Source organism: Halorubrum sp. AJ67 (assembly GCF_000513435.1).
The window spans coordinates 7014-53494 of the sequence record NZ_CBVY010000004.1; the positions used below are offsets into that span (position 1 = coordinate 7014).

The 46481-nt window shown below is 59.0% G+C and carries 33 protein-coding genes and 6 pseudogenes; 13 read left to right on the forward strand and 26 right to left on the reverse strand.

The features are described 5' to 3' along the window. The 3 genes and pseudogenes from BN903_RS05530 to BN903_RS05540 form a co-directional block, all read left to right on the forward strand. Positions 1-664, forward strand: a pseudogene (locus BN903_RS05530) (MmgE/PrpD family protein); the annotation flags it as partial. A gap of 71 nt (positions 665-735) precedes the next feature. After that, entirely contained in the window at positions 736-1512 is a 777-nt protein-coding gene (locus tag BN903_RS05535; RefSeq protein ID WP_048076794.1) for an IclR family transcriptional regulator, read from the forward strand. 770 nt (positions 1513-2282) lie between these two features. Continuing rightward, positions 2283-2963, forward strand: coding sequence for an IS6 family transposase (locus BN903_RS05540; RefSeq protein WP_048076931.1), 681 nt, complete (start codon positions 2283-2285; stop codon positions 2961-2963). A gap of 122 nt (positions 2964-3085) precedes the next feature. On the opposite strand, the gene BN903_RS05545 is transcribed toward BN903_RS05540, so the two are convergent. The 4 genes from BN903_RS05545 to BN903_RS05560 are packed head-to-tail and all read right to left on the reverse strand — an operon-like array spanning position 3086 to position 7706. Further along, positions 3086-4261: an ABC transporter ATP-binding protein gene (locus BN903_RS05545; protein WP_048076795.1), complete on the reverse strand. Its 1176-nt coding sequence runs from the start codon at positions 4259-4261 to the stop codon at positions 3086-3088. Between the two features lie 32 nt (positions 4262-4293). Beyond that, the gene (locus BN903_RS05550; protein WP_052334918.1) at positions 4294-5229 is read right to left on the reverse strand and encodes a carbohydrate ABC transporter permease; all 936 of its coding nucleotides are present in this window, start codon (positions 5227-5229) and stop codon (positions 4294-4296) included. A gap of 1 nt (position 5230) precedes the next feature. Next, complete coding sequence (locus BN903_RS05555) at positions 5231-6226, reverse strand: carbohydrate ABC transporter permease (RefSeq protein ID WP_079890586.1); 996 nt, start codon at positions 6224-6226, stop codon at positions 5231-5233. Continuing rightward, positions 6219-7706: a substrate-binding domain-containing protein gene (locus BN903_RS05560; RefSeq protein WP_048076796.1), complete on the reverse strand. Its 1488-nt coding sequence runs from the start codon at positions 7704-7706 to the stop codon at positions 6219-6221. Before BN903_RS05560 ends, BN903_RS05555 begins: the two co-directional genes overlap by 8 nt. 107 nt (positions 7707-7813) lie before the next feature. Here BN903_RS05560 and uxaC point away from each other — a divergent pair, with 107 nt between their 5' ends. After that, complete coding sequence (gene uxaC / locus BN903_RS05565) at positions 7814-9178, forward strand: glucuronate isomerase (protein WP_048076797.1); 1365 nt, start codon at positions 7814-7816, stop codon at positions 9176-9178. 47 nt (positions 9179-9225) lie between these two features. On the opposite strand, the gene BN903_RS05570 is transcribed toward uxaC, so the two are convergent. The 3 genes from BN903_RS05570 to BN903_RS05580 form a co-directional block, all read right to left on the reverse strand. Next, positions 9226-10050, reverse strand: coding sequence for an SDR family oxidoreductase (locus BN903_RS05570; protein ID WP_048076798.1), 825 nt, complete (start codon positions 10048-10050; stop codon positions 9226-9228). Positions 10051-10167: 117 nt separating this feature from the next. Next, on the reverse strand, positions 10168-11118 hold the full coding sequence (locus BN903_RS05575) for a mannonate dehydratase (RefSeq protein WP_048076934.1): 951 nt from the start codon (positions 11116-11118) through the stop codon (positions 10168-10170). Positions 11119-11501: 383 nt separating this feature from the next. Continuing rightward, positions 11502-12281 carry an IclR family transcriptional regulator gene (locus tag BN903_RS05580; protein WP_048076935.1) on the reverse strand — a complete coding sequence of 260 codons (780 nt, stop codon included), beginning with the start codon at positions 12279-12281 and terminating at the stop codon, positions 11502-11504. Between the two features lie 204 nt (positions 12282-12485). On the opposite strand from BN903_RS05580, the gene BN903_RS05585 reads away from it, so the two are divergent. Continuing rightward, entirely contained in the window at positions 12486-14243 is a 1758-nt protein-coding gene (locus BN903_RS05585; RefSeq protein ID WP_048076799.1) for a glycoside hydrolase family 2 protein, read from the forward strand. A gap of 94 nt (positions 14244-14337) precedes the next feature. Here BN903_RS05585 and BN903_RS05590 read toward each other — a convergent pair whose 3' ends face one another. From BN903_RS05590 to sugE, 8 genes are all read right to left on the reverse strand, one after another. After that, entirely contained in the window at positions 14338-15396 is a 1059-nt protein-coding gene (locus BN903_RS05590; protein WP_048076800.1) for a lactonase family protein, read from the reverse strand. Between the two features lie 120 nt (positions 15397-15516). After that, the gene (locus tag BN903_RS05595) at positions 15517-16380 is read right to left on the reverse strand and encodes an NAD(P)-dependent oxidoreductase (protein ID WP_048076801.1); all 864 of its coding nucleotides are present in this window, start codon (positions 16378-16380) and stop codon (positions 15517-15519) included. A 43-nt stretch (positions 16381-16423) separates the two neighbouring features. Further along, positions 16424-17524: a mannonate dehydratase gene (locus tag BN903_RS05600; protein WP_048076802.1), complete on the reverse strand. Its 1101-nt coding sequence runs from the start codon at positions 17522-17524 to the stop codon at positions 16424-16426. 70 nt (positions 17525-17594) lie between these two features. After that, the gene (locus BN903_RS05605) at positions 17595-18533 is read right to left on the reverse strand and encodes a dihydrodipicolinate synthase family protein (RefSeq protein WP_048076803.1); all 939 of its coding nucleotides are present in this window, start codon (positions 18531-18533) and stop codon (positions 17595-17597) included. Positions 18534-18628: 95 nt separating this feature from the next. Then, a complete protein-coding gene (locus tag BN903_RS05610) occupies positions 18629-20080 on the reverse strand; it encodes an aldehyde dehydrogenase family protein (protein WP_048076804.1) in 1452 nt (483 codons plus the stop codon). A 95-nt stretch (positions 20081-20175) separates the two neighbouring features. Next, positions 20176-20703 carry a universal stress protein gene (locus BN903_RS05615; RefSeq protein ID WP_228841029.1) on the reverse strand — a complete coding sequence of 176 codons (528 nt, stop codon included), beginning with the start codon at positions 20701-20703 and terminating at the stop codon, positions 20176-20178. 127 nt (positions 20704-20830) lie between these two features. After that, entirely contained in the window at positions 20831-22075 is a 1245-nt protein-coding gene (locus BN903_RS05620; protein WP_052334920.1) for an MFS transporter, read from the reverse strand. A gap of 1177 nt (positions 22076-23252) precedes the next feature. Then, positions 23253-23576 carry a quaternary ammonium compound efflux SMR transporter SugE gene (sugE, locus tag BN903_RS05630; RefSeq protein ID WP_048076937.1) on the reverse strand — a complete coding sequence of 108 codons (324 nt, stop codon included), beginning with the start codon at positions 23574-23576 and terminating at the stop codon, positions 23253-23255. A gap of 142 nt (positions 23577-23718) precedes the next feature. Here sugE and BN903_RS05635 point away from each other — a divergent pair, with 142 nt between their 5' ends. Further along, the gene (locus BN903_RS05635) at positions 23719-24327 is read left to right on the forward strand and encodes a trimeric intracellular cation channel family protein (RefSeq protein ID WP_394296243.1); all 609 of its coding nucleotides are present in this window, start codon (positions 23719-23721) and stop codon (positions 24325-24327) included. 61 nt (positions 24328-24388) lie between these two features. Here BN903_RS05635 and BN903_RS05640 read toward each other — a convergent pair whose 3' ends face one another. From BN903_RS05640 to BN903_RS18695, 3 genes are all read right to left on the reverse strand, one after another. Further along, positions 24389-25237: a bile acid:sodium symporter family protein gene (locus BN903_RS05640; RefSeq protein WP_048076808.1), complete on the reverse strand. Its 849-nt coding sequence runs from the start codon at positions 25235-25237 to the stop codon at positions 24389-24391. A 146-nt stretch (positions 25238-25383) separates the two neighbouring features. After that, positions 25384-26676 (reverse strand): glutamate dehydrogenase GdhB, encoded by a 1293-nt coding sequence (gdhB, locus tag BN903_RS05645; RefSeq protein ID WP_048076809.1) that lies wholly within the window; start codon positions 26674-26676, stop codon positions 25384-25386. A 2-nt stretch (positions 26677-26678) separates the two neighbouring features. Then, a complete protein-coding gene (locus BN903_RS18695) occupies positions 26679-27125 on the reverse strand; it encodes a rubrerythrin-like domain-containing protein (RefSeq protein ID WP_394296244.1) in 447 nt (148 codons plus the stop codon). A gap of 9 nt (positions 27126-27134) precedes the next feature. Between BN903_RS18695 and BN903_RS05650 the strand changes: the two genes are divergently transcribed. Further along, positions 27135-28415: an RNA-guided endonuclease TnpB family protein gene (locus tag BN903_RS05650; protein WP_048076810.1), complete on the forward strand. Its 1281-nt coding sequence runs from the start codon at positions 27135-27137 to the stop codon at positions 28413-28415. Positions 28416-28481: 66 nt separating this feature from the next. Here the strand turns inward: BN903_RS05650 and BN903_RS05655 are convergent, their stop codons facing one another. Then, entirely contained in the window at positions 28482-31355 is a 2874-nt protein-coding gene (locus tag BN903_RS05655; protein ID WP_048076811.1) for a bacterio-opsin activator domain-containing protein, read from the reverse strand. A gap of 173 nt (positions 31356-31528) precedes the next feature. Between BN903_RS05655 and BN903_RS18700 the strand changes: the two are divergent. Next, positions 31529-31608 (forward strand): annotated as a pseudogene (locus tag BN903_RS18700) (IS6 family transposase); the annotation flags it as partial. Between the two features lie 43 nt (positions 31609-31651). Here the strand turns inward: BN903_RS18700 and BN903_RS05660 are convergent. Both BN903_RS05660 and rdfA read right to left on the reverse strand, forming a co-directional pair. Beyond that, on the reverse strand, positions 31652-33580 hold the full coding sequence (locus BN903_RS05660; RefSeq protein ID WP_048076812.1) for an archaea-specific SMC-related protein: 1929 nt from the start codon (positions 33578-33580) through the stop codon (positions 31652-31654). 182 nt (positions 33581-33762) lie between these two features. Beyond that, complete coding sequence (gene rdfA, locus BN903_RS05665) at positions 33763-34386, reverse strand: rod-determining factor RdfA (protein WP_048076813.1); 624 nt, start codon at positions 34384-34386, stop codon at positions 33763-33765. 473 nt (positions 34387-34859) lie between these two features. Here rdfA and BN903_RS05670 point away from each other — a divergent pair, with 473 nt between their 5' ends. Continuing rightward, positions 34860-35837, forward strand: coding sequence for a bile acid:sodium symporter family protein (locus tag BN903_RS05670; protein ID WP_048076814.1), 978 nt, complete (start codon positions 34860-34862; stop codon positions 35835-35837). A 23-nt stretch (positions 35838-35860) separates the two neighbouring features. Further along, a pseudogene (locus BN903_RS05675) lies at positions 35861-36661 on the forward strand (transposase). Positions 36662-36693: 32 nt separating this feature from the next. On the opposite strand, the pseudogene BN903_RS16495 reads toward BN903_RS05675, so the two are convergent. Then, positions 36694-36795: pseudogene (locus tag BN903_RS16495) on the reverse strand (IS5/IS1182 family transposase); the annotation flags it as partial. Positions 36796-36969: 174 nt separating this feature from the next. Between BN903_RS16495 and BN903_RS05680 the strand changes: the two are divergent. Next, positions 36970-38364: a sodium-dependent transporter gene (locus tag BN903_RS05680; RefSeq protein ID WP_048076815.1), complete on the forward strand. Its 1395-nt coding sequence runs from the start codon at positions 36970-36972 to the stop codon at positions 38362-38364. A gap of 19 nt (positions 38365-38383) precedes the next feature. Here the strand turns inward: BN903_RS05680 and BN903_RS05685 are convergent. Continuing rightward, positions 38384-39657, reverse strand: a pseudogene (locus BN903_RS05685) (IS4 family transposase). A gap of 412 nt (positions 39658-40069) precedes the next feature. Between BN903_RS05685 and BN903_RS17245 the strand changes: the two are divergent. Continuing rightward, complete coding sequence (locus tag BN903_RS17245) at positions 40070-40339, forward strand: hypothetical protein (RefSeq protein ID WP_195155725.1); 270 nt, start codon at positions 40070-40072, stop codon at positions 40337-40339. A gap of 708 nt (positions 40340-41047) precedes the next feature. Here the strand turns inward: BN903_RS17245 and BN903_RS18705 are convergent. Both BN903_RS18705 and BN903_RS05695 read right to left on the reverse strand, forming a co-directional pair. Beyond that, positions 41048-41314 (reverse strand): annotated as a pseudogene (locus BN903_RS18705) (MBL fold metallo-hydrolase); the annotation flags it as partial. Positions 41315-41580: 266 nt separating this feature from the next. Next, positions 41581-41982, reverse strand: coding sequence for a hypothetical protein (locus BN903_RS05695; RefSeq protein WP_048076818.1), 402 nt, complete (start codon positions 41980-41982; stop codon positions 41581-41583). Between the two features lie 426 nt (positions 41983-42408). On the opposite strand from BN903_RS05695, the gene BN903_RS05700 reads away from it, so the two are divergent. Beyond that, positions 42409-44946 (forward strand): PAS domain S-box protein, encoded by a 2538-nt coding sequence (locus tag BN903_RS05700; RefSeq protein ID WP_048076819.1) that lies wholly within the window; start codon positions 42409-42411, stop codon positions 44944-44946. 1134 nt (positions 44947-46080) lie between these two features. On the opposite strand, the gene BN903_RS05705 is transcribed toward BN903_RS05700, so the two are convergent. After that, the coding region (locus BN903_RS05705; RefSeq protein ID WP_048076938.1) for an ABC transporter ATP-binding protein at positions 46081-46481 on the reverse strand (401 nt) is incomplete at its 5' end.

Consider the following 46481-nt stretch of genomic DNA (forward strand, 5'->3'; position numbering starts at 1 on the left):
CGAGGAGCTGCTGCCGGACGGGTTCGCCAGTCAGTTCGAGACTCTTGGCACGGAGTGGGCGATCGCGGAACACTACGTCAAGCCGTACCCTACGTGTCGATACACCCATCCGCCGCTCGACGCGCTCCGCGAGGCGATCGATGGCCGGACAGCGGAGGGGAAGGCGATCGACCCGAACGCAGTCGAGGCGATCACCGTCCAGACGTTCGGCAACGCGACCGACATGAATCACGCCAAACCTGAGACGATGACAGCCGGGAAGTTCTCCGCGCCGTACGTGCTAGCGACGTACCTCTGCCACGGGAGCGTCGGTCTCGGTGACTTTACGGCTGAGGCGCTGGCCGACGAGACGGTCCGGGCCGTGGCGGCGCGGGTCAACCTCTGTGAGAACGACGCGTACGAGGCGGCGTTCCCAGAGTCGTGGGGCGCGAGCGTCGTCGTCGAACTGGACGACGGGACGACTCTGACCGGTGCGCGCGACTACCCCCGTGGGGACTACCGCGATCCCATGCCCGCCGAGGAGTACCGTGCGCGGAACCGCGCGCTATTGGCGCACGGGATCGACATCAACCCTGACGACGCCCGCGTCGACGAAGCGCTCGACGCCCTCGACGCAGTTAGCGAGCGATCGGTGCGGTCGACGGTCGCCGCGCTCCGACCGTAATACTGAACAGACGTTTTGTTGGACCGAACACACACGACAGATACATTATTGACCCCCGCGTTTTGCCGGGTATGACACGCGACGGCACACCAAACGCGGCGGCGGTCGGAGCAACAAAACAATCGTTCGCTATTCTCGAACAACTCGGTGAGCAGGAAGGGTGCGGCGTCTCGGAGCTGGCGGAGTCGCTGTCGGTGTCAAAGAGCACGGTGTACAACCACCTCCAGACGCTCCGAAGTCTGGGATACGTCGTACAGGACGGCGACGAGTACCGGCTCGGGCTACAGTTCCTAGGGCTTGGCGACCGCGCGCGACAGCACCACGACTTGTACCACGTCGCTAAGCCCGAGACGGACAGCTTGGTTGAGGCGGTCGGCGAACGCGCACAGGTGATGGTCGAGGAGGACGGCACCGGCATCTACGTCTACCAGTCGCTGGCGGACCAAGCCGTGCGGACGGACTCACACATCGGGACCGTCGTCGACCTCCACGCGACCTCGGTCGGGAAGGCGTACCTCGCGCACCTTTCCGACGACCGGCTCGACGCAGTGCTCGACCGGATAACGTTCCACGGGCAGACGCCGGACACGCTCACGGACCCCGAGGCGCTTCGGACCGAACTCGACGAGGTGGCCGAGCGCGGCTACGCGTTCAACGACGAGGAGCGGACAGTCGGCATGCGGGCGGTCGGCGCGCCGATCCTGTCGGCCGATGACGGTCGCGTGCTCGGCGCGATCAGTGTCTCGGGGCCGACCACCAGGATGAACGGGACGTGGTACCACGAGGAGGTCCCAGAGATGGTCAGACAGTCGGCCCAAATCATCGGTATCCGCGCGACGTATTCGTAGCAGTCCTCCCGAACAGTCGTTCGGTTACATTCTAATCGAGCCTCGATCGGGCGTCGATCAGCCCTCGATCGCCCGTGTCATCGAGCGCGGTCCGCCCCGACGACACGACGGTGGCCGACCTCCAAGCCCATTACATACCTACACTTGTAATATTATCCATAGACGGATCGGCGATCGGCATCTCGAAGCGGGCTCGGTGGCCGGCGATGATTGAGTAGCCTGTAGCTCCGACATACTATCAAATATAACTATATGATTTAATTCATATATGAGTTTGTATCAGACTCGAACAAATGTAAGCGAATGGGTTTGACAGGCCTGCCATCGGACCACTACCGGACAGTTTCGTCGCATCGTGTTCGGCGAGCGGTGGGTTGTCCAATAGATTTAGAATGTCGTTTTAATGTGTCCTCCTGCCGAGAGCGAGCGATTCTGACGATTGATTCGTTCAGTATCCTGACGCCACTCGCGTGAGGGCAGACTCGTCCGACCGATCGAACACCCTACAGTCTAAAGATATTATTAATTATACTTTGTCTTTTACTCATTATTTACAAATACAAAACAATTATAAACGATTATATTCGTAGAATAGTCGATTATACTTGGAATCTCGTGAGAGACCTGTAAAATATGTTAGCGTCTCTTCTAGAAAATAGTATAGAATTTGCTACTTTATTGGATATATAAATATTAATATGTATTTGAATAGGTGGCACTGTCAAGTTAAGCCAGTTTGAGAAGTGAGCAGTTCGTTGGTTTTGGTGTTCATTCTCAACCAAGAACTGCTCACTGAGACGCTTGAGACGGCGAATCTCGAATGTTGGGAGCGTGAGCGGACGGCGACGCCCGTCAGGGCGTTCGCCGTCCGGCTCCACGCGACCGGTTGTTCTCTCAGAGAAACACAAGAGATCCTTCGTCTCTTCGGCGTTGAACGCTCTCATCAGGCGATCTTTCAGTGGGTACATCGAGTTGCTGATAGCAGTGGCGACCCGCCGACGGCGAAGCCGTCAAGGGTCGCTGTTGACGAAACTGCTATCAAAATCAACGGAGAGCTGTCTTGGCTCTATGGCGCAATAGACATCGAGACAAAGCTGATTCTCGATGTCCAATTGTTTGGACGACATGGCACTGATCCGGCGGCTGCGTTCCTCGCTGGTCTCCGTGAGAAACACGATCTCTCCGACGCCACATTTCTTGTTGATCAGTTCGGCTATCGGACTGCCCTCTCACGATTAGACTTGAACGGTCAGGTTGACTACACTGACCGAAACCTGATCGAAAAGTGGTTTCATACGCTTAAGATGCGAATTGACCGTTTCCATCACTCGTGGGTGGGCAGTCGGGCAAGCGTCCGCGAATGGCTTGAACAGTTCGTACACTATTATAACCATCAACGACCGCATCAATCACTCAACGATCGAACGCCAGCTGAAGAGGTGCTAAACTAGACAGTGCCCTCTCACCCTATACATATAATAGTTGGTAATTATTTAATACTTATTAGTATATAGATATTTGTAGAGAGTAATATTTGAAAATAGCAATTGCGATCAGAGACCGATTCGATTCGCTAGCTCGGGACGGATTCGGCCTTCTGTTCAAGACTGTGAACGAGCGCATCTCCGCTTGCCGAATCGAAGAGGTGGATCTGCGAACGATCGAGCACGATATCGATCTGCTGACCGGCTTCGATATCCGCACTGGGATCGACCGCCATCAGCAGCTGATCCGTCTTCGAAGTCGTCTGGTCCGTTTCGTCGAGGTCGGATTCGAATGTGAGATCCGAATCCGGCGCACGAAGATAGACCATCAGTTTGTCACCCAACGGCTGGACCACATCAACCTCGAGTGCGATCGGTTCAGTAGCGTTCCCAACAGTCTCGTTGTTTGCGAGGTACACGTCTTCGGGACGGATTCCAAGCGAAATCTGGCGATTATCCTCGATCTTGACCGACGACGAAGTATCCAGGGTAATACCGAATTTGGAATCAGTGAGGATTCCGTCGTTGACCTCCCCCTGAACGAAGCGCATGCTCGGTGAGCCGACGAAGCCAGCAACGAACAGATTGGCGGGCTCGTTGTAACACTCCAGCGGCGGCGCAAACTGCTGAAGCTCGCCATGATTGATGATCGCGATGCGATCAGACATCGTCATCGCCTCGGCTTGGTCGTGAGTAACGTACACAGTCGTCACGTCTAATTCCTGCTGGAGGCGCTGAAGCTCCGTTCGCATGTGGACGCGAAGCTTCGCGTCGAGGTTTGCCAGCGGCTCGTCCATCAGGAAGACTTCCGGATCCATCACGATTGCGCGTCCGATCGCGACTCGCTGACGCTGACCGCCCGAGAGCTCGTCGGGCATGCGATCGAGCATTCCCTCGATCTGGAGAATATCTGCCGCCTGCGAGACGCGATCGTCGATCGCCTCCTGCTCGTAGTTCTTCAGTCGCAGTCCGAACGTGAGGTTTTCCTCGACGGTCATGTGCGGGAACAGCGCGATGTTCTGGAACACCATCGCGATGTCCCGGTCTTTCGGCGCCGCGTCGGTGACATCGTTGCCGGCTATTTCGATGTGACCGCCCGTGGGCTTCGTTAACCCGGAAATCGTTTCCAGTGTCGTCGATTTCCCACAGCCTGAGGGGCCGATGAGCGAGATGAACTCACCGTCTTCGATGTCGAGATTCATGCCGTCGACCGCGACGACGTCGCTGTACTCCTTCGTTACGTTGTCGAGTTTGAGGTGTGTCATTTTCGTGTTGTAGGGTAGTAGTCTGGTAGGTGCTATCCTTTCAGCGACCCTGACGAGAGGCCGCTGACGATCTTGCGTTGGGCGAGCAGGACGAGGACGGCGACCGGAAGGACCCCGACGATGCTCGCGGCGGCCATCAGGTCGTATCGGATCGAGAACTCGGCTTGATAGTTCGTCAGCCCCCAGACGATGGGCGACCAGTCCTGTGCGGCTCCGGTTGTCATCAGCTGGGAGAAGAAGAACTCGTTGTACGCCGTGATGAACGTGAGGATGCCGGCGGTGACGAGTCCCGGTGCCGACAGCGGCATGATAACGTGATAGAGCGCGCCGATCCTAGTAGATCCCGTCACGCGTGCCGCGTCCTCGAGCCCGTCCGGGATCTGTCCAAAGAACGTAGTGAGGATGAGGATCGCGAACGGGAGTGCGAGCGCAGTCAACGGCAGTCCGACCGCGGCCGGCGTGTTGAAAAGGTTCGGGCTGGTGACGCCGAGGACGGTGACGTTTCCGGTGAGCAGCTTGAACAGCCCGACAAGGAACGTCGCGCCCGGGAAATACGAGACCGCGATGAGCAGCAGGAACAGGGGTCGTTTCCCTTTAAATTCCATCCGACCGAACACATACCCTGCGAGGCTCGCGAACACCAGCACGAATGCTGTCACGCCGATCGCGATGACGAGACTGTTAAGCACAAACCGGTGAAACGGTAGCACCTGGAACATCTCGACGAACGAAGAGGCGTCGAACCCCGCCGGCAGTAGACCTGCCTCCGTAGTGCTCCCCGCAGGCGTGAACGCGATGATGAAGAGGTAGTAGAACGGAAACAGCGCGATTAGCAGTACCGCCACCGTCGAGAGGTAAAACGTCGTCCGGTGTAGCTTGTCCGAACCCGCCAGCGATGAGAAGAACCCGTCCGATCCGGTTTCGGCGTCGTCAGCGGCCATGGCTCCCGTCGGGTTGTCAGTCGCCATCTCAGATCCCCCCCGCGGTGGAGTCGTTGTACTTGATCAGGTACACCATCGACACCAGTCCGATCAGGAGCGCGGTGATGATCGCGAGCGCTGAGGCGGTTCCGTAGAGACTCCCGTTGAACGTCCCGACCACGGCACAGGTGATCGAGGGCATCGTGCTACAGTTCGAGATCGCGTCGATCTGGCCGTACACGCGCATCGAGCCGATCGACGTCAGCAGCATCGCAATGAGCAGAACGGGCATCACCTGCGGGAGCGTGATGAGCCGGAAACGCTCCCATCGGGAGGCACCGGCCACCTTCGCGACGTCGTAGAGCCGCTCGTCGATGCTCTGGAGCCCCGCAAGTACGATCAGCGCGACGAACGCCGAGCGCTTCCAGACAGCCGCCAGTGTGACGATCCCGAGCGTCGCTCCGCTGTCGTTGAGCGGGCGCGTTCCGATGAGCCCGAGCCCGTTGAACGCCTGCGTCCCGAGACCAGACTCGGGGATGAAAAGCAGGTAGAAGATCATCCCCTGAATGACGACCGGGACGGCCCACGGGAGTAACACCGCGGTCCGGACGACAGAGCGTCCCCGAAACGTCTTATCCAGAATCAGCGCCTGTACGAAGCCGAGTGCCGTGACCAGCACGACGCTGACGGCCGTATAGATGAGCGTCGTGGGGATGATGCTCTGGAACGGGTTGCTCAAGTCGAAAAACGGTCTCAACAGCAGCGCGTCCCGCTGGCCGGTGACCAGCTCGACGTAGTTGGTCAGACCGACGAACTCGCCACGGAACTGGCTGAAGCTGTCCGCGAAGAACGACGTCTGGATCGAGTACAGCACCGGCCACAGCGCGACGAGAGCGAACACCACGAGCACCGGAGCCAACACGAGGTACGCGAACTGGGTCTCCGAGAGGTCCTCGACCCAGTCGGTGACGCGAGCGGCGGCGGCGGCGATCGGGTCCGGAACAACAGTAGCGCGTGTGGAGACGTTCGCACCCCTGTCAGGCATTGTTCTCCTCGATCTGCTCCAACTGCTCCTTGAGGTCGACCATTCCCTCCTCCGGTGGCTTCCCCTGCGAGACGACGTTGTGTACCTCCTGAGCGATGATGTCGGCCTGCTGGAAGTAGATCGGTGTCACGGGGCGCGGGACCGGGTTCTCCGCGGCGATCCGGAACGTGTCGAGGTACTGGCCGAACATTTCGTGTTCCGTGAGCGCCTCGGACTCGAAGACGGACGGCTTCGGCGGGAGGCTCCCGGACACTTCGAAGTAGCTCCGATGGAACTCGTCCGTGAGGACGACCCGGAGTACGTCGAGGGCGGCGTCGATCTTGTCGGAGTTCGGGTTGACCGAGAGGTTGTACCCCGCGAGCGGCGAGACGCTACCGCCCAGCCCCGCGTACTCGGACTCCGAGGGCTCGATCCCGTACGGGTACGGAATCATCCCGATGACGTCGTTCACGTCTCCGTCGACTGAGCCGGCGATCTGCTGGAGCAGCCCGAGCTGTCCGACGGTGTACGCGAAAGCGTCTCCGGCGATGAACGACTCCATGTCGGTGGTGTACCGCCACCCGAGTGCTTCGCTGGGCACAATATCACCCGCGAACTCCGATTCGTCGAGGGAGTGTTCGTCGTCGTGGCCGTGCATGAACGTCCGCAGCATTCGGAGCGCGTTCAACACTGGCTCTTCATCCACCGTGACCGGCCGATCACCAATGGGGCCGAACAGGTTGTCACGGCCGCCGAAGTATGTACCGCCCCACTGAGACATCATCCCGTTGAACGCACAGCAGGTGATCGTCTGCGAGAGCTCGAACGGCATCGTCATCCCGTACTCGAGGTCTTGCTGTTGTTTGACATCAGAGACAATCTGCGAGAACTCTCCCCACGACATCGGTTCGCTTCCCCAGCTCTCGGCCTCGGGATCGTACCCTGCAGCCTCCGCGTGGTCCTTCCGGTACATCACGCCGCGGACGTCCATGATGAACGGGACGCCGAACAGGTCACCGTCCCGTCCGCGGCTGGAGTCCACACTCGGCCCCTTGAACTCGGACTCGAGCGTGTCAATCTCGTCGCCGGAGAAATGATCGTTGAGGTTGAGCAGCTGTCCGCGGCGGATGAAGGGGATCGACCATCCCACGTCCATGAGGAGAATGTCGGGATCGCCGCGCCCGGCGTTGAGCCACTGCCGGTACTGCTGTTCCAGCTGTCCCGGCGTCGCGGTGTTGATCTCGAACGTGATGTCCTCGGAGAGCCCCGCCTCCTTGAGTGCGGGCTCAAACCCGTTTATCGCCTGCTCGGTCATCTGACTGAGCAGCGTGATCTGGAGCGTCGTCTCGCCATCCGATCCATCTGAGCCGTCCGACCCGTCCGAGCCGTTTTCTCCGCCGAGACACCCGGCGATCGACGCACCAACACCGGTGGCTCCGGCCGTTCTGATAAACCGTCGTCTATTGACTCCGATTAGCTCTTGCATGCTACAGTAACTCATTCACAGTTTATGTTATTTATAATTTTTGTATATTGGGTTCTTTCTCCCTGCTGTGCCGATGCCGCCGACCACAACGGTTTATTAGCCTCACAGACGGATCACCGTGTATGGGGTTCCTCGACGCAAATTATCTGCTCGAATCGCCGTCCGCCCGTCAGCTGTACGACGAGATCAGCGATCTGCCCGTCCTCGATCCGCACAGCCACGTCGACGTGGCAGCGCTGGCGCGGAACGAGGGCTGGAACGACATCTGGGAGGTCGAGGGGGAGACCGATCACTACGTCTGGGAACTGATGCGGAAACGGGGCGTGTCGGAACGGAAGGTCACGGGCGACGCGACGAACCGTGAGAAGTGGGACGCGCTCGCCTCAGTATTCCCGGAGTTCGCCGGCAACCCCACCTACGAGTGGGTCCACCTCGATCTGAAGCGTCGCTTCGGGATCGAGAAGCCGATCTCGGCGGACACCGCCGACGAGATCTGGGCGGAGACGAAGACGGCGCTCGACGACCCGGCGATGCGCCAGCGACGCCTCCTCCGAGAGATGAACGTCGAGGTCGTCTCCAGTACGGACGATCCGACCTCCGACCTGAAGCACCACCGGACACTCGCCGAGGAGCTCGACGAGGTCACCGTGCGTCCGACGTGGCGGCCGGACGCCGCGCTTGGGATCGACGCTGCGGGCTGGCACGAATACGTCGCGGAGCTCGGCGACGCCACCGATACGGACGTGTCCGACCTCGATGGATTCCTCGCCGCGCTCCGGACGAGCCACGAGTACTTCGAGGCCAACGGCTGCGGCGCGAGCGACCACGGACTGAGCGAGATACGGTCGAAGCCGGTCGACAGGCACCGTGCCGCCGACGTGTACGAGCGTGCGTACGCCGGCGAGGCGGTGACTGACGACGATGTCGCCGACTTCGAGGCGTTCGTCCTCGAACGGATCGGCGAGATGAACCGTGAGACCGACTGGGTGACGCAGCTACACATCGGGCCGGTCCGCGACTATCGCGACTCACTGTACGACCACCTCGGGGCCGACGCGGGCGGCGACGTCTCCACAGGAGACCTCGCACTCGCCGACGGCCTCCGGTACTTCCTCAACCGGTTCGACGAGGACCTGGAAGTCGTTCTCTACGTCGTCGATCCGACTCACTATCCCACCGTCGCAACCATCGCCCGAGCGTTCCCCAATGTTAGCGTCGGCGCAGCATGGTGGTTCAACGACAGTCCGCACGGGATGCGGTCACAGCTGGAGTACGTCGGGACCGTCGACCTGCTCGCGAACTACGGCGGTATGGTGAGCGATTCGCGGAAGCTCATGTCGTTCGGGTCCCGCTTCGAAATGTTCCGCCGATCGCTGGCAAACACAATAGGCGAGATGGTCGAACGCGGACAGATGCCGATGGAGGTTGCCGAGGACCGCGTTCGGCAGGTGGCGTACGAGCGGCCGGCAGCACTCTGGGACTTTTGAGCCACTGACTGTCAGTTTCAACTACGATCGAGATGTAGAAATATCTGCTATACGCCGCTGAACGCGGAGAATCCGCCATCAATGGGGATCGACGCGCCGTGAACGAACTCCGCGCCCGGCGAGACAAGCCATAGGACGGTCGTCGAAAGATCCTCCGGACGCCCGAACCGGTCCTGGGGCGTATGATCGATGATCGTCTGTCCACGGTCCGTGTACTCTCCCGTCTCCTCGTCGATGAGCAGGTAGCGGTTCTGCTCGGTGAGAAAGAACCCGGGCGCGATGGCGTTCACGCGGATGTCCGTCGAGTAGTTGTGCGCCATGTGGACCGCGAGCCACTCGGTGAAGTTCGACACCGCGGCTTTCGCGCCGGAGTAGGCGGGAATCTTCGTCAGCGGCGTGTAGGCGTTCATCGAGGAGACGTTCAGGATACAGCCCGTCCCCTCCTCGACCATGTACTCGCCGAAGACTTGCGAGGCGAGCACGGTACCGGTAAAGTTGACGTTCAGCACCTGCTGGAAGCCCTCCACCGGGAGATCGAAGAACGAGGTATCGGGTCCGGTGGTTGCCTCGGCGCTGTTACCCCCGGCAGCGTTGATCAGCACGTCGATCCGGCCGTACTCGGCGATCACGGTCTCGGCGGCCGCCTCGAGCTCTGTACGGTCGAGGACCGACGCCGACACCGTGTGGTGTTCGATCCCCGCCGCCGCGAGCTCCTCGCCGGTCTCGCGCAGCTTCTCCTCGCCTCGTGCGAGGATCACGATAGTCGCACCGTTCTCGCCGAGCGCACGCGCCATCTCTGAGCCGAGCACACCGGAACCGCCGGTGATAACGCACACCTTGTCGTCGACGTCGAAGTCGTTGGGAACGTTCATTGACTAACTCGTCTTACCCTTTGGAGCACGTTGCTATGTATCTTTTCGTCCTTCTCGACCATTTCGAGCGGTTCGAAGACCGGGGTAAAGCTGAGAACAGTCTAGCGACGCTCGCGATCAATCGGCTACGGTCTCGGGGTTGAATGCTGCTTCGTGATCGGCGTCACCCTGGCGGTTCGCGGTCGTCTGCTCCAAGAGGCCGCGCATATAGCCGATGGCGAAGAGCCGACCCTTTGTGTGGTAGCCAGGGTTAGAGTTGTCCTCGCCCACCATCGTCGGGACGTGATCCGGACGCATCGGTCCATCGAACCCCACGTCCTCGAACGCCTGCATCGCCGCGAGCATGTCGGTCGGGCCGTCGTCGTGCCACGTCTCGACGAAGTCGTCGGCTTCACCCTCCACATCGCGGAAGTGCGCGAAGTTGATCCGGTCGCCGAAGTGTCGGATCGTCTCGGGAACGTCTACCCCCATGGCGGCGAAATTCCCCTGACAGAACGTCACGCCGTTGTGCTCGCTGTCGACGATGTCGAGGATCCGATCGTAGGACTCAACGCTATTTGCGAGCCGAGGGATCCCGCGGACCGAGTCGATCGGTGGATCCGCCGGGTGAAGACCGAGTTTCACACCGGCCTCCTCGGCGACAGGGATGACTTCAGTCAGGAAGTATTCGAGCGCCTCCCAGAGCTGGTCGCGGTTCACGTCTTCGTCGATCGGTGGTCCCCCGGACATCCGTTCGTCCGTGTATCCGGTCGTGTACGCCCCACCCCGTGTCTCGACGTGGGCCTCCGTCCGGGCCCATCTGACGCCGGCCATCCAGTCATAACACACGACAGGGATCCCGACCGCGCCGCAGTCGCGGAGGAACTGCTTGAACTCCGCGATGTCCTCGTCGCGACCGTCCAGACCCAAGCGGATGCGGTCCGTGAGCGGGACAGACCCCTCAATGACCGAGAGGTCGAGACCGACTTCCTCGAACCAGTTGGTCATTCCCTTGAGTTCGTCGTACGTCCAGTTCGTCTTGTTGTCGCCAATTTCGAGCGGATGGACGACTGCGCTGGTGACACCCATCTGCCGAGCGAGATGCCACCGGTCGTCCGGCTCCGGCGGTAGGATCAGCGATAATTGTACCATGTGTCAGCAATACATTGGCTCTAATAGATAAAATTTGCTCTACAAGGGATTTCGGCCTGAACACGTCGATCGGTAACTGGATCGGGTCGTCGAGGCGTCTCCATTTCTATTCAATAGAATTGAACGATTGAAGAGCGTAATACTACCGGCAAACTCCGATACAACACTGTACGTCAGCCCTTACCCCCTAAGATCGGTTTTTGTACCGATTGAACACAATCGATTTAGAATAATTATTGAGATTACATCCCTACACCTGTAATGTTCAATCGGGACGGCAACCGTTTTGATACCCAGAACTTCTCAACAAGCGGTGTTGATTAGTAGTGTTTGTACTGGAGCTCGATAACATTCGCTGCGTTTCGGAGGGCCGAGAGAAGTTCTGACTCGATCCGTTCGTCATCGAATCGGTGTTTCGGACCGGAGATGGAGATAGCAGAGTTTCCGGCCTGATTCGCATCATCACGGATCGGAATCGCGATCGACTTGACTCCTTGGACCCGCTCTTCGTTCTCGATGGAGTATCCCTGCGTGCGGATCTCATCGATTTCATTGAGGAGTTCATCAAGCTCTGTGATCGTGTTCTCCGTCGCACGAGGGAGTCCGAAGCGGTCGACGATATCCCGAATTTCGTCGTCGGTCCGCTGCGAGAGGAGCGCTTTGCCGACAGCGGTCCAATGCATTCTGGTGAACTCCCCGGTAGGGGCGTTGTCCGAAACGCCCTCGAAGGGCTCGGTTCGGTACACCAACACTCGCTGCCCGTTTTCCTCGTAGCCGATCGTTCCAACCTCGCCGGTAGAACGTGCTAACTCATCGACCTCCGACCGCGCGGCTTGGAAGATGCTACGGTTGTGTCGGACCCGCCCGCCGAGCTCGAGGAATCGAAGCCCGAGCTGGTACTTCCCGTCCTCTTTGACGACGTATCCGAGGTTCCGAAGGGTCTGGAGGTGGATGTGCGCCGTGCTCTTCGGGATATCTAATTGGTCCGCGAGTTCGGTGACGCCACATTGTTCGAGCTCCTGGATTGATTCAATGATGTTGAACGCATTCTCGACAGCGTCTATCTGGCGCCCCGACGAGTCCGTGTCATTGTCGGTCATACCCATTTGTTTGGTCGGCAGGCCCTTAGCGTTGTTTCATTTTTACGAGGTCGATTTGTTCAATACTATTGAACCAGTCCGAAGCGGTCGGAGCGCCCCGATTCTCTCCATCTGTCTGCGGTGAGAACGCTAAGGTGGTCCAGCGGGTGTGCGAGAGCTATCGTTCCAGTATTTTTAATACACTCGTTGTCCCAGTTAGTGGTGATGTACCTGTTAGCACACCCCCGAGAGACTCGATCGCTTGACGGGACGTGGCAGGCGATCCCAGACCAGTACGAGAATTTCGAAGGGTACTTCGAGGACTTCTTCGACGACGAGGATGACAATCCCGCCGGATTTGAGGTGAAGTCCATTTACGAGCCCGGCGCGTCGGAGGAGAACGACCCGTGTGACTTCAACATCCACAACGGTCGCTCTGTCACGATTCCCTCCAGCTGGGGCGAAGAGATCCCGGAGTTTCGGCACTACGAGGGATGGGTCTGGTACGCCCGCACATTTGACTGGGACGCCGACGCCGGTGATGACCGGACGTACCTCCGGTTCGGCGCAGTCAACTACAAGACGAAAGTCTGGCTGAACGGTGAGTTGCTGGGATCCCACGAGGGCGGGTACACGCCCTTCAGCTTTGAGGCGACCGACGCGCTGGAGGACGGCGAGAACGTGCTGGTCGTCCAAGTCGACAACCAGCGGTACGAGGACGGCATCCCCAACGAGGCGACCGACTGGTTCAACTTCGGCGGGATCAACCGTTCCGTCGATCTGGTCGAGGTCCCGGACGCGTACGTACGCAACTTCAAGGTCGAGACCGAGATCGATGACGGGATCGTGGACGTGAGCGTCTCGGCGTGGATCGAGGGCGCCGACGGTACCGATCCGTCCGTCTCGGTCGCCTTCCCCGATCTGGATCGGGAGACGACGCTCGAACCGACCGGTGACGGCGAGTTCACCGGGTCACTCCAGTTTCCGAGAGATGAGGTGTCGCTGTGGAGCACCGAGGACCCTCACCTCTACACAGTCCGCGTCGAGACCGGGGAGGACGCAGTCGAGGACAGCGTCGGACTCCGCGACCTGCGCGTCCGCGACGGCGACGTACTGCTCAACGGCGAGCCGCTCTGGCTGCGCGGCATCGCGCTACACGAGGAGTCTGCGGGGAAGGGGCGCGCGCTCGATGCGGAGGACATCGAGGAGCGGTTCCAGTGGATCAACGAGCTCGGCTGTAACTACGCCCGGCTGGCCCACTACCCGCACACCGAAGAGATGGCCCGGCGGGCCGACAAGGAGGGGATCCTCTTGTGGGAAGAGGTTCCCGCCTACTGGGACATCAACTTCGGCGACGAGGAGATCCAAGAGCTGTACCGACAACAGCTCCGCGAGCTCGTGCAGCGCGATTGGAATCGCCCCTCCGTCGCTATGTGGTCCATCGCGAACGAGACGGACCACACCGACGACACCAGAAACGAGGTCCTCCCGGAGATGGCGGACTACGTCCGGAGCCTCGACGACACCCGGCTCGTGACTGCCGCCTGCTTCGTCGACGAGACCGACGACGGCCTCGAGATCCGTGACCCGCTGGAGGAGCACTTGGACGTCATCGGCATCAACGAGTACCACGGCTGGTACTACGGGGATGCCGACAACATGCAGGCGTTCCAGGAGGATCCGGAGGGCACGCCGGTCGTCATTTCGGAGACGGGTGGCGGCGCCAAGTGGGGTCACCACGGCGATGTGGACGAACGATGGACGGAGGAGTTCCAGGCAGATATCTACCGCGGACAGACGGAGGCGGCCGCGGAGAACGACCAGATCGTCGGATTCTCGCCATGGATCCTCTTCGACTTCCGCGCGCCAATGCGACAAAACGAGTTCCAGCGCGGCTACAACCGGAAGGGCGTCGTCGACCAGCACGGCCGGAAGAAGCAGGCGTTCCACGTGCTACGGGAGTTCTACCAAGCCGACCGCTGACGCGAAAGATCGGCGTCGACGACACGTATCGAACACAAGGAATACCGCCCGTTTCTCGACCGTGCTCGCCGGGCGCGTCCGTCTTTTCGGAGCGTCAGGATCGGTCAGGCAACCACTGCATACAGACGGGCTCCGAGACAGACAGCGACTCGCCCGTCGGCGTGAGACCCCCTGTCTGGGAATCGACGTCGAACGCGACGATGTCATCCGTGTGGCGGTTCTCCGCGAACAGGAGCGCTCCGTCGGGAGCGATCGCGAAGTGACGCGGCCACTCGCCGCCGGTCGCCGTCTGATCGACCTGCTCGATCTCTTCTCCGTCGACTTCGAACGTCGCGATGGAGTCGAGACCGCGGTTCGAGCCGTACACGTACTTCCCGGACGGGTGAACGGCGATCTCGGCGGTCTTGTTGTCGCCCTCGAACTCCGCCGGCAGCGTGGAGACGCTCGCGCGCTCCGTCAGCGTCCCGTCCGACTCCCGGTTCAACACGGTCACGGTCGAGTCGAGCTCGTTTATCAGGTACGCCCGCTCGCCGCCCGGGGCGAACGAGAGGTGTCGCGGCCCCGATCCGGGGGAGAGATCGACGGCTTCGACGCGAGAGAGAGAAGGTTCGTCGCACTCGATCACGTAGGTGTGGAGCTGGTCCGTGCCGAGGTCGGGCACGTACGCAAAGCGGTCCTCCGGACCGAGCGTGATCGAGTGGGGATGGGGAGCGGTCTGCCGATCCGAGTCGACGCTCGACCCGCGGTGGTCGATCGTTTCGACCGGCGATCCGACCCCGCTGTCGGCGTCGAGGGAGAGCATCGAGACGGCGCCGCCGGCGTAGTGGGCGACCAGCAGGCACCGTCCAGTCTTGTCGACGGAGCAGTAACAGGGCGCAGCAGCCCCGCTCGGGGCGCTGTCTCGCTCCGTCAGCTCGCCGGTGTCGCGGTCGACGGCGTACGACCGGATGACGCCCTCGCCCTCCTCGCGAACCGCGACGTAGAGATACTCTCCCGACGGACCGAACGTCACAAAGGTCGGGTCCGGCCCCGCCGCCACCGCGTCGAGCTGCCGCATCGCTCCCGTATGGGGATCGACCGCGACGGTGTGGACGCTCTCGTCTGTCGCTGCGCTGTACGTTCCAACGGCCGCGATGTGCGTGTCTGCGGTCATGGTGTGTGCGGTGAGTTCGTAGTCATGATGTGTGCGGTGAGTCTGCGATCATCGTCTGCGAGATGTCTGTAGGCATGATGTGTACACGCCGTATGCCGGGGGTACGTGTCTTCGCGTGTCTCACGTGGAGCCTTCATGTTCATGCTCGATCGGCGGTCCGTCCCACGCTTCGCCGTTGTCGTCCGGATCGTACCCGAGTCGCCCCCGCGCGTTTCGGATCGAGAACCAGCGTCGATCGTTGTCGCTGACAGCGTTGAAGACGTCGAACGTCACGCTTCCGTCGGCGAGACAGCGCTCGACCAGGTGGGCGAAGTCGCGGCGGGAGTGCCACGTCGCTTTCGTCCGCGCCACCGAGCGGTCGTAGGCGTCGCTACCGCGCTCGATCTCCCCGTTTTCGACGCGGCGTTCGGCCCGCCCGTACGGGTGATCGATCCCGTGGGGAAGGACCGAACAGATCCGAAGCGCGTAGAACCGTCGGGGGTACTCGTACCGCTCGGTGTAGTACCGCCCGAGGTCCTCACCGAACGACTTCGTCGCCCCGTAACACGAGTCGGGGCGTACCCGATCGGTCGGATCGAGCCGGAGATCGTAGTCGGGCTCGTACAGCTCCGGAGCGTGCTCCTCCTCGTACATCCCCATCACGTGGTTCGTCGAGGCGAACACGAACGCGTCCACCCCCGCGTCCCGGGCGGCTTCGATCGCATTGTACATCCCGATGATGTTCGGCTCAAACACGTCCTCCCACGCGCCGTCCGTGTAGGGGTACGCCGCGAGGTGGACGACGGCATCCTGATCCTCGAACGCAGGCCGGATCGCGTCGTAATCTGTGATATCGGCAACGTGCGTGTCGAAGCCGCCGTAGCGGTGATCTGAGGGGCGATCCGACCGGTTCAGGTAGGTAAATTCGTAGTCGGGGTTGTCGTCAAGGTGATCAATAATCGCGGTCCCACACCTGCCGTAGGAACCGGTTACGAGGACGTTCATACGGATCGATTGGAACCGTGAGATACCGGTGAGACGCGTCGATTCACCGTCCCTCGCCCTCGGTACACGACAGGATACCGTTCAGGTAGGCGACAGCGTGGGCGCGCGACCGGTGACCCCACTCTGTGTCGCCGACGACCTCGGGGACGTGATCCGGGACCATGACCCCGTCGAACCCCACCTCGCGGAGCCGCTCGATCGCGGCCGCCGGATTGAAGTTGCTCCGGTCGTCGTCGAGGAATGTCTCGGTGAACCGCGGCCACGTTCCCACGACGTCGCGGAAGTGGACGAACACGATCTCGTCGCGTTCACCGAAGTACGAGATCACCTCCTCGATGTCGGCGTCCGGCATCTCCGAGAAGCAGCCCAGACAGAGCTTGAGTCCGTGATTGTCGCTCGGGACGAGTTCCATCGCCCGACGGAACGCCTCGAAGTTTCTGAACAGGCGCGGGATCCCCCCGAGCTGCTCCACCGTCGGCGGATCCGCCGGATGGAGAGCCAGCCGCACGCCGGCCTCCTCCGCCACGGGGAGAATCTCCTCTAAGAACGCCTCGTAGTTGTCCCACAGCTCCGCTTCGGTGTACTCGCGCTCCAAGTCGTCGACGGGCTCGTACGGCGCGTCGAGGTCGTCGATGTCGAATTCTCTCCCCCGCGCGCCGCCGCGCAGTCGGACGGTCTGAGAGGTCCGCATCGGAACAACCCCGCGAGGATTCCACTGATAGCCGAGGATCGGGATGTCGGCGCTTCCGAGGTTCCGGATCAGCCGCTTGATCGTGTCGAGCTGGCTCTCCTTTCCGTCCTTGCCGAGCATGATCTTCCCGTAGACGTTGTAGCTCAGCGACTGGATCCCCATCAGTCGGAGTCCGGCGTCCTCCGCGCGACGGCGGGCCTGAACGAGCTCCGACACGCTCGGGACGACACCGTCGTCGATGGTGATCGTCTCGTCGTCTCCACTCCCCTCGTCCTCGAACACGTCGCCGCGCGGGGACCGGTGATCGAGGAACACGTCCTCGACGCCGATCTGCCGGCAGAACGCGAGGCGGTCGTCAGACAGCGTCCGGGTTCGGAGACCGGTCCTGAGCGGTAGCTGGTCTGTTTCCGTTTTCGGTCGATCCTGCTGCGTGATATCGTGGTCTTGTGTCATGGTAGTGTGTCCTCATTTTGCCGTGTCGTCCGGCGGAACATCGGCGACGATCACTTCGGGAGTCGTCCGGTCAGTCGATGAGTCGATCGATATCGCCGTCCAGTTCGTCGTAGATCGCTTCGGCTCGGTCGGCCGCCTCGGCCGGAAGCGGGCGGATAGGCTCCCGCACCTCACCGCCGTGTAGCCCGGCGAGTTCGAGGCCCTTCTTGACAGCCGGAACGCTGATCGCTCCCGCGAGCACGTTGTTCTGCCCTCTCTCGCCTCTGAGTCGCTGGTACGGGAGACAGATGTCCCTGAGCTCGCGGGCGCGCTCCCAGTCACCCTCGGTGAGCGCGTCGAACAGCTCACGGCCGACCTCAGGTCGGAAGTTGCTCACGCCGGCCGTGAAACCCTCGACGCCTTCGGCCCAGAAGGACACCGCGTACGGCTCCGCGAGCCCGTTGACCCAGATCACGTCGTCGTCGCCGGCGCGGATCGCCTCGCCCAACTTCACCGGGTCCTCCAAGGCGTACTTGACTCCAACCACGCCGTCGACCCGAGAGAGGTCGGCGAGGTATTCGGCCGAGGGGTCGAACCCGCGAACGTACGGGACAAGAGGCGCCTCGGTGGCCGCCGAGAGCTCGCGGTAGTAGTCCAATAACCCCCGTTCGTGGAGGTAGGTGTGGTCCGGCGGCATGATCATCATCGCGTCGGCGCCGACCCGGTCGTACTCCTCGATCAGTTCTAGGGCGTCGGCCGTGCTCCCGCCGACGCCGGCGAGGACGCACGCGTCCGCGGGGACCGCTTTGACCACCGTCTCGACGCTCTCGATCCGCTCCCGCCGTGACAGGGAGTGGTACTCGCTGATGTTCGCGGCCGCCAGGAACGTCCGCATCCCCTCGTCGTAGAGGGTCCGCGCGTTCTCCTCCATCTTCCGGTATTCAATCGCTCGCTGCTTGTCGAAGGGCGTGAGCACTCCGACTGCGACATCTCGCAGCCGCTGTTTAACCTGTGCTGCCGTCGTTGGCATCATGTCACATGATACGCCCATCGTTGTTAAACCCATCGTTGGTGGGTCACAACTGCCGAATCGGTTCGCCGGCGAGTCGCGAGCAGACGATACGGTCAGTAGTTCCGGTACACCGTCTTCGTCGACGTGAAGAAGTCGAGACCGGCGTCACCCTGCTCGCGGTACGTGTTCGTCGAGGAGTTCTTGTACCCGCCGAACGGGACGTGTAGTTCCAGTCCAGTCGTCTTTTCGTTGACCTTCGCGACGCCCGCCTCGACGCGGTCGACGAACTCGTCGGCCTCGGTGAGGTCCTGCGTGACGATACTCGCCGACAGCCCGTACTCGACGTCGTTCGCGACAGCAAGCGCCTCTTCGAAGTCACTCACCTCGATGACCGACAGGACCGGTCCGAAGATCTCCTCCTGTGCGATCCGCATGTCGCTGTCGACGTCGGAGAACACCGCCGGCTCGACGTAGTAGCCGTCGCCGTACTCGCCGCCGGAGAGCCGTTCACCGCCGGTTTCGAGCGTCGCGTCCTCATCTTCCCCCGCTTCGACGTACTCGAGCGTCGATTCGAGCTCGCTCTCGGAGACGTGCGGCCCCATGTCGGGGTCGTCGAGGCCCGGTCCGATCGCGACGCCGTCGGCGTACGCGACCACCGCTTCGACGAACTCGTCGTAGACGTCCTCGTGAACGATCGCGCGGGAGGCCGCGGTACACGACTGCCCCGTCGTCCCGAACGCCCCGACCCCGAGGATCTCCGCGGCCTCGTCGATGTCGGCGCTCGGCATCACGACGGTCGGGTTCTTTCCGCCCATCTCGCACTGGACGCGCTTGAGATCGTTCGCTGCGCTCCGAGCGACGCTGGTCCCCACGGCGGTGCTGCCGGTGAACGAAACGCCGTCGACATCGTCGTGTTCGGTAAGCGGCGTCCCGACGTCGCTTCCTGAACCGGTCACCATGTTCGCGACCCCGTCCGGGAGTCCGGCCTCGTCGAGACACTCGAAGAGAACCGCCGTCATGCCCGGCGCGGCGGAGGCGGGCTTGATGACAGCCGTGTTGCCCGCGGCTAACGCCGGCGCGAGCTTCCACGCCGGAATGGCAATCGGGTAGTTCCACGGGGTGATCAGTGCGACAGTCCCGAGTGGTTCGCGTTTGGTGTACAACTCAGTATTCCGTCCGCTCGCGGACTTGCTGATCCCACCGAGGTCGAGACACTTCTGGGCGTAGTAGGCAAAGATATCGATCGCGCGCTGGACCTCGCCGGCGGCCTCGGAGCGCGTCTTTCCCTCCTCCCGGACGAGTTTCTCAGTTGCTGACTCCTTCCGCGCTTCGAGGCATTCACTCGCGCGTTTCAAGACGTCGCCGCGGTCCGGGCCGGGCGTGTCGGCCCATTCCTCTTGCGCGTCGACCGCGGCCTCAACCGCGGTCTCGACGTCGCCGGGCGCGGAGGCCTGAAACCGATCGGTGATCGACGACGGCTCCGCCGGGTTTCGAACGGCGAACGTCTCGCCCGTCTCGGAAGCCGTCCACTCTCCATCGACGTAGTTCTCGCTAGCTATTGGCATCCACCTCCGAGTCATTGCCGCTGCTACAAATGCTTTGAGAAAGCGGTCGGTCCCATCGCACTCGCGAGGCGCTCGCCCGTGTGCGGTCGTCGCCGTCAATCACCGTGAACGAACGTTACGGGGCAGGGCGCCTCGAGGAGCAGCGTCTGTGACAGGCTTCCGAACACGGCCTTGTCGGTCGGCGTCCGGCGGCTGCCGCCGATAACAAATCGGTCGGCGTCGATGTCCCCGGCGAGTTCGAGGATCGCCTCGCTGGGGTCGCCGACCGCGCCGCGAACTTCGTACTCGACGCCGGCCTCGTCGAGGCGGTCCGTCACCGACTGGACCGTCTCGTGTTCCGAGACGACCTCGTCGACGGAGTGATCACTGTCGGAGTACCGATCGAGCAGGTCGTCGTACTCGGGCTGAGAGAGAGTCTGGGGGTAGTTTCCACCGCTTATCGCTGGTATCGTGGTCACGACGCCGTCGTCCTGCTCCGGGATGGCGTGCGCCACCACGACGGTGGCGTCGGTCGGGGCGGCGATCTCTAAGACGGTGTCGATGAGCCGGTTGAGTCGGTCCTCGTCCGAGTCGCTGACTGGCAGCAATACTGTCTCGATGGTCACGAGAACTACTTCGTTCACCTGTTATAAGTAAATTTATATTTCTGGATGTTGGAATATGGAACAAATGGACGCCTGCGAGAACTCGTCCAGATCGAGTGGAACGTGACGGAGTGTGTGACCGGGTATCGCCGGTCGCGTCCGCGGCTCAGTCGTCAGAGAGCGTTCCGTCCGGCGTCGGCGGCGCAGTGGATCGGCTGACGAACCAGGTCGTCACGAGGGCGCCCGCGACGATGAGCAGGAGGAAGCCGGTGGTTCGGAGCATCCCCACGCGTCCGAACGCGTCGACCAGCGGCATCGGGGCGAACGGTGAGAGGGCGAACCCGCCGTACATCATCATCGTCACGCCGCTGAGCGCCCGTCCACGGACTTCTTCTTGGACGATCGATGCGACCCAGTCGTTCACCGTGGGAAGGAGGAGGCCCATTCCCATCCCGCCGGCGACGATGATGCCGACGAGGACGACCGGGAAGAGCTCCGCGGAGCTGAACAGGAGGAATCCCGCCGCCGCGAAGGTGAATGCGGCCGTGACGAGTGTAATATGCCGAAAGTGCTGTTTGATGCGGCCGTACATCGAGGCCATGACCACGCTGGCGATCATGACGCCCGAGATGATCAGACCGGTCTGGGAGTCGCTCACCGCGTGCGCGTCCTGGAGGAAGTACGGGACCTCAATCATGATGAGGTTGTTCGTCAGCATACCGAATATCACGAGGAAGTAGATCCCAGCGATAACCTTCACAGGCGACTCTCGCACGATCTTCGCCACGGCCTCAAGCCGGCTGATCTCGTCGTCGCGCTGGGACTCCTTGACGTCTGGTTCGGGCAGGAGCCGGAGGATCGGCGGGACGAACAGCAGCGCCCCACCGAAGACGAGGAAGATGTACCGCCAGCCGAGAGTCCCCGCGATGTAGCCCCCGAGGACTGCCGCGACGGCGCCGCCGCCCGCCTGCACGGCACCGTAGTACCCCATGACCGACTCGCGGCGACCGCCCGAGTAGTAGTCGGCGATGAGCGTCGGGACAGTCACCATGAGCGCGCCGACGGCGATGCCGTCGAGAATACGAGTCGCGAGGATCAGGTAGATCGAATCGAGGAAGAACGCGACGCTCGTCCCGGCCCCATAGATGATGACCGCGGCGATCAGAATCGGCTTTCGGGCGTACTTGTCGAGTAGGTAGCCCGTGAGGGGTGCAACGACGATAACGATCCACGCCGACGTCGTGCTGACGAGCTGTGCCAGGGTCTCGGAGTTCGGTACGTGTGAGAATGTCTGTTGAATCGCGGGGATGGTCGGGTTGATCAGCGCGCCAGAAAAAGAAGGGATGATCCCGATCAACACCAGCGTCAGCAGCTTCGACCAATTGAAAGACGCAGAGTAGCTCTCCGACATGCTCACTCACCGTGATTCGTCCTGATCTCTGGGTCAGACACATTCAGCAGTCTCTCCCCTATGGCATGACGTTCCATACTCACATAGTTATATACAAACATTATAAATATCTTTCCTATCTTGGAGGGCACGCGCTGAATCTGTCTCCTCGCTCGGTAGGCGTCGAGCGACACCGCTGAACGGTGATCGACCCCACCTCCGAAGCAGCCGAAACTCAGGTGAGTTCTCCCCGTCGCTCTCGGAGACACATATTGGTCAATAATGTTGAACAGCAGTACTCATCGAGATAACGGATTGTTCTCTGATGGCACAGATACTGGCTGTAAAGATGAGAACACAAACCTGCCGAAAGGTTACGACCGCAGCAGCCCCGTAACCACGCGTTCAACCTCATTGAATCAGTCCACGAGATGGACCCGTACGGGGTTTCGGGGCTAGCGGATCAGAGTGATGTCCGAAAGGACCGCTTCAAGATTCTCGACAACGCTTCGGACGACGCACCGACCGGAGAGTTCGCCGAAATGCGCTGGCTCGACGGAACAATGGTATCACGTCCATCGCCGTTCCGATCCCCGACGGGACCGCCTACTGGGTACATTTCGAACTCGATCGCCGGCCAACCACCGGGCTGACACCGAACGTCTCGAAGACGGACTGCTGTTCGTGCTACAGCGAGCCGCGACCGTGATCGAACTCCAGTCCCGGCGCTACTGACTCGGGTACCATTACAACCGTACTACTGTAATTCATGTCGATCGTCGTTCGATATTGTTGAACGATAGGTCCTCGATGGATCGTCGAGAGGCGGATAGGTTTCTCGGGGTTGTCGGCCGGTAGAGTTATGTTTCTATTTTCTGAATATACATTCAAAACATATTTTATCTGATAATCCAATTTTATCTGAATGTTACTAGAAAACGGTGTCGGGTCAAGTGTATCCTTGGTAAGAACTCTTGAGATCTATACAGCATTAGACGCCGAATTCTCTCTATAACCCATTTAGTGCCGGATATCGATTCGGATCTAGTTCGGTGCATCCGTCGGTGGATCCACTGAATTCGATCTGTAACACCTAGTTCCATTCCATATATAACAGTAATAGTAGTTGTACTTGAAAGTTATAATTTGGAACCTCAACGGATGGAAGACAATTGATCGGAGCGATACCACGAATGCCTCAGTGACCGCCGGAGACGAGGTGGAGCCCGACGATCCCGCAGACGATCACGGAGATGAACAAGAGACGAGCACCGGTTGCCGGTTCATCGAACAGGACGATACCGAGCGAGGCAGTCCCGACGGCACCGATTCCGGTCCACACGGCGTAGGCAGTTCCGATCGGGAGGTCCTGTACCGCCTTCCCCAGCAATACCATGCTGATGACAAGCGCGGCGACGGTTCCCGCCGTCGGTATTGGCTCCGAGAAGCCGTCGGAGTACTCCAATCCGATAGCCCACGCAATCTCAAACAGGCCGGCAACAAAGAGGATAAGCCACGACATCACGCCGATTTCGGTCACCGTGTCGAGAAGCCTTTCGATACTCTCTCTCGCGATTGCGGCACACTCAATATTCTCGCGCTCGTAGCGGTCTATAGTGAGTCAGGGCGTTATTTCGATCTTGTTCGGCGATCCGTTTGCCGTCATGAACACAATCGGCTTAGTTGCGTTCGCACTCGTCGGGTCGTCGAAAGCGATCCGCGAGGAGTTCGACCTGTTCGGAGTCGCAGTCGTCGGGCTAGCGATGGCGTTCGCCGGCGGCACGACCCGCGACCTCCTCGTCGCGCGCGTTCCGCTCGTGCTCCAGTCTCCAATCGAGATCAGTCTAGCGCTCCTCGGGGTCGGCTTAGCAGTTTCGCTGAACGCCCTACTGTCCTCTCCGGAGACACATCCGGTCACTCTTGTCTCAGACGCCATCGGTCTCGCTGCCTTTACCACAGCCGGAGCGATCGTCGCAACTGAAACGGGTCTCTCAGCATTCGGGATCGTTGCGGTTGGAACGATCAACGCCGTCGGTGGCGGAGCGTTTGCAGATATTCTCCTCGATCGGTCCCCGTTCATCCTCTTCGAGGATTTCTACGCGAGTTGTGCTGTCCTCGGCGGTACCGCCTACTGGCTGGTCGAGACTATCGGTGGTGCTGGAGGGACAGCAGCAGTGATATGCGCGGTCGTGACCGTTGGAACCCGATTGGTCGCAGTAATCTATAACTGGGATCTCCCGACAGCACAGAACATCGGGACGCAACGCGACTAATCAGTAACGCAATCGCCACCTCGCGTCCGATGTTACTCCCTCGTCGTTTCTGGAGAATCTATCAGCTGGTCGTGCGGCGTCTCCAGATTGTGGCGAGCAACGCCGATGCGACGACACCGAGGAACGAAAACGCGAGGACGACCGTGAGCACGCCGGGGTCGGAGAATCCGGCGGTCGCGATGAAGAGCGCGACAGCGGCGTTCCGGGCAGCAGTCGTCGTCGCCAGCACTTCGCGCGTGGATCTCGCTGGGCCGCCAAAGACGTATCCAACCGCCAGAGAACCGGCGACGATCACACTCGAAACGAACAGCGCACCCGTTCCGACGAGGGCCGCCATGTCGTCGATGTAGACGGTCAACAGGACGACGATGAGCAGAATAAACGAGTAATTGGAGAGCCGCTGTACCGGTGAGTAGAGTGCATCGGCTGCGGGCGACGATCGGTACGTGACTACGAAGCCGGCAAGCAGGGGGACGAGCTGGACACCAAAAACGAGCCGGCCGATAGCGACCGGATCGACGGAAACGTTTCCGGGGAGCAAGAGTGCCAAGCTTACCGGGATAGTCACGACTGATACGACGGCAAGGATAGCCATGAGACCGCTCGCAAATGCGAGATCGCTGTCGGAAATTTCAGCGAGTTTCGGTCCGAAGGGAGCACCGGGCGACACCGCGAGTAACACCACGCCGGCAGCATAACTGGGCACCATCGGTATGCTATACACAAGCAGGTATGCAAGTGCCGGGATGACGATAAGATTCACTAGCAGTGACTTCGTCATGAGGCGCCGTCTCCCCATTGCCTCCCGTAGCTGCCCGATTGAGAGATCTAACCCCACAGCGAGCATCGTCGAGAGGACAAAAACAGTCGTTGTGAGATTGACAATCGTATCGGTCACGTCCGCTATCATCTATTTGCTACATTCATTGTGTATGACAGTCGTTTTCACTATCTTCGGGTGGACAACAATGACATCTCCCTGTATTTGAGACGATCCCACAGCCGCTAGATAAGCATACGACGGGCATCGACTCCCAAAATCGGGGGCTGGCAGAACTATGGCCAGAGCCCGCGTGCCTCATGAGCATCAGAAATGCGTGAGAGTGCAACGATGTACGCTGCGTCACGCCACGTCACGTCCCGTGCTTCGAACTCCTCGCGGACATCCTGCCAAGCTGTCAGCATCTCCGTCTCGAGTTCGTCGTTGACGCGCTCCAGCGACCACGACCGCCGATTAATATCTTGGAGCCACTCGAAGTAACTCACGGTAACCCCGCCAGCGTTGGCAAGGATATCCGGGACGACCGGGATCTCGCGTTCGGCGAAAATGGCGCTCGCCGTCGTCGTGGTTGGACCATTCGCGCCCTCGATGATGATGTCCGCAGCAATATCGTCGGCGTTGTCCGCCGTCAGCACGTTGCCGATCGCGGCCGGAATCATCAGGTCGACGTCGAGTTCCAGCAGTTCCTCGTTGCTCACAGTTTCGGGCGCCCCGTGGTCCATCACAGCCTCAGGCTCCTCATGGTGAGAGGGGATAGAGTGTGTATCTAGGCCGTTGGCATCGTAGACACCACCGTTGACATCGCTGACGGCGACTACGTTTGCCCCCCAGTCGTCAAGCAGACGGGCAGCGTTTGATCCGACGCTACCGTACCCTTGGATGGCGACGTCAGCTTCCTTGATATCCTTGCCGTAGTAGTCGATCGCCTCCCGAGCGATGATGGCGACGCTTCGCCCCGGCGCCCCATCACGTCCCTTGCTGCCGCCGACGATTGGCGGTTTCCCCGTGACGACGCCGGGGATGGTTTCGCCCTCCTGCATCGAGTAGGCGTCCATCAGCCACGCCATCGTCTGCGGGTCCGTCCCCATGTCGGGCGCGGGGATGTCTTTGGTCGGGCCGATGACTGCTCGAATTTCGTCGGTGAACCGCCGGGTCAGTTGCTCTTTCTCGTCGTCGGTCAGATCCTTGGGATTTACCGCGATACCGCCTTTCGCGCCGCCAAACGGGATGTCCATCACCGCGCACTTCCAAGTCATCCACATCCCGAGCCCGACACACTCCTCTCGCGTGACTTCCGGGTGGTAGCGGAGGCCGCCCTTGTACGGGCCGCGGACGCTGTCATGTTGGGCCCGGTACCCGGTGTAGACCTCGACGTCGCCATTCTCACGCTCTATTGGGACAGTGACTTCGTGGACTTTCTTGGGGTGTTTGAGGCGTTCGACAATGTTCTGATCGATATCGAGGTGATCAGCTGCGTGCTGGAGTTGCCGGCGTGCGGTCTCCAAGGCTGATTCCTCCTCGGTCGGTTCTTCCGATGTCTCGTCGGTCGCTGTTGATGCCGAAGCCATTGTTATTCGATCGGTACGCGTCGATTCCGCATCTCACCGGCACAGTCCGGACACGAACCAGGGTTGTCTTCTGCAACGACGACGTTCCCGCATTCGAAACACTCGTAGGCCGATTCCTCACCTAGGGTCTGATCGACATCTCTCATTGGTAATTGAGAGTCCCAGCAGTGTGGTGCGGGGTACTCTACTTCCCCATAATGAGGATAGCAGGGAATAGTTAGTAGTTGAATACCCAATCTAACATTGCCAGCAACATTTACTATACAACCATCTGCGCGATTTGAAAGAATCCTAGACGCGCAGGAATTTTCAGGGAGAATCAAGGAGAAAGCCTCGCGCTTCAGCGCGGGGATGAATCCGACAACTCCTCCACATTCTACTGCCTGATAACACGGCGGGATATTCCACGCTGTGCCAATATCCACACCATTAACTAGGAATACTGTCATAGGTTACGTATGGCAAAACAGGTCGTCACGCGCACCTATACTGCTTCCATTCGGAATCAGTCACAGGTGTCGGACGATCTTGACGCCCTCGGGTTCGCAGCCTCGAAACTCTGGAACATCGGACGGTGGACATGCAGCCGGATTTGGGACGAAATCGGTCACATTCCAAACCACACTGAACTCACCGCCTACCTGAAGTCACACGAACGCTATGATGACCTGCATTCTCAGTCAAGTCAGCGAGTCCTTCAAGAACTCGCTGAGGCGTTCAACGGCTGGTACGGAAAGCGGCGCAACGGAGACACGAGAGCCAACCCGCCCGGCTACCGCAAGCACAACGACGATCACCCGCGCTCGACGGTCACGTTCAAAGCCGCCGGCTTCAAACTCGACACCCAGTACAACCGCGTCCGACTCTCTCAAGGGTCGAACCTCAAGGAGTATTGGTCCGACTTCATCCTCTGTGCATTCCAAACCCGGCCCGACGTTGACCTCTCCGCTGTGGAGAACGTCCAACAAGTGAAGGCGGTTTGGACAGGCGATGAGTGGAAACTTCGCTTCGTCTGTAAGGTGGAAGTTGACGTGTCTGAGTCATCCGGTGAGCAGACTGTCGGCATCGATCTCGGTATCAACAACTTTGCTGCACTCGCCTACGAAGACGATCACAGCGAGCTGTACCCGTTGAACTGCCTGAAGCAGGACGACTACTACTTCAGCAAGCGACTCGCTCGGTGTGACGACTCGAACTCCGAGCAAGCCACGCGGCTAAATCAGAAGAAATCGGGGCGGCGCACGCACTACCTCCACACACTCTCGAAACACATCGTTCAGCGGTGTGTCGAGGAGAATGTGGCGACGATTGTGGTCGGCGATCTCTCCGGCATCCGTGAGGACGACGAGACCGATGCGTCGAAGGACTGGGGTACACACGGGAATCTTGACTTGCACTCGTGGGCGTTCGACCGCTTCACGGAGCTGCTCACTTATAAGGCCGAGATGGAAGGCATCACGGTTGAGAAGGTGTCTGAGCGCGACACGTCGAAGTCGTGTTCGTGCTGTGGTCGCAAGCGGAAGGCGAATCGTGTCGAGCGCGGGTTGTACGTGTGCGACAATTGCGGGACGACGGCGAACGCGGACGTGAACGGAGCCGAGAACATTCGACAGAAAGTATCTCCGAGTTCACCGAATCTCTCGGTGAATAGGAGTAACGGCTGGTTGGCACAGCCATCGACGTTCCGGTTTGACAAGGAAACTGGCGCGTTCGCGCCTCAAGAACAGGTCACGTCGTAAACCACAATATCCCACCCCAACGGCGCGGTGCCGTGGGAATCCTCGCGCTTCAGCGCGGGGAGGATGTCAATCAGTGTGGTGAGCCCCTACCGGCATGTGGTCGTCGACGAGTGCCGCGAACAGTTTTCGCTGTGCGGTTCTAATGTGCTGATAGAACGCTTGCGGCGAGATGTCCAGCGAGCCTGCAACAACTTCACCGTCCGCTTTACGCGGTGATTCGAAGAACCCGCTGTAGTACGCCGTCTCGAGAACTTCGAGCTGTCTGTCCGTCAGGCGATCGAGGACGGACGCGTAGAACCCATGTTCGGAGGCCTGCTCGCGGGTCTGCTTCGACACGAGGCCAATATCACCGAACCGATCAGCGAGGAACTGGGTTACGTGTCGGACTTCGATACTCGCCGGCAGATCGACGACCAGCGTTGTACCCGCCGCCGTTGCTGTCGCACTCCGAAGGACGGCTCCGTGATCAGCGAGCTCCGTCGCGATGAATGGCTCGGACAGCCGGAGTCGCACCACACCGCCAGTGTCGCCGCCGCGAATCCGCTGGACGTCCTCGACAACCGTGAGGTCGTCCGTTGCGTCGACAACGACATCGACCGGTGCGTCATCCACGGTGACGAACACGTAGTTCCCGGTGGCAGTCTGCTGGACACCACCCTCGTAGGTCAACGTACAGTCAGCGATACCCGCCAACTGCGTAAGTACGAACGACGGATCGTCGACCTCGCACTCGACGCGAGTCAACGAAGTTGTGAGCAGCGCACGCTTGCGTTCAGTCGCGCTGATCGCGGCAGCAATTGTCTCCCCGAGTTCCGAAAGGACCGACTGAATCGTTTCGTCGAACGAGTCGGGTGTCTCCGTGTACACGGTCATGACGCCGTACGAAAGGTCGTTATACACCAGTGGAACACTCAAGACAGAAAGGAAGTCGCGAGAGATTGCGTCCTTGCGCCACGGGGCCGCATGGAGATCAGCCGCGACGTTCGAGACATGCGTCACTTCGCCTGTTGTCGGCGTTCGACCAGCCGGCTCAACTGCCTCTCCGGAGGCAGGGAACGATTGGGTATCCAGGTAGCCCTGATCGGTTCCAGCCCACGCCTGCGGCGTCACTGCCTCCCCCGCATCGTCGAGTGTGCCGATCCACGCGAACTGGAAGCGGTCGTCGGCGGTGAGGTGTTTACAGACAGTGTGATCGATCTCCTCGCGAGTCTCGGCTTCCACGAGCGCCTGGTCGATCTCACGGATGGTCTCATTAATTCGGTTGAGCGTAGTGAGCTGGTCGTTCTGGCGTTGGAGTTCGCGGTCCTGTTCACGGAGCTTGGACTCTCGGCTGATGCGGTCGAGGGCCGCCTCTGCGGTCGCCGCCAGCAGGTCGGCAAGCTCTCGAGTGACATCGTCGAAAACGCCGACATCCGTCGACCCAGCCAGGTACACGCCGTGGTTCCCAAGCGGAATGTAGGCGGCACTCCGGATGTCAGTCGCCGGATTAGTGAGACGGTCTGCGTCGTGGACGTCGTCGAAGAACAAGGCCTCGTTTTCGACGAAACTGTGGCTGGTGAGGTCGCTCCCGTCGGCGTGGACATCCGGGAGGGGGCCGTAGGCGTCTCGCAGCGCCTGCGAGTGAGCCACCGGTTGGAGATGGTTGTCATCAGCATCGAAGAGGTAGACGGCGCTGGCATCAAGCCCGAGGACGCCCGGTGTGTCGTCGACGACGTGCTGAGCGATTTCCTGGTGGGTTTCGGCGTACAGAAAATCCCGAGCGGTCTCTTGGAGCGTTGCCAGCGCCTGTTCCCGTTGTTTCCGCTTCGTGATGTCCCGACAACTGTACAGGAGCGTACCGTCTTGGATGGAGACCTCTCGGACGTTCACCAGCAGGGTGTGTTCGCGGCCGGCTTTGTCCGTCGCCGTCGTCTCGATGTTCTTCAGGACGCCCGTCTCATCCAGTTCTTCACAGTCGAAAAGATCCTCTCCGAGGAGGTCCTCGATCGTGCCTAACTCCCGGATCTCGTCAGCGGTGTATCCGAAGATGAAGTGGACGTTCGGGCAGACATACGTGTACTCGCCGTCCTCGTCGGTCATAAGGACAGTGTCAGTCATGTTGTTGAGCGTAACGCGATGCAGTTCCTCCGACTGCCGCAGCTCCCGTTCGAGATCGACACGGTCGGTGATGTCGACGCTGTCGACGATGATAGAGACGAGGTCGCCGCGTTCGTCGGTGACCGGCTGGACGGAGAGTTCCAACATCACCTCACTACTCTGTGCCTTCTGCGTGACGACAGCGTGGCCGAACCCGCCGCGTTTCGCAGTCTCGATGAGCCGGCGGATGTCGTCGCTGGTCTGCGTGTCACTCGGCCACCACGGGAGTGTCCAGAAGGGGTCACCGACGACTGCGTCAGCGTCGATGTCGATCATATCGCGAGCAGCCTGGTTAACCCGTGTGAGCGTGCCGTCCGGATCAAGCACCCACGTCGCCGATCTGGTATCGTGGAAGATAGAGTCGAACTGCCGTGCGCGCTCGCGCTGTGTCGCCGATCGCTGGGCGTCTCGGAGGGCCTGTTCGGTCCGCCGGACCACATCGGAAACGGTTTCATCGAGCGGATCGGTAACGGCGATGTAGTCGGTGACGCCCGCTTCGATAGCCTCGCTAGCGATAGCTTCGCTTCCATCTGCTGTCCCTACTATTATCGGAAGCGTTGTCGTGATATCGCGAATTTGGTGAATGAGATCAATACCGGTCGTCTCAGGAAGGCTGTAATTTGTGACGAGGCAGTCAACGGAAGTCTGTTTGAGAGTCTCTTGCGCTGCCTCTGCTGTCGAAACTGTGTGAACAGTTGCATCAAACTCTGTATCGAGCCGATCAGTGTACGCGGCTATCCACGCCGTGTCGCCGGCAACAACGATGGTTGACGCCTCAAGGATACTCTTAGATTGGGAACTCATATGTAGAGTGGTAGACACCAATCACGAACCACGGATATCCACCTTGTGTTGATATCACTAAGTATGCGCTACACAGCCAAAACAGCTCTTATTTAATACTCAACTATGTCCATAATACTATATTTTTAATTAAATCCTCAGGAGTTCACTCGACTAGGTGACCTCCGGGAGGTAAACGCAGAACTACTACTTCTCAAACTGTTTCAGCAACGCCGACGCAGAAACCGCAAACGAGTGGCTCAGATCCTTCTCTCCGCATATAATCTGTGTATCTGAACACTCCCTGACGATGGTAATCAGTCGATCTGTTCGACGTAGGCGTACTCATCGGGGAGGGCGGCAGCGTCCTCCGGGAGGAGGGCGGCGACGAGGAAGTCGGCGTGCGTCCGGAAGTAGTCGACGACGCGAGCGATCCGATTGGAGTCGATCGCTTCGAGCGAGTCGAGCAGGATGAACGGGACTGTCTCGTGGACATCGTGGACGAGATACCCCGCGAGTGCGAACACGAGCCCCGTCACCTCCCGTTCGCTCTCAGAGAGGTGATCGACCGTGTCTTCGTAGGCGGTCCCGTCGGGCGACGAGCGGACGATGTGGAGATCGAACCGAGTCCGCGTGACCTTGCGGCGGCCCTCCCGGACTTCGGTCTCCCGGCGCTCGATCCAGATCCGGTCGAGGTTCTCGTACTCCAAGATGTCGAGGACCGTCTCCATGTGCTCGTTGAACTCCTCAACCGCGTTCTCCTCGATGCGGTCGACGCGCGTCCGCAGCTCTGTCAGCCGGTCGGCGAGCTCCTCGCGTTCGGCCTTCAGGTCCTCGCGGCGCTCGATCGCGGCCTCTCGCTCGTCGATCTCCTCGTCGATCTCGTCGATCTCGTCTTCAAGACGCTCGATTCGGAGCTCGATCCCGTTCGCCTCGCGGTGAAGCTCTAACGCCTCGTCATAGCCGTCGGCGTCTATCGACTCGGCCTCCTCCTCCAGCTCCTCGATCTCCTCGCGTTTCGACTCGATCTGCTCCCCAAGGTCCGCGATCCGCGACTCGGTTGACTCGATCTCCGTCTCGACCGCGTCGAGCCGTTCCTCAGTGCGTTCGATCTCGCGGTGGGCTTGCTTGATCGATGACTGCCGGTCGGTGAGCTCCTGGATCTCCGCGCGGAGCTCGTTGCGCTCGTCGAGCTTGTCAGACCGGAGCTCACGGAGCCGATCGAGGGTCGCCTCGAGCTGGTCGATCTTGACTTCGGACCCGCACGTCCAACAGACCGTCTGGTCACCCGCGGTCAGTGCGTCGGTCGGGTCGTCACCCGGTGTGCCCTCGTCGATGTCGATCCCGGAGCCCTCCACCATGTCCTCGTTGAACCCGATGACGCTTCCGAGCTCGTTGACCTCGTCGTCGAGCGAGCGTTTCCGGCGGCGCAGCTCGTCGATGCGCCCGGCGAGTCGGTCCGCGTTCTCGTCGGGCTCCTCCGCCTCTTCGACGGTCTCCCGGAGCTCCTCGCGCTCCGCCTTCAGCTCCGAGAGCGTCGAGCGCTCCGTTTCGAGGTCGAACTCGAGGTCGTCGAGGTCGGAGCGAGCATCCCGGACCCGCTGGAACGCCTCTTCCATCTCCTCTTTGCGCGTCCGGCTCTCCTCGACGCCGGCCTCAAGCTCGTCGAGCTCCTCCCGGACTGACTCCAGTTCTTCTTGGGCTTCCTCCAGCTCCTCGAGTTTCTCGCGGCGGTCAGCTTCGAGGTCAGGGAGGTCGCGTTCGAGGCTGTCAAGTTTCTCGATCTCGGATTCCAGCTCGTCGCGTTCGCGCTTGCATTCGCGGATCTCCGCGTCGATCGCGTCCGTGTCGATCGGGCGCATGATGATCTCGCGGAGGTCGTCGCCGCGGGCCACCGCCCGGCGCGCCTCGTTGTTCTCCAGCAGGAACGCGAACAGGTCGGCCAGCTCCGGATCGTCGAGGTAGGGGTCGCCGCCAAACGCGACGGTGTCGCCGTGGCGCTGTAGCGTCCGCGTGTACGTCTCGTCGTCGATTTCGAGGGTCACGTCGCCTTCCTCGGCATCGCCCTTCAGCGAGCTCTGGCGGCTGCCGAGTCCGGCCATCAGCGCCTGCAGGAAGGAGGTCCGATTCGTCGCGTTTCGCCCGGTCAAAATCGAGACGCCGTCGGAGAGTGTCACCGACGCCTCGTCGATGCCACCGATGTTCCGGACATCGACACGGACCGCGGGTTTCGAGATCTGAGCCATCGATATGGTCGAAAAACGGCAGTCGCGGTGTTAAATCTGCGGTTCTGATGGAGTGAACACCTGCTACATCTCATCAGAGAAATCCCGTCAGCCACGGGAGAGTGGCGTGACTCGCTATAGACATCAGTTAGCGTGATCGATGTACTGGTCTTCTCACTCTACGGCTCGACCCGAGACCCGACTTACTCATCAGTGGCTTCGGATTTGTCTCCACAGCCGCAGCCACCTTGACGAATTAGTTCTCCTACCGGCAAATCTGCGCCACAGTAGGGGCAGACAGCACGCACGTCGACAAGTACATCGTACCCATCGTCATCCAGTTCGTCTGCGTTTGCCAGCGAGGAGATAGCGGTCTCAGCGACGGCTGACACGCGACCCTCCAGTTTCTCGATAGTCTCGATCTTCCGCTCTGCCATGTCGTCGCTCGGCCCGGGGAAGTTTGCCTCACGCTCCTCAGTGAGGTACGTGTGGATAGCTTGGTGGGTAACGAAATCTCCGGTCAGCTCATCGACGTCGATTTCCTCACGCTCAAGGTGGCGGCGTACTCGCATCTTTGACGATCTAGATTCGCTCTGGAGAGCGTCATACGTGCTTGAAACGTTCACACTAACCGATGAGACGTTCGCCTCGCGAAGAGCCGCTTCTAGCACCGCCTCATTGAATTCGTCGGCGAGGTTCCGCAGACTCGTTCGCTCGCCCGACTTACCTGTCCACGCCGTCTCCAAGTTTGCGCCCATGCCGTCGAGATCATACTTCCGAATCACTCGGGCAACCTTCGTGTTCGTGTCACTCGTTTTAGCGGTCATATCAAGAGTTCGACCTCGGAGGTAACAAAAACACCGGTTTGGTGGCTGTTGCACACCAAATACAACATCAAGATTTACTGAATACACTCATAGGAAGCGGATTGTTGGTCGCAGTAGTGAACCACGCTCCGGGGTAGTAGAATCCGTGATTCGCCTACCGATACGCCCCAATCCGCCTCCAAGTTGGCCCCTCACTATCCCATTTCTACATGGCTCTTGGTAGGCTCAACCAGTAGAAGCTACTGTAGACGACTATCACAAGTGCGAAGGTCCGAAGCGTGTCTGGCTCAACTAGATCGAAGCGAACAACGAGGTCGGAACCGCCCGATCCAGCTATCCAGTCGTGTGCCCGCACCAGTCGTACGTTCACGCCGGTTGCTCTCTATTCTAATCTGGTTGCGCAAAAACAAGAGACGTGCCACAATACTGCCAGTAAGCGAAGGTTTGTTCATACGGACTGACCCTGTGTGCGCATGGGCGTTAGTAGTGGGATTTCGCGGGCGGCACAGGTTGCAACTAAGTACTTTGTTGTCTGGGTGATCGCGGCGGCTGGCCTCGCACTTACCTACCCGAATACGTTTGTCCCAGTACTAGACTACGTCAACCCCCTGCTCGGCATCATTATGCTCGGGATGGGACTGACTCTTCAGCCAGAGGACTTCCAGCGACTCGTTAAGCGTCCCATTGATGTCGGTATCGGTGCGGTCACGCAGTGGCTCGTGATGCCGCTGGCAGCGTACGGACTCTACCTTCTTTTCGACCTGCCGGACGCAATCGGCGTTGGGCTTATTCTCGTTGGCGCAGCGCCCGGTGGCACCGCGTCGAACGTGATGACCTATCTCGGTCGCGGCGATGTTGCACTCTCCGTTGCTATCACGACAGTGACGACGCTCGCGGCACCCATTGTGATGCCCGCGTGGACGCTGTTCATCCTTGGAGAGGCTATTGATGTGACGTTCATAGAGATGTTCACCAGCATCGTCCAGATCGTTATCATCCCGGTCGTGCTTGGATTCGGGATTCGGTACGTTCTTGACCGCTACTCACCGACGGCTGCGGAGATCGGTGTCGATATCTTCCCCGTGATCAGCGTTGTCGCTATCGTTGCTATCGTCGCGGGCGTGGTGGGCGCGAACATCGACAACATTCTCACCGCAGGTGCGCTTGTGCTGGCCGCAGTTGTCCTTCATAATGGCATCGGCCTTGGCGCGGGCTACGGCGTTGGTACCGCTTTCGGTATGTCCAAAGACCGTGTGCGGACAACCACGTTTGAGGTCGGTTTACAGAACAGTGGGCTCGCGGTCGCGCTCGCAGCGTCACTGTTTGACCCAGCGGCTGCGCTCATCCCTGCTCTGTTCAGTGTCTGGCACAACGTCACTGGCCCTGCGCTAGCGAGCTACTTTACATGGAGCGACGACCGGCTCACCAGCGGATCCGTAACGGCGGACTGACTACTGCTGACTGAGCTGTTAATATAGGGTGTTCTCTACGTGTAGCTAAACAAGCGTTAGGAAATCGAGCGGGCAAGCCCGACTCGGGTAGGCTTGCCCGCGAGGCTCACATCGTCGCGCACTGTATCCGGAAGGAAGAGGGCCACAGCTACGCCGAACTCGTAGATCGGCTCAGCCTCATGCCGGAAGTGTGTGACCGACTTGGGATCAGCTCGGATGCTCCGCCCGATCCAACCACGTTCTACCACTCGTTCGACCGATACGAGATGTACATCTGGCGGGCGTTGCTGCGCGTTTCAGCGCAGCAAAACCCGCAGTCTGGCCACGTTTCGCTCGACAGCACGTTCTTCGAGCGATTCCACGCTTCACAGTACTATTACCAGCGGAGGGGACAAACGGTGAAGACGGTGAAAGCAACGACATTAACCGATACGGAGTCGCTGGCGGTGTTGGACGTTCACTGCTGTATCGGGCGTGAGCACGACACAAAGGCTGGCCCGCGGGTCGTCCGCCGGAACGCGGACGACCTGCGGGCCGTTGCTGCCGACAATGGTTTTCAGGACTGGTACTCCGAATACGAGATCGCCGCATTAGACGTTGAGTACCTCGTTTACTACCGTGGATCAACTCCGAAAGCAGTCGCCAACAACGCGCTCATCCAAGCAAAAGGCTACTCATAGCGATGGATGTCAGGAACCTCCTACTCAACGATCAAGCGAACGCAGGACTCCCCCCTGCGTTCGCAGTTCTGGTACCGATAGTTCCGTGAGATCATCCTCTCGTTCGCGCTCAACAACCTCAAGAAACTCGTCAAAACACTATGATCCCGCTCACGTACCGCATTTTCAATAGAGCAGAACTCAAGGTATTCAAACAGCGGTACTGTTTCGGTAGCCGCCGCATTCAAGAAGTCGTCTACCGAAGCCACATTTTGCAGGGTTGCGCTGGTGTTGGACACACTTTCCGCACCCTGCCGCTTCGTACGTGATGCCTTCTATGACACGCTCCTCGAAGCAAAATCCCCAAAGACACACCGCCTCTCTACATATCGTGACGGTTCTCGCCGGCTAACCCGGAATGAAACAGCCCTGAATCAACACGGACTTCCTACTTCAGCGGCCAGTGCTGTACACTGATGGATCGTGATTCGTGGGTTTCGAACGTGGGATTCGTACTTGCGGCCATTGGCAGTGCGGCCGGCTTAGGGAACATCTGGCGGTTCCCGTGGTTGACTGCTGACAACGGCGGCAGCGCCTTCCTCGTGATGTACTTGCTGCTCGTGGTTGGGATTGGCGTCCCCGGGTTACTCGCTGAACTCGTGCTCGGGCGACGCGGCCGCCAAACACCAGTCGGTGCGCTCCGCTCGCTCATCGGCTCTCGATGGGGCACACCACTGGGCGCATTCAACGTCGTTACAACCGTCGTGATGCTGTCGTTTTACTCAGTGGTCGGCGGCTGGGTCCTCAGGTATACACTACTGTCACCGTCGGGTGCGTACTTCGCGCAGCCACAGCAGTACTTCCGCCACGCCAGCCATGGTCTCCCGGCCGTAGGGTTTCACTTGCTGTTTCTCGCGATCATCGGCATAATCGTCTATTTCGGCGTGAGCCGCGGTATCGAACGCGTCTCGAAAATTATGCTTCCCGCGGTCGTCGTGTTGCTCGGTGGCCTCGCCGTATGGACAGCCACCCAACCCAACACCGCCGCTGGCTACGCGTTCTACCTCGACTTCGATGGCGACTACCTTGCGGCACACTTCTTCGACATCCTCGGCCCTGCAGCCGGACAGGCGTTGTTCACGCTCTCGTTAGGCGCCGGCGCGATGCTCACGTACGCCTCGTACCTCGACGACGACGTCTCCCTCCCGCGTGACACGCTCGCGATCGCGATTTCGAATACGATGATCGGGGTGCTCGCCGGGCTCGTCGTGCTCCCGTTGTTGATCTCCCAGGGGATCGGCCCGGGTCGAGGCGGCCCCGGCGCGCTGTTCGTCGCGCTCGCAGCCGCGTTCAGCTCCCTGCCTGGCGGCACCCTCGTTGCAACTGTCTTTTTCCTCACCGTCCTGCTGGCGGCTATAACGAGCGGTATCAATCTGCTCGAAACCCCCGTTGCGACACTCGTCGACAACTACGGTATGTCACGGCGGCTGTCAACGCTGCTCGTAACACTATTGATTGCAGTGACTGGCAGCGGGCTGGCGCTAGCCGGACCGGCATTCCGGTTCGTCTCCGGACCAGTCGTCGATGTGATGCTGACGGTGGGCCTGTTCGCGTTCCTCGCGATCGTCGGCTGGGTACTCCGCGACGACGCAGTTACAGAATTTCGAACTGGCGCCGGCCGCCTCCGTGGGTTAGCTACGCCATGGGTGCTGGCCGTTGGCTGGGTGCTACCCGTCGTCGTCATGTTCTCCCTAACAACCACGCTGACCTCGATTGCGAGCCTCTCGGTACCGACCAGCACACGAGTTATCATCGCCATGGTCACAACGCTTGCATGCCGGGCCGCCGTCACCCGAACGACACACTAGATTGACCATCTGTCTTTAGTTAAGCCTCACACCTCGGTTGTGTAGCGGCAGCGAGTGTCTCTTGTAAGATCGGTCGTTGCTTGTGGATCTTTTGAGCGTCTTCGATCAACCGTTCGAGCAGCAGCGGTGGTGAGTAGCCGAGGTACTCACCGAGTTCGTGGAGAATGAGCTGGGCGTGCGACCGGAAGGTCGCCGCCCAGCGCTCTGTCGGAAAGACAACCTCATCATCCGCCTGCTCAGTGACGAGACCCAACAGATCACGGCTTACAAGCAGCGAAAGCAACGCTGCGTACAGTAAGATCTTCACCACGTGTTCGTCACTCGTGTCGAACTCATCAAGTTCATACTGCGTCTTCAGCTCGCGGAACAGCAACTCAACTCCCCACCGACAGCGGTAGATCTCCGCCAAATCTGCCGGAAAGAACTCCTCTCTCGCCAAATTCGTCATGTACAGGTGGTAGTCGTCGGCGTCCTCGTCGCGGACGCCGACGACGCGAAATTGCTTCGTATCCAGCGATCGTGTCCCGTTGTACGGCCCTCGTTTGAACTCTACTTCCACCTCTACATCGATATACTTCCGGTCGAGGTCGTCGAGAACAGCTCGAAGCTTCTTGCCCTCTAAGGGAATGGCGCGGCCGCGCCATTCCCGTAATTCTGCCGTAATCACCGGATTCGCGTTCTGCTTCAGCCGACTCACGAAGTAACCGTCGTTCTCGTCGATCAGCGCAAACCGGCGGTACTTGAAATAGGCGAGATCGAACAACACGAGGCGGTTCTCAAGCCACGGCCCTGTTTTGAACAGGGTGCTGTCATGCGTTTTCTCGTTAGCAGTATCGAGTCGTTCAATCGTCTGCTCTGTGGCATTGTGGAGCAGGTGGAGCTTCGCTCCAGCCTGCTCCTCGTGGCGAGCTTCGAACTGATCTGAGAGAAATTCGTGTAACCGCAACACCGTTCCATCAGCGATAATCACGTCTCTAAACCGGTCGATATCAGCGTCAACAGCGTTAGGAACAGCGACCTCGTCGAGACCGCGCTCGACGAGGTCGCGGAGGTACTCCGCAAGCGTCGGAGTCAACCGCTGATAGAATCCGCCCGGAGAGATCGTCTCATCGGCAGTTGAGTTGTAACAGCGTCTGAACCCGGTGAGTGTTCGGCTTTCGCCTGCGGCGAAGCCGAACACGAATGCCCAGACGAAGGCTGGGATCTGAAGCTTACGGTCACGTTCAACCACGCCGAGTTCCTCGGCGTGCTCTTCGAGGAACTCAGAGGGAAACAGTGTATGAGCCGACGCATAATTCGAGATGGGGAGCCGTCGTCGTATACAGACTCGGCTTCCTCATTCCTTCCAAGAGATGCCTCGATAAGCCGCCGCTGTCACGCGGTTTCTCGCTTAACTAAAGACGGATGGGCGTTTTCGCTTCCGTTCAATCGACATTGCGGACCAATACCTTATGTAGAATCCCGACGAATATGGAACGGTGAATGTTACATAAGACAGTGGGCACCGCTGACCAGTGACTCTGGAGTCTCCCGTCATGATCGACATCGACCGTGGCCTGTCTATCCGTCTCGTCACGTCCCCAACTGTATGGCGGCACGTCTCATTCAGGGCTGAAATCAGCTTTCAAGAACCCTGTTCACCCTGTGAGTCTTTCGGAGACAGATTTATAATGATCGAATATGTAGATTTCAATAGGTGCTATGTATGACCACACCAAGCTATGCGGGGGCAGAGTCGCACCACCATCCAGATCGCGACATTGAGACGGGTGAAACTGCAGTCTGGCCACTCCTTGAGTGCCTCGGTGGGAGTGTGGGAGCCGGAATTATCTTTCTCCTCTCACTCCCGGTGTTAGCCGATGTCATGAGTCCGCTTGGAGCCCTATCTCCAACTGGTCTCCTCATCCTGTTTCTGTTCGCATGGCTGTTCTTGTGGCTGCTCATCGCTGTGACTCGCCAACGAGTGACCGACTGAGCGGTCACAGAACAGTGTATACACCACCCTCAGTCGAACACGTTGACAAAGTCCTGAAGAATATCTTCCAACGATCTCCCATCAGCACGAGAGGGAATCGGACCCTCCCAGCATTCGATCTCGAGTGATTGGGCAGTCGATAGCGGATGCGGATCCGTTGTCACATTGAAAATTGCCGTCTGATAGATAGCAAGGACTCGGTGATCATGGACACTGACGTGATCGATGCCAGCCCTATTCAGGACTGCTGAAATATCCGTAGGACCAGAAAGAGATACCGAGACAGTTGGGGAATCTGAGTCACCCATAGCTTCAATTCTCACATCAAACTGATAAACCATCCGTGCTTGAGAGCCTCAAGCTACTCGCGTTGATCACTAGACAAACACCTGCGTTCGCTCTGCCGTGTGCTTGCTGACGACCTCGCCGACACGCTCACCATCAAGGATCGCTTGCTATAACCCGGTCTTTGAGCCCTTGGAGGTGGCTTGAAGAATTCTATTCTTTAGTCTCCATTTCGTCTTGAACTACTTCTCGAATCTCCGCTTCGGAGAGTCCTGCCTCGTTACGAGCAGAGGCAACCTCTTCGTTGAGTTTGCTCAACAGGTCGTAGAGATGGTCGATCTGATCTTCAAGCTCGGTATAGCCGGTGCTGTCTATCTCCTCTGGTGAGATTGCCGCCATATCAACATTTGTCTCAGTCCCAACTGTAAGAAACACCGCATCAATAGACTGTGGTTGTAATCCCCGGAGATCGGGGAACTTGTCACCAGTACCCTGACTCAGCCCGCAGTCGACAAGATATCGACCGTGTTCAGTGTCGACCTGATAGCAACTTCGACCAACTTCCCGATCACCGCCACGCGGGGTAATAACTAGTGGCGTCTCTGGGCTAGGCTCTATGTCCGCATGTTCAAGCGGATCAAATGTCTCGTCAGTATCCTTAGGGAGCCATGGGTGAGCTGTATCCGGCATTAGCATAGATGCGACTCCCTGAGTAAAAATAGGGTCTGGTCGCTTTCTGAGATGGGTACTTGGCTTTGTACACCGTCAGTAATTACGAACATCTTGGGCAGATCGATCTTACCCAACAGATACATCAATTGAATCAATTGATGAACGGTGTCATAGAACAGTTTACGCACCAGAGAGTTGAGTAAACAGTACGGGTTACTGAGCCCATCTAACCCGCTCGTTACGCCATTTCGAGTGACCAGTACCAAGTGCGTCAGAACTGGTGGTTAGCCTGTCAGTTCAGTATAGAGGTACAGAGTAACGACGGCAACGACGAGTTCTGCCACTTTGGCGACGACGGCCATTGGATTGAGTTCGCCCTGCATATAGAAGGCATCAAGGCTGGCTCCTTGGAAGACAAATAAGGCAAGAATCGTGACCACTGCATACCCTGTAGCGACAAGATACAGTTCTCTCTGCCAGTAGCGACTCAGATAGAGTCCGATCCCGCCAAGAAACCCAAGCCCATTTAGAATAAACAGGGCCCCCAACAGTTGATTAAACCCGAGTACCCCACGACCGAGGACGAGGTGGATCCCCCCGGTGACGATCGCTGCAAGGATTGCAACGTATCCGAGTGGATGGGACGGCAACGTGATGAACGAGCCGTCGGAAGTCTGCGCTGTCATAATCTCTCTGTTCCCAGCAATCGTAATTAAAGTATGGATGACAGAAGTTGACCATACGGAGACAGTGCGAGAGCTATTCGATGGGACTCTCAACCATATTCCCAACTACTGGTATGAGAGATATTCCGCCAAATTAGGTAGGAGTCTGAGGGTGTCATAGAACTCTTGTCACGGTGTTTATTTTCCTGATATCAGGACCGAATCAGCCGTGTGAACTTACATGCGAATTGACCGCTGCGAGTCCTACCAGTTTCAGATGATGTTCAGAGCGCCGTGCAAGATGTAGGGTACGAGTCTTACACGGCGGTTTGATTGAACAGCAAGCAAAGAGTATCTATCAATACAAAGTCCTAGACAACACCACTCGCGTTTCCCCTAACGTAGATTCCTCAAAACGTATACGTCTAACCCCTTGAATGCGTACGTATGACTTCAGAGGAGTGGCGTTCTACGAATGTACTCGTAGTCACGGCAGACCGCGACTTTGCTGCGGCCTGCGAACGGTCCTTTCCCAACTATGGTGATTTTACCGTCCACACTGCCAGTACTGTCGGAGCGGCAATCGACGTTCTTGGTTCAGATACGCGCATCGAATGTATCGTCAGTGATCACAATATTCCGGACACAGATGGAATCGCCTTTCTTGAGGCGGTGCGCGCGCAAGCACCGATACTGCCGTTCATCCTGTTCACGACCGAAGGCAGCGAGACTGTCGCTAGCCGGGCAATTTCAGCAGACGTGACCGAGTATCTCATTAAAGACGCCCACACCGATCAGTGGGACCAGGTGGCGTCACTGATCGAGAACGCCGTCGCATACTATCGCAACCGTGAAAATATCGTCAATACGGACACTCGGGCCCGCGAACTTCTAGATGCGGCAGACGATATGATTGGCGTCGTCCGTGACGGTCAATTCACGTATCTCAACAAAACAGGGTTCGATTATTTGGGGATCGACAGTCAGGTGACCGCGCTCAGCGTCTCTATAGATGAAGTCCTCACGACGGACACTGGCATACCCATCACACAGCAAATTAACGCCGTACAAGCAGGCGACACGACGCTTGACCATAGCGAAGGCTACCTACACACAGAAAATGAGTCTGTTTATCGAGTCGAGATAACTGCGACTCACATCACGTGGGCGGACGTACCAGCCCTTATCCTTATCATCAGGGATATCGGTGAACGAAAAGACAGAAAGCGCGAACTCAGCCTCAAAACTCGGGCGATCAACGAGGCCCCTATCGGAATCACGATTGCCGATGCGTCGCAAGACGACAACCCACTCATCTATGCGAATGCTTCCTTCGAGCAGGCAACTGGCTACTCCGAAGAGGGGGTTCACGGGCGAAACTGTCGATTTCTTCAGGGTGATGGGACTGACCCAGAGCCTGTAGCAGCCATGCGTGAAGCGATTGACGCGGAAGAACCCGTGACTGTCGAACTCCGGAACTATCGCAAGGATGGGACCGAATTTTGGAATCGCGTGACAATCGCACCGATCCGGAACGATGCCGGAGACGTGACGCACTACGTCGGCTTCCAAGAAGACGTGTCCGACCGCGTCGAACACGAGCAGATGCTCCGCCGGTTTCGCCGGGCCGTCGAAGCAGCTGGCCATGTAATCTACATCACGGACCCGGATGGCACTATTACGTATGTCAATCCGGCGTTCGAACGCATTACCGGGTACGACAGCGAGGCTGCTATCGGGCAGACACCAGCGATTCTCAGTTCCGGGGAGATGTCTGAGGAGTACTATGCCGACCTGTGGGCCACAATTTCCGAGGGCGACGTGTGGCAGGAAGAAATTCAGGACCAACGACAGTCTGGTGAGATATACTATGCGCACCAGACGATTGCTCCGATTACCACCGACGACGGCGATGTGGAAGCATACGTGGCAATCCAGACCGATATTACGGAACAGAAGGAGCGCGAAGCGGACCTCCAGCAGTTCGAGCGTGCGGTTGAGGGGGCCAGCGAGTTGATCGCTGCCATTAACGACGATTACCGGTACCTGTTTGCAAACGAGGCGTATCGGGAGTTTCATCATATTTCAAGCGACACTGTGACGGAGAAGACACTCTCCGAGGGTATCGGCGAAGAAGCCTTCGAGACCAGCAAGCAGTACGTCAAACGTGCCTTCGCCGGACAGTCTGTACAGTATCGGACAACACGGGCGTTGCCTGGTCGCTCGGGGCGAAGGTTTTCGGTTCGGTATCATCCACTGGAAGACGAGGACGGCACTGTTTGGGCGGTTGTGGCAACGATGCGAGATATAACCGAGCAAATCGAGCGGGAGCGTCAGTTGGCGACTCTCGACCGGCTGTTACGTCATACGCTCCGTAACGAACTGAATGTTATCCAAGGACACGCAGAGATGATCAAACAGGATACGGCGGACGAATTTGACGACTTGGTGACGCCGATCATTGATGCGGCTGACCGGATAGTCGCACAGGCGGACAAAGAACGAGAGATCGTCGAGTTACTTGCTGAGACATCCTCGCCGGAGACGATTGACCTCACCGAGACACTCTCTGCGGTCGTAGCGGATATGGAGTCTACATATCCAGCGGCGGAGTTTCGGCTCGAACTGCCGGATGACGTGTCCGTGATAGCGATTCCGGAAGTGAAGCGCGCGATACGGGAGGTGGTCGAGAATGCGGTACGTCATACTGACCAGGAGCAGCCGCAGGTCGAGATAAGAGTCCGCCGCGAGGGGGAGACAGTACGAATATACATCGCGGACAATGGGCCGGGAATCCCACCTAAAGAACGAGCCGTGATCACAGAGAATGAAGATATCGATGCACTCACCCACAGTAGCGGGATGGGACTCTGGCTCGTGAAGCGAATCCTCTCGCGGGCAAATGGAACTGTCCGCATTGAGGAGAAAGACCCGCGTGGAGCTGTTGTCATCCTCACGATTCCTGCACAGAACGTGGAGGAGTAGCCAGACGTAAGTACCGGAGTGGAACGACTAGACTGCTACGTACTCTCCTTCTGTCACGACGGTACGAACAGTATTGTAAAGCGTGTCATAGAAAGCGGCTCATGCGTTTACAGAAAGCAAGAGGCCGAAGTCTGATGTTGCGGGCTCTCCGATAACGAAGGGATACACTGGTTTCGAAAAGCACGGTACGCGGTCGCTCTCTTGGTAATCCCACTCACTGGCATCGGCTTCGCAACGCAAATCGGTGAACACTCTCTACAGTACGTTGTATCGGTATATCTCATTTTAGTAGGAATGTTTGTACTGACCGCGGGTATCGCATACACAGACCATTCGGTAAACGAATGGCTCTCGTAGTCCGTGATTGATTCTATGACAGGCTAGTATTGTAACTAGCAGAGATTCCGCAGTACATTCGCACTCTTTAGTGAACGGCTGTTTCTGCGCATATTGTGTCTGAAAAAGAGGGTTTCAACAGGACTGACTGAATTCCAGTATTCGGCTTTGTTGAAAGCCTCAGAAGTTGATAGTTTTTTGCTCAGTACTACTCACGAATCGCTCAATACAGATGAGGGATGTGCCACGAGAGGTGAAGATTTATAGAGAATCGAGGAGAATACCTGCGGCTTTAGCCGCAGGCTGAATCCGACAACAAGGGAATCAAACATCCCGATAATAGCACAGCCCGAGTTTCTAATATACACCTTCAAGTGGCAAGAACCGCCATACGACGGCAAGGTCAGGTCGGAACGGAGCGGATTCCAAACGACCTTCGGAGGCGGCCTGCCCGCCCACATAACGAGGCAGTATCCGAAATGCCGGCATGGTGAACACGAATCCTCGAAGGGTTCGTCTCGTGCCTGTCGGTTGAGCAAGCCACGATACCTCCAAGTCTGCTGACGTGTCAGCGACTCCCTGCTGGCAAAAACAACAGAGGGAGTCAATGATGCCGAGGATAGGAGTAACAGCCGTTTGGCACGGCTGGACAGCCACCGACCACGACGACTGGGTTAAACTATTCCCCGTGAAGTGGCGGCATCCATGGTTGCGAACCTGAAACTCCCACCGCTCGGGATTCCTCCGCCTTCAGGAGGAGGATGTCAATCACCCAAACGTGTATCGTGCGCTTCACCCCTACTCGTTTCGGCTGCTCTCGCTTCGCCGTCCCTCCTCTGATTCCCCCATTTGGCCCGGATGGTTTTCCTCGATCGGATTCAGTGGGACCACCACAGGACCGTGTTCAGTCTCGATAACCTCTGAGTTAATATCGAAAACCTCCGTAAGGAGGTTATCGGTGACAACTGCCTCAGGCGGGCCGCTGGCGTGGATCGAGCCCTCTTTGAGTGCAACAATGTTATCGGCATAGCGTGCCGCCTGCGAGATATCGTGGAGTACGAGCACGACCGTTGTGTCACTCCCGTCGCGAAGTGCCTCTACGACGCGCATCACTTCCAGTTGATGGCGGGGGTCAAGGAACGTCGTCGGCTCGTCCAATAGGAGGACGTCGGTATCCTGAGCAAGTGCCATCGCGATCC

Coding starts and splice junctions, on each gene's coding strand:
- BN903_RS05535 (WP_048076794.1), top strand. CDS start 736: ATGACACGCGACGGCACACCAAACGCGGCGGCGGTCGGAGCAACAAAA.
- BN903_RS05545 (WP_048076795.1), bottom strand. CDS start 4,261: ATGACACACCTCAAACTCGACAACGTAACGAAGGAGTACAGCGACGTC.
- BN903_RS05550 (WP_052334918.1), bottom strand. CDS start 5,229: ATGGCGACTGACAACCCGACGGGAGCCATGGCCGCTGACGACGCCGAA.
- BN903_RS05555 (WP_079890586.1), bottom strand. CDS start 6,226: ATGCCTGACAGGGGTGCGAACGTCTCCACACGCGCTACTGTTGTTCCG.
- BN903_RS05560 (WP_048076796.1), bottom strand. CDS start 7,706: ATGAGTTACTGTAGCATGCAAGAGCTAATCGGAGTCAATAGACGACGG.
- uxaC (WP_048076797.1), top strand. CDS start 7,814: ATGGGGTTCCTCGACGCAAATTATCTGCTCGAATCGCCGTCCGCCCGT.
- BN903_RS05570 (WP_048076798.1), bottom strand. CDS start 10,050: ATGAACGTTCCCAACGACTTCGACGTCGACGACAAGGTGTGCGTTATC.
- BN903_RS05575 (WP_048076934.1), bottom strand. CDS start 11,118: ATGGGTGTCACCAGCGCAGTCGTCCATCCGCTCGAAATTGGCGACAAC.
- BN903_RS05580 (WP_048076935.1), bottom strand. CDS start 12,281: ATGACCGACAATGACACGGACTCGTCGGGGCGCCAGATAGACGCTGTC.
- BN903_RS05585 (WP_048076799.1), top strand. CDS start 12,486: ATGTACCTGTTAGCACACCCCCGAGAGACTCGATCGCTTGACGGGACG.
- BN903_RS05590 (WP_048076800.1), bottom strand. CDS start 15,396: ATGACCGCAGACACGCACATCGCGGCCGTTGGAACGTACAGCGCAGCG.
- BN903_RS05595 (WP_048076801.1), bottom strand. CDS start 16,380: ATGAACGTCCTCGTAACCGGTTCCTACGGCAGGTGTGGGACCGCGATT.
- BN903_RS05600 (WP_048076802.1), bottom strand. CDS start 17,524: ATGACACAAGACCACGATATCACGCAGCAGGATCGACCGAAAACGGAA.
- BN903_RS05605 (WP_048076803.1), bottom strand. CDS start 18,533: ATGCCAACGACGGCAGCACAGGTTAAACAGCGGCTGCGAGATGTCGCA.
- BN903_RS05610 (WP_048076804.1), bottom strand. CDS start 20,080: ATGCCAATAGCTAGCGAGAACTACGTCGATGGAGAGTGGACGGCTTCC.
- BN903_RS05620 (WP_052334920.1), bottom strand. CDS start 22,075: ATGTCGGAGAGCTACTCTGCGTCTTTCAATTGGTCGAAGCTGCTGACG.
- sugE (WP_048076937.1), bottom strand. CDS start 23,576: ATGTCGTGGCTTATCCTCTTTGTTGCCGGCCTGTTTGAGATTGCGTGG.
- BN903_RS05635 (WP_394296243.1), top strand. CDS start 23,719: ATGAACACAATCGGCTTAGTTGCGTTCGCACTCGTCGGGTCGTCGAAA.
- BN903_RS05640 (WP_048076808.1), bottom strand. CDS start 25,237: ATGATAGCGGACGTGACCGATACGATTGTCAATCTCACAACGACTGTT.
- gdhB (WP_048076809.1), bottom strand. CDS start 26,676: ATGGCTTCGGCATCAACAGCGACCGACGAGACATCGGAAGAACCGACC.
- BN903_RS18695 (WP_394296244.1), bottom strand. CDS start 27,125: ATGACAGTATTCCTAGTTAATGGTGTGGATATTGGCACAGCGTGGAAT.
- BN903_RS05650 (WP_048076810.1), top strand. CDS start 27,135: ATGGCAAAACAGGTCGTCACGCGCACCTATACTGCTTCCATTCGGAAT.
- BN903_RS05655 (WP_048076811.1), bottom strand. CDS start 31,355: ATGAGTTCCCAATCTAAGAGTATCCTTGAGGCGTCAACCATCGTTGTT.
- BN903_RS05660 (WP_048076812.1), bottom strand. CDS start 33,580: ATGGCTCAGATCTCGAAACCCGCGGTCCGTGTCGATGTCCGGAACATC.
- rdfA (WP_048076813.1), bottom strand. CDS start 34,386: ATGACCGCTAAAACGAGTGACACGAACACGAAGGTTGCCCGAGTGATT.
- BN903_RS05670 (WP_048076814.1), top strand. CDS start 34,860: ATGGGCGTTAGTAGTGGGATTTCGCGGGCGGCACAGGTTGCAACTAAG.
- BN903_RS17245 (WP_195155725.1), top strand. CDS start 40,070: ATGACCACACCAAGCTATGCGGGGGCAGAGTCGCACCACCATCCAGAT.
- BN903_RS05695 (WP_048076818.1), bottom strand. CDS start 41,982: ATGACAGCGCAGACTTCCGACGGCTCGTTCATCACGTTGCCGTCCCAT.
- BN903_RS05700 (WP_048076819.1), top strand. CDS start 42,409: ATGACTTCAGAGGAGTGGCGTTCTACGAATGTACTCGTAGTCACGGCA.